54 protein-coding genes, 1 tRNA gene and 1 pseudogene (2 of these 56 cut by a window edge) are annotated in these 57,671 nt (G+C 60.4%); 6 read left to right on the top strand and 50 right to left on the bottom strand.

Annotation, left to right across the window (positions count from 1 at the left end):
- Positions 1 to 1,573, top strand: partial view of a BamA/TamA family outer membrane protein gene (locus P8L30_00560; protein ID MDG2238696.1) — the 3' portion only. The gene continues 1,706 nt to the left of window position 1, outside the view; 1,573 of the gene's 3,279 nt are visible here — the last part of the coding sequence; its start codon lies off the left edge, out of view; it ends in the stop codon at positions 1,571 to 1,573.
- A gap of 81 nt (positions 1,574 to 1,654) precedes the next feature.
- Here P8L30_00560 and P8L30_00555 read toward each other — a convergent pair whose 3' ends face one another.
- The 3 genes from P8L30_00555 to P8L30_00545 are packed head-to-tail and all read right to left on the bottom strand — an operon-like array spanning position 1,655 to position 4,165.
- Positions 1,655 to 2,614, bottom strand: coding sequence for an MlaD family protein (locus P8L30_00555; protein ID MDG2238695.1), 960 nt, complete (start codon positions 2,612 to 2,614; stop codon positions 1,655 to 1,657).
- Entirely contained in the window at positions 2,611 to 3,378 is a 768-nt protein-coding gene (locus P8L30_00550; GenBank protein ID MDG2238694.1) for an ATP-binding cassette domain-containing protein, read from the bottom strand. The genes P8L30_00555 and P8L30_00550 overlap by 4 nt, the downstream gene beginning before the upstream one ends.
- Positions 3,379 to 3,391: 13 nt before the next feature.
- Positions 3,392 to 4,165 carry an ABC transporter permease gene (locus P8L30_00545; GenBank protein MDG2238693.1) on the bottom strand — a complete coding sequence of 258 codons (774 nt, stop codon included), beginning with the start codon at positions 4,163 to 4,165 and terminating at the stop codon, positions 3,392 to 3,394.
- 289 nt (positions 4,166 to 4,454) lie between these two features.
- On the opposite strand from P8L30_00545, the gene P8L30_00540 reads away from it, so the two are divergent.
- Positions 4,455 to 5,753 (top strand): M20/M25/M40 family metallo-hydrolase, encoded by a 1,299-nt coding sequence (locus P8L30_00540; GenBank protein ID MDG2238692.1) that lies wholly within the window; start codon positions 4,455 to 4,457, stop codon positions 5,751 to 5,753.
- Positions 5,753 to 6,508, top strand: coding sequence for an SDR family oxidoreductase (locus tag P8L30_00535; protein ID MDG2238691.1), 756 nt, complete (start codon positions 5,753 to 5,755; stop codon positions 6,506 to 6,508). The genes P8L30_00540 and P8L30_00535 overlap by 1 nt, the downstream gene beginning before the upstream one ends.
- 163 nt (positions 6,509 to 6,671) lie before the next feature.
- On the opposite strand, the gene P8L30_00530 is transcribed toward P8L30_00535, so the two are convergent.
- A complete protein-coding gene (locus tag P8L30_00530) occupies positions 6,672 to 6,935 on the bottom strand; it encodes a hypothetical protein (protein MDG2238690.1) in 264 nt (87 codons plus the stop codon).
- A 14-nt stretch (positions 6,936 to 6,949) separates the two neighbouring features.
- Positions 6,950 to 9,655 (bottom strand): M14 family metallopeptidase, encoded by a 2,706-nt coding sequence (locus P8L30_00525; protein MDG2238689.1) that lies wholly within the window; start codon positions 9,653 to 9,655, stop codon positions 6,950 to 6,952.
- Between the two features lie 164 nt (positions 9,656 to 9,819).
- Between P8L30_00525 and P8L30_00520 the strand changes: the two genes are divergently transcribed.
- Positions 9,820 to 11,856, top strand: coding sequence for an Ig-like domain-containing protein (locus P8L30_00520; protein ID MDG2238688.1), 2,037 nt, complete (start codon positions 9,820 to 9,822; stop codon positions 11,854 to 11,856).
- A gap of 35 nt (positions 11,857 to 11,891) precedes the next feature.
- Here the strand turns inward: P8L30_00520 and P8L30_00515 are convergent, their stop codons facing one another.
- On the bottom strand, positions 11,892 to 13,703 hold the full coding sequence (locus P8L30_00515) for an NAD+ synthase (GenBank protein MDG2238687.1): 1,812 nt from the start codon (positions 13,701 to 13,703) through the stop codon (positions 11,892 to 11,894).
- Positions 13,704 to 13,881: 178 nt separating this feature from the next.
- Here P8L30_00515 and P8L30_00510 point away from each other — a divergent pair, with 178 nt between their 5' ends.
- Positions 13,882 to 15,483 carry a S41 family peptidase gene (locus P8L30_00510; protein MDG2238686.1) on the top strand — a complete coding sequence of 534 codons (1,602 nt, stop codon included), beginning with the start codon at positions 13,882 to 13,884 and terminating at the stop codon, positions 15,481 to 15,483.
- Positions 15,484 to 15,508: 25 nt separating this feature from the next.
- On the opposite strand, the gene xerD is transcribed toward P8L30_00510, so the two are convergent.
- From xerD to ndhC, 31 genes and pseudogenes are all read right to left on the bottom strand, one after another.
- The gene (xerD, locus tag P8L30_00505) at positions 15,509 to 16,432 is read right to left on the bottom strand and encodes a site-specific tyrosine recombinase XerD (protein MDG2238685.1); all 924 of its coding nucleotides are present in this window, start codon (positions 16,430 to 16,432) and stop codon (positions 15,509 to 15,511) included.
- Positions 16,425 to 17,039 (bottom strand): DedA family protein, encoded by a 615-nt coding sequence (locus P8L30_00500; protein ID MDG2238684.1) that lies wholly within the window; start codon positions 17,037 to 17,039, stop codon positions 16,425 to 16,427. Before P8L30_00500 ends, xerD begins: the two co-directional genes overlap by 8 nt.
- A 41-nt stretch (positions 17,040 to 17,080) precedes the next feature.
- The gene (ispF, locus tag P8L30_00495) at positions 17,081 to 17,605 is read right to left on the bottom strand and encodes a 2-C-methyl-D-erythritol 2,4-cyclodiphosphate synthase (GenBank protein ID MDG2238683.1); all 525 of its coding nucleotides are present in this window, start codon (positions 17,603 to 17,605) and stop codon (positions 17,081 to 17,083) included.
- A 13-nt stretch (positions 17,606 to 17,618) separates the two neighbouring features.
- Entirely contained in the window at positions 17,619 to 18,887 is a 1,269-nt protein-coding gene (gene fabF, locus P8L30_00490) for a beta-ketoacyl-ACP synthase II (protein MDG2238682.1), read from the bottom strand.
- Positions 18,888 to 18,924: 37 nt separating this feature from the next.
- Positions 18,925 to 19,167: an acyl carrier protein gene (locus tag P8L30_00485; protein ID MDG2238681.1), complete on the bottom strand. Its 243-nt coding sequence runs from the start codon at positions 19,165 to 19,167 to the stop codon at positions 18,925 to 18,927.
- Between the two features lie 75 nt (positions 19,168 to 19,242).
- The gene (fabG, locus tag P8L30_00480) at positions 19,243 to 19,983 is read right to left on the bottom strand and encodes a 3-oxoacyl-[acyl-carrier-protein] reductase (protein ID MDG2238680.1); all 741 of its coding nucleotides are present in this window, start codon (positions 19,981 to 19,983) and stop codon (positions 19,243 to 19,245) included.
- 31 nt (positions 19,984 to 20,014) lie between these two features.
- Positions 20,015 to 20,932, bottom strand: coding sequence for an ACP S-malonyltransferase (fabD, locus tag P8L30_00475; protein MDG2238679.1), 918 nt, complete (start codon positions 20,930 to 20,932; stop codon positions 20,015 to 20,017).
- Between the two features lie 14 nt (positions 20,933 to 20,946).
- Positions 20,947 to 21,942, bottom strand: a complete 996-nt coding sequence (locus P8L30_00470; protein MDG2238678.1) for a ketoacyl-ACP synthase III — start codon at positions 21,940 to 21,942, stop codon at positions 20,947 to 20,949.
- A complete protein-coding gene (gene plsX, locus P8L30_00465) occupies positions 21,942 to 22,928 on the bottom strand; it encodes a phosphate acyltransferase PlsX (GenBank protein MDG2238677.1) in 987 nt (328 codons plus the stop codon). The genes P8L30_00470 and plsX overlap by 1 nt, the downstream gene beginning before the upstream one ends.
- A 49-nt stretch (positions 22,929 to 22,977) precedes the next feature.
- On the bottom strand, positions 22,978 to 23,160 hold the full coding sequence (gene rpmF / locus P8L30_00460) for a 50S ribosomal protein L32 (protein MDG2238676.1): 183 nt from the start codon (positions 23,158 to 23,160) through the stop codon (positions 22,978 to 22,980).
- Positions 23,161 to 23,167: 7 nt separating this feature from the next.
- On the bottom strand, positions 23,168 to 23,677 hold the full coding sequence (locus tag P8L30_00455) for a DUF177 domain-containing protein (protein MDG2238675.1): 510 nt from the start codon (positions 23,675 to 23,677) through the stop codon (positions 23,168 to 23,170).
- Between the two features lie 92 nt (positions 23,678 to 23,769).
- On the bottom strand, positions 23,770 to 24,168 hold the full coding sequence (gene ndk, locus P8L30_00450; protein MDG2238674.1) for a nucleoside-diphosphate kinase: 399 nt from the start codon (positions 24,166 to 24,168) through the stop codon (positions 23,770 to 23,772).
- On the bottom strand, positions 24,165 to 24,617 hold the full coding sequence (locus P8L30_00445; protein ID MDG2238673.1) for a CBS domain-containing protein: 453 nt from the start codon (positions 24,615 to 24,617) through the stop codon (positions 24,165 to 24,167). The genes ndk and P8L30_00445 overlap by 4 nt, the downstream gene beginning before the upstream one ends.
- A gap of 17 nt (positions 24,618 to 24,634) precedes the next feature.
- The gene (gene sucD / locus P8L30_00440; GenBank protein ID MDG2238672.1) at positions 24,635 to 25,519 is read right to left on the bottom strand and encodes a succinate--CoA ligase subunit alpha; all 885 of its coding nucleotides are present in this window, start codon (positions 25,517 to 25,519) and stop codon (positions 24,635 to 24,637) included.
- Between the two features lie 3 nt (positions 25,520 to 25,522).
- The gene (gene sucC, locus P8L30_00435; GenBank protein MDG2238671.1) at positions 25,523 to 26,659 is read right to left on the bottom strand and encodes an ADP-forming succinate--CoA ligase subunit beta; all 1,137 of its coding nucleotides are present in this window, start codon (positions 26,657 to 26,659) and stop codon (positions 25,523 to 25,525) included.
- 139 nt (positions 26,660 to 26,798) lie between these two features.
- Entirely contained in the window at positions 26,799 to 29,582 is a 2,784-nt protein-coding gene (locus P8L30_00430; GenBank protein ID MDG2238670.1) for a UPF0182 family protein, read from the bottom strand.
- 7 nt (positions 29,583 to 29,589) lie between these two features.
- Positions 29,590 to 30,963, bottom strand: coding sequence for a phosphomannomutase/phosphoglucomutase (locus P8L30_00425; protein MDG2238669.1), 1,374 nt, complete (start codon positions 30,961 to 30,963; stop codon positions 29,590 to 29,592).
- An 82-nt stretch (positions 30,964 to 31,045) separates the two neighbouring features.
- On the bottom strand, positions 31,046 to 32,581 hold the full coding sequence (locus P8L30_00420; GenBank protein ID MDG2238668.1) for an NADH-quinone oxidoreductase subunit N: 1,536 nt from the start codon (positions 32,579 to 32,581) through the stop codon (positions 31,046 to 31,048).
- Between the two features lie 12 nt (positions 32,582 to 32,593).
- On the bottom strand, positions 32,594 to 34,228 hold the full coding sequence (locus tag P8L30_00415; protein MDG2238667.1) for an NADH-quinone oxidoreductase subunit M: 1,635 nt from the start codon (positions 34,226 to 34,228) through the stop codon (positions 32,594 to 32,596).
- Positions 34,229 to 34,379: 151 nt separating this feature from the next.
- Positions 34,380 to 36,533 (bottom strand): NADH-quinone oxidoreductase subunit L, encoded by a 2,154-nt coding sequence (gene nuoL, locus P8L30_00410; GenBank protein ID MDG2238666.1) that lies wholly within the window; start codon positions 36,531 to 36,533, stop codon positions 34,380 to 34,382.
- Positions 36,534 to 36,537: 4 nt separating this feature from the next.
- Entirely contained in the window at positions 36,538 to 36,831 is a 294-nt protein-coding gene (gene nuoK / locus P8L30_00405; GenBank protein MDG2238665.1) for an NADH-quinone oxidoreductase subunit NuoK, read from the bottom strand.
- Positions 36,828 to 37,349, bottom strand: coding sequence for an NADH-quinone oxidoreductase subunit J (locus P8L30_00400; GenBank protein MDG2238664.1), 522 nt, complete (start codon positions 37,347 to 37,349; stop codon positions 36,828 to 36,830). The genes nuoK and P8L30_00400 overlap by 4 nt, the downstream gene beginning before the upstream one ends.
- Positions 37,349 to 37,849 carry an NADH-quinone oxidoreductase subunit I gene (locus tag P8L30_00395; protein ID MDG2238663.1) on the bottom strand — a complete coding sequence of 167 codons (501 nt, stop codon included), beginning with the start codon at positions 37,847 to 37,849 and terminating at the stop codon, positions 37,349 to 37,351. Before P8L30_00395 ends, P8L30_00400 begins: the two co-directional genes overlap by 1 nt.
- A 3-nt stretch (positions 37,850 to 37,852) precedes the next feature.
- Positions 37,853 to 39,166 (bottom strand): NADH-quinone oxidoreductase subunit NuoH, encoded by a 1,314-nt coding sequence (gene nuoH, locus P8L30_00390; protein MDG2238662.1) that lies wholly within the window; start codon positions 39,164 to 39,166, stop codon positions 37,853 to 37,855.
- 2 nt (positions 39,167 to 39,168) lie between these two features.
- Positions 39,169 to 40,764, bottom strand: coding sequence for a 2Fe-2S iron-sulfur cluster-binding protein (locus P8L30_00385; GenBank protein ID MDG2238661.1), 1,596 nt, complete (start codon positions 40,762 to 40,764; stop codon positions 39,169 to 39,171).
- On the bottom strand, positions 40,764 to 42,056 hold the full coding sequence (nuoF, locus tag P8L30_00380) for an NADH-quinone oxidoreductase subunit NuoF (protein MDG2238660.1): 1,293 nt from the start codon (positions 42,054 to 42,056) through the stop codon (positions 40,764 to 40,766). Before nuoF ends, P8L30_00385 begins: the two co-directional genes overlap by 1 nt.
- A complete protein-coding gene (locus P8L30_00375) occupies positions 42,056 to 42,712 on the bottom strand; it encodes an NAD(P)H-dependent oxidoreductase subunit E (GenBank protein ID MDG2238659.1) in 657 nt (218 codons plus the stop codon). The genes nuoF and P8L30_00375 overlap by 1 nt, the downstream gene beginning before the upstream one ends.
- Positions 42,709 to 43,986 (bottom strand): NADH dehydrogenase (quinone) subunit D, encoded by a 1,278-nt coding sequence (nuoD, locus tag P8L30_00370; GenBank protein ID MDG2238658.1) that lies wholly within the window; start codon positions 43,984 to 43,986, stop codon positions 42,709 to 42,711. The genes P8L30_00375 and nuoD overlap by 4 nt, the downstream gene beginning before the upstream one ends.
- Complete coding sequence (locus P8L30_00365; GenBank protein MDG2238657.1) at positions 43,986 to 44,687, bottom strand: NADH-quinone oxidoreductase subunit C; 702 nt, start codon at positions 44,685 to 44,687, stop codon at positions 43,986 to 43,988. The genes nuoD and P8L30_00365 overlap by 1 nt, the downstream gene beginning before the upstream one ends.
- 183 nt (positions 44,688 to 44,870) lie before the next feature.
- Positions 44,871 to 45,320: pseudogene (locus tag P8L30_00360) on the bottom strand (NADH-quinone oxidoreductase subunit B).
- Between the two features lie 44 nt (positions 45,321 to 45,364).
- A complete protein-coding gene (gene ndhC / locus P8L30_00355) occupies positions 45,365 to 45,721 on the bottom strand; it encodes an NADH-quinone oxidoreductase subunit A (protein MDG2238656.1) in 357 nt (118 codons plus the stop codon).
- Positions 45,722 to 45,950: 229 nt separating this feature from the next.
- Here ndhC and dcd point away from each other — a divergent pair, with 229 nt between their 5' ends.
- On the top strand, positions 45,951 to 46,496 hold the full coding sequence (dcd, locus tag P8L30_00350) for a dCTP deaminase (GenBank protein ID MDG2238655.1): 546 nt from the start codon (positions 45,951 to 45,953) through the stop codon (positions 46,494 to 46,496).
- Positions 46,497 to 46,678: 182 nt separating this feature from the next.
- Here dcd and P8L30_00345 read toward each other — a convergent pair whose 3' ends face one another.
- The 13 genes from P8L30_00345 to carA form a co-directional block, all read right to left on the bottom strand.
- Positions 46,679 to 47,146, bottom strand: a complete 468-nt coding sequence (locus P8L30_00345; GenBank protein ID MDG2238654.1) for an FKBP-type peptidyl-prolyl cis-trans isomerase — start codon at positions 47,144 to 47,146, stop codon at positions 46,679 to 46,681.
- Positions 47,147 to 47,226: 80 nt separating this feature from the next.
- Positions 47,227 to 47,697: an FKBP-type peptidyl-prolyl cis-trans isomerase gene (locus P8L30_00340; GenBank protein ID MDG2238653.1), complete on the bottom strand. Its 471-nt coding sequence runs from the start codon at positions 47,695 to 47,697 to the stop codon at positions 47,227 to 47,229.
- A gap of 242 nt (positions 47,698 to 47,939) precedes the next feature.
- Positions 47,940 to 50,813 (bottom strand): prolyl oligopeptidase family serine peptidase, encoded by a 2,874-nt coding sequence (locus P8L30_00335; protein ID MDG2238652.1) that lies wholly within the window; start codon positions 50,811 to 50,813, stop codon positions 47,940 to 47,942.
- 799 nt (positions 50,814 to 51,612) lie between these two features.
- Positions 51,613 to 51,685 (bottom strand) — tRNA-Asn (locus tag P8L30_00330).
- Between the two features lie 210 nt (positions 51,686 to 51,895).
- A complete protein-coding gene (gene mdh / locus P8L30_00325; protein ID MDG2238651.1) occupies positions 51,896 to 52,834 on the bottom strand; it encodes a malate dehydrogenase in 939 nt (312 codons plus the stop codon).
- Between the two features lie 94 nt (positions 52,835 to 52,928).
- Positions 52,929 to 53,909 carry a GTP 3',8-cyclase MoaA gene (gene moaA / locus P8L30_00320; protein MDG2238650.1) on the bottom strand — a complete coding sequence of 327 codons (981 nt, stop codon included), beginning with the start codon at positions 53,907 to 53,909 and terminating at the stop codon, positions 52,929 to 52,931.
- Entirely contained in the window at positions 53,906 to 54,355 is a 450-nt protein-coding gene (locus P8L30_00315; protein MDG2238649.1) for a molybdenum cofactor biosynthesis protein MoaE, read from the bottom strand. Before P8L30_00315 ends, moaA begins: the two co-directional genes overlap by 4 nt.
- A complete protein-coding gene (locus P8L30_00310) occupies positions 54,355 to 54,606 on the bottom strand; it encodes a MoaD/ThiS family protein (protein ID MDG2238648.1) in 252 nt (83 codons plus the stop codon). Before P8L30_00310 ends, P8L30_00315 begins: the two co-directional genes overlap by 1 nt.
- 57 nt (positions 54,607 to 54,663) lie before the next feature.
- Positions 54,664 to 55,230 carry a hypothetical protein gene (locus tag P8L30_00305; GenBank protein MDG2238647.1) on the bottom strand — a complete coding sequence of 189 codons (567 nt, stop codon included), beginning with the start codon at positions 55,228 to 55,230 and terminating at the stop codon, positions 54,664 to 54,666.
- Positions 55,227 to 55,703 (bottom strand): zf-HC2 domain-containing protein, encoded by a 477-nt coding sequence (locus tag P8L30_00300; GenBank protein ID MDG2238646.1) that lies wholly within the window; start codon positions 55,701 to 55,703, stop codon positions 55,227 to 55,229. Before P8L30_00300 ends, P8L30_00305 begins: the two co-directional genes overlap by 4 nt.
- On the bottom strand, positions 55,700 to 56,257 hold the full coding sequence (locus P8L30_00295; protein ID MDG2238645.1) for an RNA polymerase sigma factor: 558 nt from the start codon (positions 56,255 to 56,257) through the stop codon (positions 55,700 to 55,702). Before P8L30_00295 ends, P8L30_00300 begins: the two co-directional genes overlap by 4 nt.
- Before the next feature lie 58 nt (positions 56,258 to 56,315).
- Entirely contained in the window at positions 56,316 to 56,609 is a 294-nt protein-coding gene (locus P8L30_00290) for an integration host factor subunit beta (protein MDG2238644.1), read from the bottom strand.
- A gap of 121 nt (positions 56,610 to 56,730) precedes the next feature.
- Positions 56,731 to 57,671, bottom strand: partial view of a glutamine-hydrolyzing carbamoyl-phosphate synthase small subunit gene (gene carA / locus P8L30_00285; protein MDG2238643.1) — the 3' portion only. It continues 172 nt past the right edge of the window; 941 of the gene's 1,113 nt are visible here — the last part of the coding sequence; the start codon falls outside the window, past its right edge — the gene reads right to left on this strand; its stop codon occupies positions 56,731 to 56,733.

The raw sequence follows: 57,671 nt of genomic DNA, 5'->3' as shown, positions 1-57,671 counted from the left end.
CGACGTCCGCCGCATCACGAACGTCGCGACCGGTGTGAGCGGCCACACGTATATGTCCCCGGCGATGTCGATCTCACCGTCTGGGCAGCTCGCCTACACCGTCTTCGACGAACTCGAGTTCCACATCTACTCGAAAGCAATCGACGGATCGGCTCCCGTCGTTGATATCGTCGCGAACGCGAGAGACCAGTTGGGTCGGAAGCTCCCGCCCGCGAATCCTGATCGGTTCAGTCGGATCGCCACCTACCTAGCCGACGCCGAGACGGGCCTCCTGCCCTCCTCCACGTATGACGCGGAAGACGCCGAAGAATACGAATCGGAGATGTCGTTGGACTTCGTCGGCCAGCCCTCGCTAGGCGTCGGGACAGATAGCTACGGCAACTACGCCTCCGGCGGAGCGTCGGCCTATTTCAGCGACATGCTCGGTGACAAAATCCTTGGTGTTGCCGTTCAGGCTCAGGGCACGTTCAAGGACATCGGCGGCCAGCTCTTTTATGCAAATATGGCCAACCGGTGGAACTGGGCGCTCAGTGCGGGACGCATCCCTTACCAGATGGGATTCTACGACTTCGGGTTTGATCCGAGGCTCGATGAAGCGGGAGAGCCGATTTTAGATGCTCAAGGAAATCCTGCGGTGCGCCAGTACACCGGCCTCGTGCGGTACCGCATTTTCATATCATCGACGTCGGGCCAGGTGTCCTATCCGTTATCTGGGAATCAGAGGTTCGAAGTCTCTCTCGGGATGACGCGGTACAGCTACGACATCGAGCTCGACAAGTATTTCTCAGATGCCTTCGGGCGCATCGTCGACTTCGACCGTCAGGGCCAGAACGATCTGTGCAACAACCCCGGGGATCGATTTTGCTCGCCGGATCCTCTAAACATGGTGCAGGCATCTGCCGCCCTGGTCGGAGACAACGCCTCCATGGGCTTCGTCTCACCTGTTCGCGGCGGCCGATACCGCTTCGAGGTCGAGCAGACCTCGGGCACCGTGGACTTCACGACGATCATCGCCGACTGGAGGCGCTACTACAGCCCGACGAAGAACCTCACTATCGGCGCCCGTGGTATGCACTACGGCCGGTACGGGCTGACATCGACTGAGAACCAGTCGGACGGCTTTGGGCTGCTCAACCCCCTGTTCTTGGGTTATGAGACGTTCATTCGAGGCTACTCGTTCGACAGCTTCAGCAGTGAGGAGTGCGGCGTACCCACCGGCGGTAACAGTAGGTGCGGGGCTTTCGATCGCCTGCTCGGCCAACAAATCGCAGTCGCCAATTTCGAATTCAGAATTCCCTTCTTAGGCGTCGAGCAGTACGGGATCATCAACTTCCCGTTCTTGCCGACCGAGCTGGTCGCCTTCGCCGATGCGGGGATGGCATGGGACGCAGATAACCCGGCAACCCTCGAGTGGAGCCGCGACCCTGCGAAGCGGGTGCCGGTGTTCTCGACAGGAGTCGGAGCCCGCTTCAATGTGCTCGGCTTCATGATCCTCGAAGCGTACTACGCCTACCCCTGGCAGCGGCCGGACAAGGGGTGGCACTGGGGATTCAACATGGCTCCGGGCTGGTAGAAAACCTCCAATTAACAAGAGAGCCCCGGGCCGCGATGTTGCGGCTCGGGGCTCTCTTGCGTTTGGGGCGCTCGTGCGGCGCTAGAAGATGCTCAGACTGATGTACTTGTTCGGGTTTTCCCTTAGGTCCGCGAGCAGGTCAGCGAGGGTCACCGCTGACGCGTTCATGTTGTCGTACAGCGACGTGTCATGGACGAGTTTGCCGAGGGTACCTTCTCCGCGATCGACCTTGTCTAAGATCGAACGGAGGGAGGCGATTGTTACGTCTAGGGAGACGCTGGTTTGGTTGAGTGTGGTCATGATGGAGTCGGCGCGGGCGATGGCTCTGGCTACGTCCGGGCCGGCTGCGGCCGCGTCCTCCAGGCCTTCGGCCGAGCGGCGAAGCGTGGCAGTCAGGCCTGAGAGTTCGCCTCTCTGTTCGTTGATGACCTCTGACATGCTTGAGAGCAGAGTCTCGAGCTCACGTGCGCTTCCCTGCACCGATCCGATGGTCTGTTCGCTGAGGAGGGTCTCGATCTGGGTCAAGACGGTACCGGCCTGACCGCTCAGCTCGTCCATCGAGCCGAGAATACCGCCGGCTCCTCCCCCCTCACCCGGGATCGTGTCTCCGGGGGCATGGAAGGTCTCCGCGAAAGTCGGGATCACCTCTACCGTGCGACCGCCGAACATACCGGCGGCGGCGAGCTTGCTATTCGACCCCGTGGGAATCAACCACTCACCCTCGATTTCGAGCCGCATGGAAACGTTTCCGTCCTGAAGCATCTCAAAGTGATTCACTCGGCCGATGTTGACTCCGCGCATCTGGATCGGGTCACCTCGTCGTACACCGCCCGCGTCGTTGACGATCGTGTTGATCATGTAGCGGCCACGGAGGGACGCGGGGCTCGTCAACATGAAGAGGACGATCACGAACGAGAGCAATCCCCCAATGACGAAGACGCCAAGTCGGGCTTCACGACCACGCCGTACGTTCGGCACATGGTCGTCGAGGTCTTGGTTTGTCGGCGCGCCGCGGCCGCCGTTCGGAGTCGCATCAGTCATGTTAGCACACCAATATCGAGAGCAGCTTCTGCAGCCTCACGGTCAACGAAAGCCTGCACGACCGGGTCAGGACTCGCCCTGAAGTCGGCGGGGCTTCCGCAAAAACGAAGGGTACCGCCGTCAAGCAGGGCGACCCGGTCACAAATCAACAAGCCCCCTTCTACGTCGTGCGTGACGAGAAGTGAGGTCACTTCGAGATCCTTCGATAGCCGCTGGATAAGTCTCTCGACGGCAGCGGTATTGATGGGATCAAGCCCGGTCGTGGGCTCATCCCAGAGGAGCACTTCTGGGCGACCAATGATCGCCCGCGCAATTCCGACTCTCTTCTTCATGCCGCCAGAAAGTTCGGACGGAATCTTCGAGAGGATCTCTCGTGGCTCGAGGTTCACGAGTTCCAGCGCTTCCCATGCGCGTGACGCAGCCTCGGCCCGAGGCAGCTGAGCCAGTTCGTCCTCCGGGATCCCCATGCACACGTTGTCGAGCACGTTCAGCGAGTCGAAGAGCGCCGCATTCTGAAAGACGTACCCGACCTTTTCTCGGATCGTCTGCAGCGCCTTCGCCCCGTCCCTGTAGCCCGACAGCCCGTCGACCTCGACGTCGCCCTTGTCGGGGATGACGAGCCCGATGGTGGTCTTCAGCAGCACGCTCTTTCCGGTACCGGACGGACCGAAGAGTGCGAACATCTCGCCTGACTCTACGCGCATCGACACGCCGCTGAGCACGGGAAGATCAAACGCTTTGTGGATGTTCTTGTATTCGATCACGAGTCGGCCCCCATCAGTTCAGCATGAGCGGCGGGAACAGCGCGTCGAGAATCAAGATGGTCAGCGTCATGAACATGACGGCCTGGGTCGTCGTGATCCCAACGCCCTCGGCTCCACCCTTGGTCTTCAGTCCCATGTGGACGGAGATCAGCGGGATCGCCAGACCGAAGACAAGAGCCTTCGTGAGCGAGTACAGAAGATCCCAGCTATGCCAGAAGAGCCTCGCTCCGTAGAAGAACGACTCGACTCCCAGACCCACGTCCAAGTACGCGGCGCCGACACCGGCTAAAATGCCAATCATATCAGCGATCCCAACGAGCAGCGGCAGCACGAGAATTCCCGCAATCACCCTGGGAGCAGCAAGGATCGCGACAGGATCACGACCCAACGACTTGAAGGCGTCGATCTGTTCGGACACGACCATAGTGCCCAGTTCCGCGGTGATACGAGCCCCGATCCGGCCGACGAGGACAATGGCCGTGAGCACCGGGCCCATTTCCAGAACAACCGTCTCTACCACAAGGCTGCCCAACACGTACGCGGGCATGGCGCTCGTCATCTGGTAGCCGCCCTGCTGGCTGGTCACGATGCCCGCGAGGGACCCCGTAACGAGCACGATAGGCAGACTCTGGACCCCCATGATGTACATCTGATTCAAGATCGACCGCATGGAGACCTTGAGACGCACCGTGGCCCGGATGATCTGCCACGAAAGTAGCCCCAGCCCACCGGCATGTTCGAATGTCACTCTGGACACCCGACCCACGCCTGCAAGCCAGTCAATCATGAATCCTGGGAGCGGGAGAGCTCCAGAAGCTGGGCGGTTCACCGTCAGGAGGTGGCTCCAGTGTGGCCCCGTCCTCGAAAAGAGACTGGGGTGCGGCAAATGTGAGCCGAATGTTCGGCAGAAGCAGTACCAAGATCAACCGTTTCCATTTCCTTTCCTGGCCCGATTTCTGCAGGTTGTGCAACTTCCCGGTGTGGAACGAGGCCCATGCGCCGATTCTGCTTATCTTGATTGCACCCTAGAACGGCAAACAATGGATCGATCGACCGATAGTAAACGGAGCAATAGCGTGACCAAGTCAGTCCTCGTGAGAAGCGTATTCTCGGTTCTAGCCGCGGCAACGCTGATTCCCTCGGTCGTTGAGGCCCAGGCCGATACGTACGCAGCAGAAATCGCAACGCTCGCTCAAAACCCGAAGGTCGCAGCCGCCCTCGAGAACATCGACGAGCGGGACGCCAGAACGATGGCCGACCTGCTGGAACTCACTGAGATCCCTGCGCCGCCATTCGGCGAAGAAGCTCGCGGACAACGCTTCTTACGGAAGTTGCAGGACCTCGGAGTCGATTCGACGTGGGTGGATGCTGAGGGCAACGTGCTCGGCCTGCGACGTGGCGCAGACTCTGACTACGTCGTGGCCATCACAGGCCACCTCGATACCGTCTTCCCCGAAGGTACGGACGTGACCGTTCGGCAGCGGGGAGACACCTTGTTTGCGCCAGGAATCGGAGACGATACGAGGGGCCTCGCAGCGATGCTCGCTGTGCTCCGTGCCCTAAACGAGTCCGACATCCAAACGCAGGCAGATCTGTTGTTCGTGGCGACCGTCGGTGAGGAGGGCGTCGGCGATCTCCGTGGCGTGAAATACCTCTTCCGTGACGATGGCCCAAAGATCGACGCTTTCATTTCGATCGACGGGACGGGACACACCAGCATTACACACCAGGGTCTGGGCTCGTACCGCTACCGAGTCACGGTCAGAGGTCCCGGGGGACACTCTTGGGGTGCTTTTGGACTGGCCAATCCTGCCCACGCGCTCGGTCGGGCGATCGACTACTTCGACCTCTCGGCGGACGCAATCACGCGCTCGGGAGCCCGGACGAGCTACAACGTTGGCCGGCTAGGGGGCGGCACCTCGGTGAACTCGATTCCCTTCGAAGCCTGGATGGAAGTCGACATGCGCTCCGAGAGTCCGGAGAGCCTGGACCGCATCGACGAGATCTTTCAGCGCGCTATGGAGCGTGCGGTGGATGAGGCCAACGCGCAGCGCCGGGAAGGCGACGAGCTGACTCTCGAACTGGAGCTGATCGGGAATCGTCCCTCGGGTGAGATCGCAGCAGACGACCCTTTTGTCCTACGAGCGGTCGCGGCGACGGAATTCTTGGGTGTCGAGCCGACGCTTGGACGCAGTTCCACAGACTCGAACATTCCGATCTCGAAAGGCATCCCATCGATCACGATCGGCGGGGGGGGCATGGCGAGTGGAGCTCACTCGCCGGGCGAATGGTTCATCAACCTGGATGGCCCCCTGGGGATCAAACGGGCCCTACTCATTACGCTCGCGCAAGCCGGCGCGATGATCGTTAGCTGATGTCAGACGGCCCACTCAATGGCAAGGTCGCCATCGTCACTGGCGCGTCCGCGGGGATCGGAGAGGCAATCGCGATCGCTCTCGCCGGCAAAGGTGCGTGCGTCGTGCTCGCCGCACGGAGGCTCGCCCGCATGGAGGCCACGGCTGTTGCGATCGCAGAGAGTGGCGGCAAAGCCCTGGTTGTCCAGACCGACGTCGCCCGCCAAGAAGACGTCGAAGCTCTCGTCAAGGCCACGACGGATGAGTTCGGCCGCATCGACATTGTCGTGAACAACGCCGGGATCATGCCGGTCTCGCCGATGGCAGAAGGTCGCATCGATGACTGGAAACACATGGTCGATGTGAACATCAACGGGGTCCTGCACGGCATCGCTGCTGTGCTGCCAACAATGATCGAACAGAGTGGTGGGCACATCGTGAACATCGGCTCAGTGGCGGGCCGTCGACCCTTCCCCGGGGGATCCGTCTACGCTGCTACGAAGTTTGCTGTGCGAGCTCTTTCCTGGGGCCTACACCTCGAATTGGGCGCGAAGCACGGCATACGTGTGACGGACATCCAGCCGGGCTTCGTGAGTACCGAGCTGCTCGACACCGTGGCCAATGAGGCGATGCGCGAGGGTTGGGCGAAGGGCTGGGAGGGCAAGCGACCGCTTCAGCCGGAGGACATCGCACATGCGGTGCTCTATGCGGTAACCGCGCCGGATCACGTCAGTGTGTCGGAAGTGCTCGTCAGACCGGTGGACCAGGCGACGTAGCATCGAGTGAAGCCGCAGTAGTTCTCGAAGCCCCAGAGTCCTCCATCAGGGCCAGTCGCTTGGGCGCGAAACGCTCGACCATCCCGGCCACAGCCTCAAACCCGTGCGGGTTGTGGACGAAGTCCACCAAGACGTGCACACCGTCGAGAGCGAAGAGATTGCCTCAGCCGGGGCTGCTCTCAGGAGAGGCACCAAGGACTGTGAGCCCCGCACGGATCACATCGTCCGGGAAGCCCAACGCATGCGCGAGCGCCGCAGCGCCCAACGCGTTGCTCACGTTGTAAAGTGCTGCTCCACACAGCGTGGCGGGGATCGCTTGCACCTCCGCAACATCGAGCACGCCCCATTCTCCGAGCGTGAAGAACATGCCACTGAGCGGAAAACAGAAGGGCGCCCGGCTCTCGCCGGGCGCCCTCAAGAAGCTCAAGAAAAACGCTGAACTCAGTCCGAGATGATCTTATCCTTCGCAGCCCCGTAGTAGATCCCATTGAACAGGAACCCAAACGTCCCATGCGGCTGAGCGCGGAACGTGATCTTCGGCCCGAAGATGAACATCTTGCCCTGGCCGTAGTCGGCCTCGATCGCGCCGACCCCGTTCTCCAGATACTGCTCACCCCACGACCAGCCGCTCTTGAGCGGACTCGCGGTGTCGTACCAGCCGATCCGACGAACGCCCTGTGCCTCGGCACCCGCCGTGAGTGAGAAGGTTGGGCTGTGACTGAAGAGCACGTTGACCCTGTCGCCGAACCCGTGTGTGAGGGGGCTAGTGTGGTCGACCTTCATGTCCAGAATCGACCCCGGCGTGAAGTACTGCTCCCGTGTCAGTGGCTGGCCATTCTCCACCAAGTGGTTTGTTACCGGCAGGCCCGCGTGTTGTGCGAGACTAGCCGAAGAGCCGATCGCGATCGCCGCGCCGCCTTCACGCACATAGTCGAGAATACGTGGGACGGTCGTCCCAACCGTCACGCTACCCTGCCGCCGGGCGAATTCCGCCGGGATATCCGTCGGCGCAATGCCGCCTCGGCCGCCTCGGCCACCACCGCTGCCACCCGCGGCCGGAATCGCGCCGTCCTCGAACAAGAGCACGTCGTATTCCGAGAGGTCTGCGTGATCCAAGTCGGGAGCGTACAGGACCTCGAAGTCGAACTCGAAGTCCTCGAGGATCATCCGTGTCCAACCGGACGGCATCGAGCCACCGTATCGATCCCACAAGCCGATCTTCACGGGTTCGAGTTCCATCGCGTTTCCTGCAGGACGTGAAGGAACACCCTCAAAGCGGAGCCCCTTCTCTGTCGCTAACCCCTCAATGACCGAGCGATCAGCCTCGAGATAGAAGGCTCCCTCGTCGTATGAGCCTACCGGGTCCGTGAACCAATACGCCGTTCCACCCGACGCCAACACTCGGTTCACTGCAATGAACGCATCATTGATGTGATCGACCAAGTAACCGCTGGCATCGGCAGCCCCAGCGATCATGCCAGTCGGCGGCGCTGAGATAATGTCGTCGACGAGCTCGAACGGTCCGTCGAATCCTTCCACGACACGATCGAAGTCGATGCCCATCTGCCACGCGAGCGTCCAGCCTGTGTTGTCGTACGGAGCCGTCGGAGGCGCACCCGGGAACGCAAAGTCGTTCGGGTGCTGCTGCTTCTCGAACATGTCGAGGACGTGTGGTCGGAAGGCCTGGTTGCCCTTCACAACGTAGGAGCCCGCCGGATAGCTCTCTCCACCGACCATGAAGTCCGCCGTCGCCCGGTGTACGTCGACCCCGTTGTAGAGGAGCGTGTTGACGAACTTCATGGCGGTAAGGAAGTCGCGCTGATCCGCCGGAATCACGAAGCCGCGAGGATCACGGTCGGTGGGATCACGAAGAATGCGCTCCCAATCCGCTCTAGTCCCGCGGTCCATGCTCTCGGCGGCCGCATCGATCTCGAACGGCAGCGTCGTCCAGGAATCCGTGTCCCCGCGCTGGATCGAGTTCGTACCCATCTGCCAGATGTTCATGAGGAGATGGTCCGAGTTGCGCGATGCGAAATCCATCACAGCCCAGTTCGCCGTCTGCGAGTATTCGATCGACTGACGGAAGTGCCACGGCCCCGGTTCGATGGGAAGCGGAATGTCCCCCATGGGCATTTGGCGACTCGGAATGAACGGAATCTCCATTGGAGTCGGATGACCGATGGTCTCCGTGAGCAGCCCGATCATGTTTTTGAAATACGGCGTCGTGCGCAGGCCACCATTCCACCACGTGGAATATGAGGCGCCGGACCGCATGGTCGTGCCGCCCTTCCCTTCGCGGACGAACCGTTGGTGCATCGCCGAGCCTACACGATCCAACCCCGTGATGATGAGCGGGTCGAGATAATGGTTGGGCGGGTCACGGAACGGCGGCGCAAACATCACCGTGCCCTGCGGGCCGGTCTGGTGATGGTTGTACACGATGTGCGGATACCACGTCCGGTACATCGATGTGTTCATGTTCTGCGACTCGGCCAGCGCAGCCATGTAAAAATCGCGGTTGTTATCGTGACCAGCGTACTTGTTGTACAGCACCGGGACACCGCTCGTCGTCCGTAGAAGCGGGTCTTCAGTGCGCATGTACCAGTTGGCGACGAGCGCGTGACCGTCGGGGTTCGCATGAGTCGCGAGAATGATCACGTCGTCGAGGATCCGCGTCGTCTCGGCATCGGTGTTGTCGTTGAGCCGGTATACGAGCTCGGTCAGCTGCTGGGCACCCAAGACCTCGGTAGCGTGCAGCCCACCGTCAATCCAAACGACCGCCTTGCCTTCCATCGCGAGCTGACGAGCCTGCGCTTCGCTCACACCCTCGGCCTTAGCCATCATGCGGGCGATCTCACGATAGCGGTCGATGTTCGCGTGATTCTCCGGCGACGTGATGATCGCCTGGATATGCGGACGGCCTTCTTCGGTCAATCCGATGGTGTCCAAAATCATCCGGTCCGACTCGTTAGCCAGCTTGATCCAGTAGTCGTGAAGCTCTTGGTAATTAATGAGCTCGTAGTCGGCGCCGATCTCATGTCCGAACTGTTCGTCGGGCGTGGTGACGCGGTCCTGTGCCGCTAGTGGCGCGGTGAAGACCGCCCCCGCCAGCAGAAGACCTAGGGAGGGCAAAACGCGAATACGCATACGCTGATCACTCACTTATGGTTGATCATCCATCTCAGATGACTGATTCTCTTGTCCGTCCCGTGGGGCGTCAACAACCCAAGGGGGATACACTAGGAGGCCGCAGGGTCTCTCGTGGGCACGTCGCGACGACTCCAACGCCAATTGCACAGGGTACCCAACTGATGCTGTACACAAGACACCTCTCCGGGGCCCTCGTGTTGAGTGCCTACCTGTTGATGCCGACGCCCGCCGCCGCTCAGAACAGCCCGCTTCGGTTGGTTGCAGAGCCCGCGAACGCGACCCTGCAGGTCGGAGCCGAGTTGCCGATCTCTGTGCGGGTTGTCGACGCCGCTGGGGAAACAGTCAAGATGGCCGTCCGTTTTGCCGCGCCTCGGACTGTGTTGCGGTACCGCAACGGAATGCTGCAGGCCTTCCGCGCCGGAGAGTTCGAGATCATCGCGACGGCGGTTATGCCTGCCGGTGCCAGCGACGGCCCCGCACCGCTAACCATTCCCGTCACCATCAATTGGCCGGCAATCAATCGCCTGGATCTGCACCCTTCTGGGGAGCGCCTCTTCGAGGGTACGACGCTGACGCACGCACCCACTGCGTTTCACCCGGATGGCACACCCCGCCCTGACCTGCTCGTGGAGTGGTCCAGTTCGAACAGCTCTGTGGCCACCGTCGACCCTTGGGGTAGCGTTACCGCACATGGAACCGGCGCCATCACGGTCTCCGCTTCCGTCGATGGAGTCGTGCACGCCACGGCCGCCTATGACGTCACGGCCTTCCCCGCGACGGAGTTAGCGATCCACGGAGGAGCCGATGCCGCCCGGACTGGAGACGTGCTGCACTTCGAAGCCGCGGGCGAAGGCCCTTCGGGTGCGGTGGATGGACTTCCAACCACCTGGGCGTACACGTTCGTCCCCGACGACTCGATCAAGGCGCCGGGCTCAGCCGCCATCATCGAAGACGGCGCATTCGTCGCCGAAGTCCCTGGGCGGTACACCCTGCTCGCAATGTCCGGCCCACTCACTGCGCGGAGAACGGTGCTCATTCACGGCCGAGACGCCGTCCAGGAAGTGGAGCTCCAAGGGCAAGGCGCGGTTCAGGACCAGCACACCTCCGACCTCTGGGTCTTCGAGGGCGTGAACGGCCGAGACTATGCCGTCACGGGGACCTGGTCAGCGGATGGGTGGGCGTACTTCTGGGACGTCACGAGCCCGACCAGCATCGTGAAGACGGATTCAATTCAGATCGATGCACGAACCGTGAACGACGTCAAGGTCGCGCCGAACGGCCGCTACGCGGCGCTCTCGCGTGAGGGGGCATCCGACCGCCGCAACGGCGTCGTCATTCTGGACATGGCGGACCCGGCGCACCCCACCATCGCGTCTACCTTCGATACCAACGGAGTGACCGGCGGCGTTCACAACATGTTCGCGACGGACGACTACCTGTTCGCGCTCGCCAATGGCGACAAGTACGTGATCATCGATGTGCGTGACCCGTACGACCCGAAGTTCGTGAGTGAGTACAACCATCCCAACAGTCGGATCCACGACGTGTGGGTGCACGATGGGATCGCCTATTCCTCCGAGTGGCAAAACGGCGTCATCGTGGTCGACGTCGGGAATGGCCGATGGGGTGGCTCGATCGAGAACCCCGTGTTGGTAACAAGCGTGCCGTACCCCGTCGGGGCGACCCACGCGGCCTTCCCCTACTTCCAGGAGACCACCGGGAAGTTCTACCTCTTCCTCGGCGATGAGATCTCCGGCGGACGAGATCGTGCCTGGGGCGGTGGCGGCACTGACGACCAGCCGTACGATCCGAAGACGGGGACCGGCGGAGTCCAGGGTCGCATGGATGGGTATCTCCACATTATCGACTTCACTGACCCCGAAAACCCACGGGACGTCGCCCGCTACGAGGTCGCAGAAGCCGGGACCCACAACACCTGGGTGGAAGACGACATGCTCTACCAGGCGTACTACAAGGGCGGCCTACGCGTCGTGGACGTCTCAGGCGAGCTCATGGGCGACCTAGGGGCCCAAGGGCGTGAGGTAGCCGTCTACAAGCCTCAGGACCCAGGTGGCTACTATGCCAACCAAACGTCCGTCTGGGGGCCACAGCCCTACAAGGGGCATGTGTTCTTCTCGGACATGAACTCTGGGCTGTGGGCCGTGAAGGTCCAGCCGAAGTCGCGGCCGATTAGCTGATTGGGTTTGGCGGAGGCGACCGGAAGGGCCAACGCCTAGTAGTCCACCGGCCGCAAGTAAAACTCCCCAATAGCCGAAGACGACAGAACTGCGACCGTGGGCAACTCTCGTTTCCAGTGGGTGCTCTGCAACCGCCGCCAGACGACCTCGATCGCCTCTGGCGGGAAGCCAAGCCTCTCGAGGTCCTTCACGGAGTACCCCCGCACCAGCGCATGCAGGATCGGGTCCGCATCGTGGTACGACACGCCGAGCTCGTCTTCATCGGTGACACCCTTCACGAGGTCTGCGGTGGCAGGCTTTTCGATAATGACGTCGGGTACACCCAAATGCCTCGCGAGCGCCCAGACCTGAGTCTTGAAGAGGTCCCCGATGGGATTGATCGGGGGTGAGTCATCCGCGTGCCATGTGAAGTAGCCCAAGAGGCGCTCACTCTTATTTCCGGTCCCCAACGGAAGGGCCCGCAGTTTCGCTGACTGATCGAAGAGGATCACGGCTCGAGTCCTCGCCATGAGGTTGCCCTTCCTCAGAGGCGAGATGCCCGGCTCGTATTCGTCGACGTACCGGTCGATGGGGTCAGTGATCTCGATCGTCTGCGAATGTGCCCCAGTCGCATCGAGAGCCAACTTCGCGTGTTCGAGGCTCTCTGAACTCGACTCGCGATAAGGGAGCCGGAAGCCATATACGTTTTCGGGTCCGAGCGCCCTACAGGCCAACGCGAGTGAGACGGCGGAGTCGACACCTCCGCTGACTCCGACCACAACCTTCTCGAAGGACCTACGCCTCTGCACTTCGTCCCTAACAAACTCGATCAGAGTTCGTTCGACGAGTTCGAGATCGAGCTCGAGCGCCGCACGATCGGATAACGACGGGTCGTCGGTCATCACGGCGCCGCGGCCCGCGAGCACAGGAGCGGACATGGCTTCGCTGGGCTCCGGATCGGCGTCCTCAATCGTGTCATCCGACTTCGAGCCGGACCTGGTCGCTTCAAGGGATCTCTGAAGATGTGGGAGCATCTGTTCGAGGTCTGCGAGCAATGGCGCGGAGACGCGGGCCCGATCAATCGCAGACGCCTCCAAAGAGGCGATGGTCACCCCTTCCTCCAACAACGGACCTCGCTCCAGAATGCGCCCGTCAGGCCCCACTGCGATCGATCCACCAGGAAACAGCTTCCCCCCCTCTGACCCGACTAACTGGGCAACGACAACGAAGATCCCGTGTTCGGTCGCCGCACCCGGTGCTAGCTGTTCCCAACGCTCCAGATTCGCCGGCCTTCCTCCCGCCCCCGGGCGAAAGTCACGAGCGGGCGAAGCACTCACCACAATGAGAACCTCCGCCCCGTCCATCGCGAGGATCGTATGGGGCATCGAGTGCCACATCTCCTCACAGATCAGCACCCCCATACGGCCGAAGCGTGTGTCGAAGGCGCGCACGTCGGTACCTGGCTCCACGAAACGGGACTCGTCAAAAATCCCATATGTCGGAGGGAACATCTTTCGGTGGACGTGCCGAACAACCCAGCCTTCCGGAGAAGGTTCGAGATAGGCCGCACTGTTGTATAAGCGCCGGCGCCACCGCTCGTAGAAGCCGACTGCCAGATCCGGCGCATCCGCAGGCGGCACGCCGAGCATCTCGACCAGCGTCTCTACAGAGAGGGCCGCCTCAGCTACGCCGCCCTCCAGGAAGTACCCGCTGAGAGCGGCTTCTGGAAACACCACCAGGTCCGCGTGATCTACCTGCGACGCCACGAGGTCACGCACCGCACGGATGTTGCCGGGGACGTCACCCTTTGTCGGCTTGAATTGAACGAGCGCCACGCGAAGGGGTGGCCGGGCCTCGATTGAACTCATGAGCAGTCGTTCTGTCCGGTTTCTGGAGCCACTGGGCCTTTCGGCCAAGACGCAACAAAGGTATCCCTACGGTCCGCAAGTTGCAGTGCGGCATCACACCCGCGTTAAGGATCGGAACGCCGGTTCCTACGCGGGGGTTATACAGAACCTACCATTCGCTGACGCCCGGGGCGCCCGCATGACACATCGCATCGCATCATTGAGCCTTCTTTTCGCCCTCGCCGCTCCAGGCCTGCACGCGCAGACCCAAGCGGCCGAGGCACCACGAGTACCCGTGGTCGATGCCCTTGCCGATGCGGTTGAGGCCATCTCAACCATGCACATGGATGGCTTCAGCGACTCGACACTCTGGGAAGCGGCGATCGACGGGATGATCGCGGCGCTCAATGATCCGTATGCAGAACTCTTCACGCCTGTCGAAGCTGAAATTTGGGAAGAAGAAACCACCGGAAACTACTCGGGCATTGGGCTTCAGATTACGCCCCTCAACGATGAGGTCACAGTCACCGCTGTGTTCCGGAGTACACCCGCGATGCAGGTCGGCATTCTAGTCGGTGATGTCCTGGTCGGTGTGAACGAGCACGACGCATCGGGATGGACCACCGGCATGGCGGCCGATTCCATTCGAGGTCCGGTCGGGTCGAACGTCCTCGTTAAGGTCAAGCGAGCGGGCTATCCCGACCCGATCGCCCTAGACATCACCCGAGCCGAAGTCCACGTGCCAGCGGTGCACTACGGAGTCCTAGAGTCGGGAATCGGCTACGTCGTGCTCGATCGAGTGGCCCGGAACGCTGCCCGCGAAATGAACGCAGCGCTGGAGGAGCTGGGAAGTACGAGCGGACTCATCATCGACCTCCGTAGGAATCCGGGCGGCTTCCTCGATGAGTCTCTAATGTTGGCAGACCTGTTCCTAAAACCTGGCTCCACGCTGGCGAGTACGGTGCAGCGCATTCCTGGGTCCGCCCCGGGTGAGATGTCGACCGATTCCTTCGACGATCGCTGGCCGCAGCTCGTGCCTGACCTTCCCATGGTGATCCTTGTCGACAGGTTCACCGCCTCTGGGGCAGAGATTTTGGCCGGCGCTCTACAGGACTACGATCGAGCCATCGTGCTTGGCGAACGCTCCTTCGGGAAGGGCGTAGTTCAGACCGTGATGCCTCTTCCCGGGAACCGCCGCCTCCGCTTCACGACTGGATCGTGGCATACCCCACTCGGTCGGTCACTCCAACGCTCGCGGGATGCGCTGGGCCGCCCGATGGAGGAAGACTTAGACACCTTCCCTCGCGTCACAACAGCAGCGGGTCGGACCCTTGTGAACGGTGGAGGAATCTTCCCGGATCTCGAGATCGAGGACGATACCCTCAAAATCATCGAGCGTGAGCTGATTACCGAAGTCAACGAAAAGCAGATTCCGCTTGGTCTCCGCCTAGCTGAGCTCGGCTTCGACGCAGCGGCCGCACGGCGTGACACCAACCAAGAACCAGGCTTGGACGCCGCCGAGTTCGACGAACTGGTGACGCTACTTCGGGATGCTAGCCTTTCTGAAGAGCTCCTCGGCGACGAGACCATTCTGGAATATCTGAACTGGCGCGGCCGCATCAATGTGGCCCAACGCATGGAGGACATCGGTGCCGAGGCAGACTTCCGTATGGAACGGGACCCCGTGCTCACCGAGGCCGTACGTCTGATCCTGACAACCATGTCCCAGGCGGGGCTGATCGAGGCCGTGGACGGTGAGTCAGCCCGCCGCCGTGGTCAGGAAGGTCCGACCGGCCGGTAGTCCGCCAGCCGGAGCCCCGCGTTCGCTAACTCCGGGGATGAAATCGCCGGTGTACGTCGCGCAGGTACTCACGGTCGACATGTGTGTAGATCTGGGTCGTCGAGATATCGACGTGTCCCAACAGTTCTTGCACCGCGACTAGGTCGGCACCGCCTTCCACCAAGTGGGTCGCGAATGTGTGGCGAAGGGTGTGCGGCGAGACCTTCTTCGTAATACCTGCCCGGACCGCGCTATCCCGTACCAGCTTCCACACGGACTCGCGACTAAGAGGACGTCCACGCACGTTCAGGAAGACTCTTCCTGCGCCGTTCCCCTGCTCCAACGAAGGGCGCACCTCACGGAGATAGCGTTCGAGGGCTCGCTGAGCCGGCCCCCCGAGGGGTACGAGCCGCTCCTTGGAGCCCTTGCCGAAGACGGTCACGAAGGCGTCGTCTCGGTCGAGGCTGGACAGCGGGAGTTCGACCAACTCCGTGACGCGGACGCCGGATGCATACAGCACCTCGAGAATGGCACGGTCACGCCAAAACAGTGCCTTAGTCGGGTCAGGAGCGTCTAAGAGCTGCTCCACCTCCTCACGCGTCAGGAAGTCGGGAAGTTTCCTCCCTACCTTGGGGCTCTCCAGTCTCTCCGTGGGATCCACCTGGAGATCCCCTTCCGCGATGAGGAATCTGAAGTACGTGCGGATCGCACTCTGGGCCCTCCGTATCGAGGTCGGCGCGAGGCCCGCCTCGCGCCGATCGAACACCCACTCTCTGAGATCCGCAGGAGTGACGGCTTCGGGGGTCCGGATCGCACGACTCACCATGAATTCAGCCCAACGAGTGAGGTCCCGGTCATACGCCGACACGGTGCGAGCCGACAGGCCACGCTCAAATGACAGGTAGTCCTGGAACTGCTCGAAGCGGAAGGCTCTAGGAAGAGCCTCGCGCGCCCCAGATGACTCACTCATCGACGGCGTGTCTGGTGCGCCACCACGACACCCCGACCACGGCAACGGCGACGACCGCGGCGGCTAGAAGTACTCCGTTCACATTCGCCAGGAGCATCCGCAGGCGGTCTAGGTTCTGGCCGGCTAGCGCCCCGAGCCAAATGAGAGCCCCGTACCAAATCGCCGACGCCAGGGCGATGGGGATCACGACAAAAATAAGCGGCTGATGTGTGACGCCGGCGAACACCGGAACGATGGATCGGAGGCCCGGCAGAAATCGAGTCAGGAAGATCGCCAGCGTGCCGAATCGGTCATAGAACGTCCGCATTCGATCCATCTGGTGCGGCCGAAGCACGTGGCGGCCCCATCCGTTCTGAAAGAAGGCCGGCCCGTGCAGATACCCGACACGGTACATCGCAACCGCCGAAGCGACGTTCAGGACCCATGTCGACAAGAATAGCCATCGGCGATCCAGGTCTCCTACAGCCGAAAGAAATCCACCAAAGGCAACAAAGGTGTCAGCCGGGACAGCGGGAAGCACGTTCTCGACAGCCGCCCCCAAGCCCAGCACGAGATAGACGAGGCCGTTCGGGACACGATCTACCCAAACAAAGAAGTCAGCCAACATTCACCCCCTCAATGTGGGTGAGAGGGGCTACCGTTGCCCTGCTATAGGGGCCAAGCCCCTCCACCACTGCCGGCTTCTCCACCGGCCGCTCCCGACTGTGGCTTGATCAGCGCGACTGCATGTACGGCAAGGCCTTCACCCGCGCCGATCCACCCCATTTTCTCGTTCGTTTTACCCTTGATCGAAATCGCCGTCGAGGGCACATGCAAAACCTTGGCAAGGCTCATCCGCATCGCATCTATATGCGGTCCGATCTTCGGGGTCTCGCAGATTACCGTGACGTCGATATTCCCCACCCGATAGTCGCGCGCATCAAGTACTCGCATGGCCCGGGCGAGCAGGTCCATGGAATCGGCGTCCTTCCATTCGTCGTCGCTTGGTGGGAAGTGACTGCCCACGTTCCCTGCGGCTGCCGCCCCTAGAATGGCGTCGATTATCGCGTGGCACACCGCGTCACCGTCCGAATGCCCTGACAGCCCAGCATGGTCGGGGATATGCACTCCTCCCAGAACCAACTCACGGCCCTCGAGGAAACGGTGGGAGTCATAGCCCGTGCCGATTCTCATGGCAGTCGACCGGTCAGCCGTCCCACCGCTGGATCGCCAAGCAAGCGTTGTGTCCACCAAAGCCGAACGAATTGCTGAGCGCGAGCTTCACGTCCCGTTCCATCATGCCACCGTGCGCATACTCGAGATCACACTCCGGATCCAGTCCCGAAAAATTGATCGTTGGCGGGATCTTGCCGGTCCGGCACGCCTGCATGGACACAATGCCTTCCAAGGCTCCGGCAGCTCCGAGCAAATGCCCGGTCATCGACTTCGTCGAGCCTACAACAAGGTTGTAGGCGTGATCTCCGAATACCGATTTGATCGCTGACGTCTCGACCGCGTCGGCCATCGTGGACGTCCCGTGGGCGTTCACATAATCGACGTCCTCGGGCCTTGCACCAGCATACTCCATGGCCATGCGCATCGCGTTCTGCGCACCGTAACCATCCGGCGGCGGCGCGGTGATGTGATGGGCGTCCGCCGATAGGCCATATCCGACAATCTCTGCCAAGATCTCGGCACCTCGCGCTTGGGCATGCTCGAGCGACTCCAGTACGACGGCGCCCGATCCTTCGCCCATTACGAAGCCGTCTCGATCCGCTGAGAACGGCCGACTAGCACCCTCTGGGTCGTCGTTTCTGGTGGACATCGCCTTGAGCGACGAAAACCCAGCGAACGTCATGGGCGTGATGGTCGCCTCGGAGCCTCCAGCGATCATCATGTCCGCGTCACCGTGCCTGATGTGACGCATCGCATCACCGATCGCATGTGCAGAAGAAGCACACGCGGAAACGGTGGCGTAGTTCGGACCCTGCAGATTCCACCGTATGCTGATGAAGCCCGCGGTGATGTCGGGGATAAACATCGGGATGAAGAAAGGGCTGACCCGTTTCGGCCCCCCCGCCAGCATCTTCTTGTGCTGTTCCTCGAACGTTTTGATTCCGCCGATTCCAGTGCCGAAAATCACACCGAAACGTTTTGGATCCATGCCATCAGGTAACCCGTCGAGGCCCGCGGACTTCAAGGCTTCACCAGACGCTGCGATCCCAAACTGTGAGACCCTGTCCTGCCGTTTGGCATCCCGGCGGTCCATGTGGTCGAGGGGGTCGAAGCCCTTTACCTCGCAGGCAACACGACAGGCCCACTCATCTGTCACCTCACATTGGGTAACAGGCCCGCCACCGCTCTTGCCGTCCAACATGTTCTGCCAGCTGGACTCCAGGTCCTTCCCGACGGGAGAAACCAATCCCATACCCGTCACAACGACCCGCCGCGGCACCTCACCTGTTCCGTTCCCCATGGTCACGCCCTTCCCGATCTGAAGATGGTCCGAGGACTCAGCCCTCTCCGTTCTCCTTCAGGTACTTGATCGCGTCGCCAACGCTACGCATCTGCTCGGCATCCTCATCCGGGATGTCGAGGCCAAATTCCTCTTCAAACGCCATTACCAACTCAACGGTATCGAGAGAATCGGCTCCGAGATCTTCCACGAAGGACGCATCGTCCGTGACTTTCTCAGGCTCAACGCCCAACTCGTTGATGATAATTTCTCGTACACGGGCCTCGATGGACTCGCTCATTGCTCCTCCTAGGGGTTCTGGAAATGCCTGCTTGTGTTTGTCATCGTGAAAATGGCGGTGCGGGCGAAACGAGAACTACATGACCATTCCGCCGTCGACCGCCAATACCTGGCCGGTAATGTAGCGCGCTGCAGGCCCCACGAGAAACCTCGCAACGCCCGCAACATCGTCGATTTCCCCAAGTCTTCCCAGAGGGATCTGTCCTTGGAGCGCCTCGACCTGTGATTCCGTCAAGTCACCGGTCATATCAGTGCTGATAAAGCCCGGCGCGAGGGCGTTACAGCGCACGCCCCGCGATGCCAATTCCTTGGCCACACTCTTGGTCATTCCGACCATTCCGGCTTTTGACGCCGCATAGTTCGTCTGACCGGCGTTCCCGATGATCCCAACTACGGATGTGATGTTGAGGATCACGCCCTCACGACGTTTCATCATTCCGCGAGTTACGGCACGCGTGAAATTAAATGCACCCTTGAGGTTCGCAGCGATCACATCATCAAATTCCTCATCCTTCATTCGAAGAAGAATGTTGTCCCGCGTGATCCCCGCATTGTTCACGAGGATACCTACGGGACCAACCTCGGCCTCTACAGCCGAGAGGGTCGCCTTAACCTGCTCGGAGTCCGCAACGTCGCACGCGAATCCCATGTGGCCCTCACCCGAGAGGGCTGCGGCTGCTTCTGAAGCGCGCTCACCGTTCCGGCCGATTACTGCGATCTTGGCGCCGGCTTCTGCAAGAGCCTGAGCGATGCCTAGTCCAATACCGCGAGATCCGCCGGTGACGAGCGCCACTTTCCCTTCGAGTTCCTGACTCATGATCATATCTCTCTTTTAGGCGACGCTAGGCTTAGGTGTACCAACTTTCGAGGTCCGTTGGCTCACCCAACGATCGACATGGGAGGCCCTTCGCGTTCCGTCGATTGAGTCCACACAGAACACCCCCGGGCCCAAGTTCCAGGAAGGAATCGACCCCGTGGTCAACCATCGCTTGAATGGATCCACTCCAACGGACGGGCGACGTCAGCTGTTCCACCAGAAGCTCACGCGCCTGGGCGCCTTCTGTGACCGGAGCAGCGGTAACGTTGGATACTACTGGGTACGCCGGGTCCTGGAAGTCGATGGAATCCAAATTCTGACGAAGCCCTGCCGCCGCTGGCTCCATCAGGGGCGAGTGAAACGCGCCAGAGACGTTGAGTTCTACCGTCCTCTTGGCTCCGGCCTCCTTAGCTCGCGCCATCCCCTGCTCTACTCCGGCTCGGTCACCACTAATGACGACCTGACCACGGGAATTGAAGTTGGCAGGGACACAAATCCCACTGTCCACCGAGGCACAGACATCCTCGACGTCCGCGTCGGCGAGGCCAAGAATCGCAGCCATGGTTCCCGGGCGAGCCTGTCCGGCGTCGAACATGAGTTCTCCCCTCAGCCGCACAGCGGCCAGGGCATCCTCGAACGTTAGTGTGCCCGCCGCGACATGCGCGCTGAATTCACCCAATGAGTGACCTGCGGCAAAAGAAACGGGACCGAGCCGCTCCTGCACGACACGCAGCACCGCGACCGAATGTGCGAGAATGGCAGGCTGAGCGTTCTTGGTGGCCTTGAGGTCGTCTTCGGGGCCATTCGCCATCAGAGACGATAAGGAAAAGCCCAAGACGTCGTCAGCGGCGGAGAGGGCGGCCGCAGCCGCAGGTTCGGAAGCAGCCAGTGCCTGCGCCATACCGATAACCTGGGACCCCTGGCCGGGGAAAAGCAGAGCAAGTGACATATCTGTTTTGGGGGTTACCAGCGGAGCACCGTCGCACCCCAGGTGAGGCCGGCGCCGAAGGCTACGATGAGAACGTTGGAACCAGGCCCGATGAGGCCTTTCTCCACGACTTCGTCCAGCGCGACCGGTACAGTCGCAGAGCTCATGTTCCCATACCTGTCGACATTCACGTAGACCTTCTCCAATGGGATCCCGGCATACTTCGCTGTCGCTTCGATGATCCGGATGTTCGCCTGATGCGGCACGAGGATGTCGACATCCTCCGCGGTGAGTCCAGCGGACTGAAGCGCGATATCACAGGCTTCTGCCATCGACCGGACTGCATTCTTGAAGATCTCCCGGCCCTGCATACGAACCAGATAGCTCCTGTCATCGAGAACTTCCTGGCTCATCGGGTGGACTGCACCCCCGCTGGGCCTGTACAACAAGTTGCCCAGGTTCCCGTCCGACTGGAGGTGACTGGAAAGAATCCCTCGGCCCGACCCGTTTGACGGGCGGACCACCGCGGCACCCGCTCCGTCTCCGAAGAGAACGCACGTGGCCCGGTCTTCCCAGTCCACGATCGCACTCATCTTCTCGGTAGAGACCACGAGCGCGACTTCACCTCGACCGGCCGCGAGAAAGCCTTCTGCCATGCTGAGTCCGTAGATGAACCCGGAGCAGGCGGCCATCAAATCGAAAGCAACCGCATTGGAGCAACCCAGAAGCGCCTGAACATCGCAAGCAGTCGACGGAAGCCACCGATCTGGAGTGGCCGTCGAGAGAATGAGGATGTCTACCTCACCCGGCTCAACACCGGACCGCTCCATGGCCTGACGTGCCGCCCCGGCCCCCATGTCAGCCGCACACATATCGTCAGGGGCGATCCGGCGCTCACGAATTCCAGTGCGAGAGAAGATCCACTCGTCGGACGTGTCCATCCGCTGCGCGAGATCGTCGTTCGTCACCACGTTGTCGGGCAAGTATCTACCCGTTGCGGCGATTTCGACGATCGGGTTGGGCTTCTTCATTACGACTCCTGGATGAACGCGGCGAGTTCCCGCGCACTGTGCTCCACCATGTTCGAACGTACAGCCCGCGACGCAACCTTCAGCGCGTTCCTAATGGCCTTTGGCGTCGAGGCACCGTGGCAAATAATCGAAACCCCATCGACACCCAACAGAGGGGCGCCACCGGTCTCAGAATAGTCTAGGACTCGGAAGACGTCTTCGAGATCGACGTCGGTGTCCGCGACATCCAGTCCTTTCTTCAACATCTGGATGATGAAGGCGGCCACCGACTCATAGAACTTCAACAGTGCGTTCCCGACGAAGCCGTCGCATACCACCACATCACACGACGCTCTGATGATGTCACGGCCCTCCACGTTACCAACGAAATTCAGTCCGGATTCGGCTGCCAGCAGACGATGCGTTTCGACAGACAGTTCGTTCCCCTTTCCTGGCTCTTCACCGATGTTCAGCAACCCGATTCGGGGAGTCTCGCGCCCCATCATGTCCTGAGCGAAGATGTTCCCAAGATGGGCGAACTGAACGAGGTGGTGAGGCTTGCTGTCGACGTTGGCGCCAGCGTCCAGAAGGAGGCACGGTTCGGCTGAAGTGGGCAGCACGGTCCCGATGGCCGGCCGATCGACCCCTGGCAACGGCCGGAGTGTAAACAGCGACGTCGCCATCACAGCTCCGGTAGAGCCACCGCTGACGAAGGCGTCGGCGTCACCGGCCTTATGCAACCGCAAGCCGACGACGATCGAGGAATCAGGCTTTCGCCGGATCACTGATGCTGGCGGGTCGGCAGCCGTCACGCGGTCCGGTGCGTGAAGAATCGTCAGCCCAGGAGGGATCTCGGCATACGCGGAAAGCTCCGCTTCGATCGAGTCTCGGTCACCCACAAGAACGATCTCTACATCAGACTCGAGTTCGCTCAGCGCCTCGATCGCCCCCGCCACTTCCGTGCGGGGCGCATGATCCGTACCCATCGCGTCAAGAACGATGCGCACTAGCGGACCTCAGTAGAGGCGAGAGGACATAGCTCGGGCAAAGCCCGACCTAGTCGATACTGACTTCGAGGACTGGCTCGCCACGATAGTGTCCACAATTCGGGCAAACCCGATGCGGAATCTTGGGGTCACCACAATTCTGGCACGCGTTGACGGTCACGCCCTCGGCCTTGTAATGAGTCCGACGCTTCCGCTTACGCTGCTTTGAAATCCGCTTCTTTGGGACAGCCATTACCTATTCACTTTTCCTTGAGCGCCCTGAGAGCCTCCCACCGGGGATCGGGCTCATCCGAAGTGCAGTCGCATGAATCGGTATTTCGATTCACACCACACCGCGGACAAAGCCCTTGGCATCCAGGTTCGCAAACCACGTATGGATCGGCCGTGAAGATCACTTCCTCACGGACCGTGTTACTCAAATCGAGCTCATCACTCGCGTCGTACACATGCACACCGTCGTCGTCTTCAACGTCGGCTGAGTCTGACGCAACGAACACGACCGTTAGGTCGTGTTCGAAACTTCTTCGGACCGGCTTGAGGCATCGGCGACACTCTCGTGCCAACCCTCCCTTCACACTGCCCCGGACCACGATCTCCCCTGTTCCAGCATGCGTAGCCATGAGGCTCACATCGACTGGCCCAACCCACGAAACACCGCTCTCATCCCACAACGGTGCATCCGCCGGGAGCTTAGCCTCGACAGTGACCGACCCCTCTCGTGCAAGACGATTAAGATCAAGTCTTAGCATAGTCGTGAAAACTAGCTCCGGCGCCGAAATTGTCTAGTGGATCGGCCACCGAATTCTGACACTCCGGATCAGCCGATTCCAAGCTGAGTGTGCTAGGAAAAGAAGAAGCCGATCTCGATGGCTGCATTCTCGTCCGAATCAGACGCATGAATGGCGTTTCGGCCCTTAGATTCGGCGTAAAGCTTACGCACAGTGCCGTCTGCGGCCTCTGCCGGGTCCGTCGCGCCAATGACCTCACGGAGTTTCGGGACCGCATTTTCGGCCTCCAACACCATGGGCATGACGGGTCCAGACATCATGAATTCGACTAATTCATCGTAAAACGGCCGCCCCTCGTGAACCGCATAAAACGCGCCGGCCTGCTCCGCATCAAGCGAAGTCATTCGGAGGGCCTTCACGGTGAACCCAGAGGCTTCTAAGAGGGCGAGTATATTTCCGGCATTTCCGGCGGAAACGGCATCTGGCTTTATGATCGCGAGCGTCTGACTCATGAATCGTCTTCGTTGTTTGTTTCGGGGGTAGCGGCACCCTCATGTAGGGACCGCAGAATCGAACCGCGAGTGACGAAGCCAATCAGCTCGCCATCACGCACTACTGGAAGTTGTTCAACGTCTCGGTTGACCATCATGTGCGCCGCTTCGTTGAGCGGCTGGTCTTCCGAAACACAAAGTACAGCTCGAGTCATGACGTCACGGGCCAACACTTCGGGACCCTCGCCCGCCTTCGCCGGCTGCTCCGCCGGAGCGCCTCGCACGATCCGCCCTAGTGCGTCGCCGGACGTGATAATTCCGAGTACTTCGTACTGTTCACCGACCACCGGTACCGCCCTGACGCCTCGCCGCACAATGAGGTCGATCACCTCAGACAGCGGTGTGTCCGGGTATACGCGGTACTTGACCGGCTCCAGAGCAGTATCGACCAAAAGCACCTTCTCTTCCATGAATTTGTGCGACGCCGCTAGGCGAGCGCGTCCTGCATCAAGCCAACGAGATCCACCGGTCGCTGCGCCACGGAGATTCCGTTCTCCTCGAACGCCTTCATTTTGTCTTCTGCTGTGCCCGATGCACCGCTGATGATCGCACCTGCATGGCCCATCTGCCGGCCTGGAGGCGCCGTCCGCCCCGCGATGAAGCCGACAACCGGCTTCGTCATGTGGGCACTGACGTATTCGGCCGCCTCCTGCTCGTCCGTACCACCAATTTCACCGATCATCACAACACCCGTGGTGTCCGGATCGGCTTCAAAGGCAGCCAGGCAATCGATGAAATTCGTGCCGATGAGCGGGTCTCCGCCGATACCGACACACGTTGTTTGACCCAATCCAGCACCCGTGAGCTGGAAGACGGCTTCATAGGTCAGCGTGCCGGAACGAGACACGAGGCCGATCGGGCCTTCGGTCACGATCTTCCCTGGTAGGATACCGACCTTGGACTTTCCGGGTGAGATCAACCCCGGGCAGTTGGGCCCCAGCACCCTTACGCCCTTGTCCTTGGCGAAAGCATGGGCCCGAGCCATATCGAGCACGGGCACACCCTCAGTGATCGCAACGATGAACGAAACACCAGAATCCGCCGCCTCCAGGATCGCACCTGCTGCGAACGCAGGCGGCACGTAGATCACCGAAGCGTTGGCACCCGTCGCGGCAACCGCCTCGTCCATTGCGTTGAAGATCGGGACGGTCTTTCCGTTCGGTCCTTCGAACGTCTGTCCACCCTTACCCGGGGTGACACCCGCAACCACGTTCGTGCCGTATGCCATCATCTCACACGTGTGGAACGAACCGTCCCGACCGGTGATGCCCTGAACGACGAGTTTGGTGTCGTTGTCGATGAAGATTGCCATGATCTAGTTCCCTTTCGCGAGCTGAACAGCCTTCTCTACGACCTCGTCCATGGACGTGTAGGCAGAGAAACCAGCTTCGTGAAGGATTTCGAGTGCCTTTTCTTCGTTGGTACCGGTGAGACGAATCACGATCGGTGGCGTAATGTCAATGCGACGGGTCGCCTCGACGATGCCGTTCGCGACGTCGTCACAACGCGTGATGCCCCCGAAGATGTTGAAGAGAATGGACTTCACGTTCGGATCCGAAGTAATAATCTCGAGCGCAGCAACGACTTTGTCCGGATTGGAAGAACCACCGATGTCCAGGAAGTTGGCCGGTTCACCGCCGTAGTACTTCACCAGATCCATTGTGGCCATCGCGAGTCCTGCGCCGTTCACGCAGCACCCCACGTCACCGTCGAGCTTCACATAGGACAGTCCCGCCTCGCGAGCCTTTGTTTCCGAAGGCGGCTCCGACGACGTGTCTCTCATCGCTGCGACTTCGGGGCGACGGAACAACTCCGATTCGTCGATGCTCATCTTCGCATCGATCGCCTTCACTTCACCGGCCGGAGTCGTGATCAGAGGGTTGATCTCCGCCATGGACGACCCAGACTCAATAAATGACGTGTACAACTGCGCGATGATCTTGGACGCTTGTTTGATCAACGCAGGATCTTCGTACAGGAAGTTGGCCAGCCAAAACGCCTGGTGAGGGAGAATCCCGTACCGTGGATCCACCGTCAATTTACGAATGAGCTCCGGAGTTTCGGTCGCGACCGCCTCGATGTCCACGCCCCCTTCAGCGGAGACCATGAACGTCGCGGCCTGCTTCTTCCGATCTACGAGAACCCCGACATAGGCTTCGGTGTCGATGTCCTCGGCCGGCGTCACGAGCACTTTCTCTACAGTTAGACCTTTGATATCCATACCCAAGATCGCGGTAGCGTGCTCTTTGGCTTCGGAAGCGTCCTTGGCCAGCTTCACGCCACCGGCCTTACCACGCCCACCGGAGTGGACCTGGGCTTTGACGACAACCATCCCGCCGTATTGAGCAGCGATCGACTCCGCTTGTTCAGGAGTCGTTGCGATCTCTCCGGGAGGTACTGGAATGCCGGCCGCCCGAAAGCGTTCTTTGGCCTGATATTCGTGGATATCCATGGGGTCTCAATTGGGGAGAAGCCCTTCAGGCAGGGCGCAACAAGCGGCCGCCTGGGCGTGTAAAGCCCTTCAAACTACCAGAGGCCAGAGGGCCGATCAACGGCTGAAGAAGAGGTGGATCTGACGGTTTCCCTGGCTGTCAGGCGCCCCCACGCTCCAGTCTCTGAAGCAGCACGCGGAGTTCCTCAAGAGCGTCTCCGAAGCCCTGCCAATCTCCTTCTCGAGCTCGCGTTTCGGCCGTCTCCAACAAGTCCAACGCGCTCGCAGCCCAAGCAGTAGAAGTCAGCAGCGTCTCGTCCTCGGCGGGCAGAGGCGGGGCTCCCAGCGGTACCGTCCCGAGGGTCATGACCTCTAGGCCAGCCAACTGGGTGATCGCACCCGAGAGGTCCTCCGTCATCGCCACACGAACGCCATCACTGACTACAAAACGTCGCAGTTCTGGAATCGCATCGGCCTCCGCCGCGAGGAAAACCGGCTCCATGTAGAGGATCCGGTCTCCTGCCGGAACAAGATGCAGGTGCCCGGTCCAAACTTCGCTTCCCCCTGTGCGCCAGAGAGAGAACTGCTGTGAGATGTCCGGGTCCTGTTCCACCAGTGCTTCGATCTGTCGTGGCCCGGGCACTTGGTCCGTCACGGGAACGTCGTACAGGATCAACTCCGGGGCACCGAACGGGTCAGTCCGTGCCGCGAGGATCCCCGTGAGGTTCTGCCGACCCGCAGGCACGAACACAGTCGTGAGGTGGAATCGGGCATCCTCTTCGCCCGGCAAGGCGTAGATCCCGTACTCCGGTCGATAGGCGATGGGGTTTGTGCCCTGAGCGAGCTCTTGGGGAGAGGCCCATACGTCCTGCTGGCCATGGAACACCGGCGCGGTTTCTTGGTGGTATTGGAGCAATACCCTGCCCTGAAGATCCAAAAGCGCGGTCGAATACCGGACGTGTGACCGAATGGCCTCAGGCATCTCCGACATGGGCTTGAACAGGGTCGGAAAGGCTCTTTCGTATACGTCCAGTAACGGGTCGGCGATGGGGACTCGGTAGAAGTCCACATCTCCAGTCACGGCGTCGACGACGATTTTCACCGAATTGCGCGCGTATGTGACCTGCGATCTGAAGGTGCCGAGTTCGTAGACCGTTGAAAGCGGGAACGCACGCGTCCCCGTGAAGCCTTCCAGGACCCAAACGATACGCCCATCTGCAATGACGGGGTACGCGGCCTCTGGGAGCCTTATGAACGGTGCGATCGCTCGGACCCGATCCTGAGCACGGCGCCGGTAGATGAGTCGACTGTCATCCGTCAGGTCGGACGCGAACAACAGATTCGAATCCTGAAAACGCCACGCCAACAGCGCAGTGCGAATCGCACCCGCCAGCTTGATCCCTCCAGGAAAATCCACACCGGCCACGCCCAGCGCACCGTCAGGCGCCTGGAACTCGTCCGGTCCAGCATTGATCACTGCGTAGGGCTGAGGACCTCGGCCGAAGAAGATTTCAGATCGGTCCAACGTCAATCCGGGTACAGACTGAGCGAGCGGTGACGCCTCTGGGGGAATGCCAGAGACCAGCATCGGTGGGCGCCCTTCGGGGGTGCGCTCCGCGGCCAGACTGGCCACTGCACCCATCCCTTCTACGTAGCGCTCTCTGAGATGGAGATTCTGCCAGTTGGGGTCCTGGATGCCGCCGGGAGACACTTCGCGGACCGAGACAGCTACCGGTACGGGTCCGTTGGGTCCCGGATACCGATCGATAGCAACGTCCTGGAAGTCGTAGTAGGGGAATCTCGCTTCCAGTTCCCGATATGTGGCGAGCAATGCCCCGCTGGTCCAAACCGGAAGTCCCGCAAACTGACGCCCGACTTCAGGCCAATCTATGACCTGTCCGGCCTCGAAACTGAACGGTCGGCGCTGCATCTCTTCGAGACCAAAACCAAGCCGTGTGTAATCGATGTTGTACTCGATGAAGGGCTCCTCACGATCCAACTCGTTCGGCTCCACACGGAATGACTGGATCATCGCAGGATAGAATTGCCCGATGACGATCATCGAGAGAACAACAGCAATCGAAGAGGTCACGATTGGTGTGACTCGGTTCTTCCAGGCGCCCCAAAACACACCAACCCCACCCATGACGCAGATGATCGCCAGGGTCTGAAGAGCGGGTAGCCGCGCCTCTGCGTCCGTAAAGCCGAAGATTCCGCTTACCGCAGAGGTCCCATCCAGCAAGAGCAGATACCGACTCAACCAGAGGCGCGCACCCAACATGAAGAAGAAGAGCGCGAGCAGACCGCCGAGGTGCACTCTCGTAACGTCCTGAGCGTCGATTCGCCCCTTACCCCATCGCAGCGCTCCCGTCGCGGCATATCCTGCCGTAGCAAGGGTGAAGACCAGGAACGCGCCGATGAGCGCGAACGTGATCAGACTGGCTAAGACAGGCACCCAGAAGACGTAGAAGCCAGCGTCATGACCGAGCACCGGATCCGTCACGCCCCAAACAACCGCATTCTTCAGCATCAGAATCTGAAGCCCGAGGTTGGCCGGGACCGCGGCGCCAAACCAAAGCGCGAGCAACGAGGAAACTCCCAACATGCCCCAAAACACGTAACTCTTCGGGAGCTGTTCCGAGATCTCCAGATTCCCGACACGACGCTTGATTTGGACCCCTCCGAGCGTTGTCGACGCGATACGCAGATTCAGGAAGATCACGATCCCCACTGCGACGCCTGCGACGATGCGCGTGCCCCACTCCCAAATTATTCGACGCCAAAAGACTTCGGAGTACCCAGACTGTGCGTGCCAGAGGATCTCTACATACGCCTCAGACGCCATGCGCCCCATAGAGATCAAGAGTGCGATCCCCAGGGCGATCATGATGAAAAGTCGGCCGCCGCGCAGGGCCCCTAGCACGTTCGTGGGATCGGGCTTCATGTCCATCCTATTGGAAGGGTACGCCAGCGGCGGTGAGCCACTCGGCGACCTCGCCACGGATTTCGGCGAGTCGTTCTTGGGTGCGCGCCTCAAAACGCGCGACGATCACGGGCTGGGTGTTGGATGCACGCAAGAGCGCCCAGCCATCACCGAAGAGGACCCGCACGCCATCAACATCGATCGCGTCGTATTTGGACTTGAAATGCGCCACGGCATCTGCCACCACGGCCCACTTCTGTTCCTCCGTGACATTGATACGGATCTCAGCGGTCGATACATACACCGGGAAGTCCGCGACCATCTCTGACAGTGGACGCTCGGAGCGACTCACCAATTCGAGCAGGCGGCATGCGTTATACGGGGCATCATCAAAGCCCATGTAGTCGTCGGCAATCATGATGTGACCGGACAACTCACCCGCGATGAGAGCTCCAGATTCCTTCATCTTCTTCTTGATCAGTGAGTGGCCTGTCTGCCACATGATCGGCTCACCGCCGGCTGCTGCGAAGACCTCGGATAGTGCCTGACTGCACTTCACGTCGAATACGAGCTTCTGTCCGGGGCCACGCCGCTTAAGGATGTCGAGACCATACAGGAGCAGGAGAATATCTCCGCGTATGATGGCACCGTTTTCGTCCACGGCCCCAATCCGGTCCGCGTCCCCGTCAAAGGCCACGCCGAGGTCATGTGGCGTGTCTCGCACGGCCTCAATGAGGTCTTCGAGGTTCTTATCTACAGTCGGATCAGGATGATGATTCGGAAACGTCGGATCCGAGTCACAGAAGAGAGGCGTAACGTCAGCTCCAATCGCAGTGAGCAGCTTCTCGGCCACTAGGGAGCCGGTCCCATTCCCGCTATCGACCGCGACCTTCATTGGTCTCGCCAACTCGAAGCGGCGTGCCACGTCCGCGATGTACCGATCGAGCACTTCGACCCGCTCCATGCCCCCCGCACCGGATTCGAAATCCGATTCGATAATGCGGCGCTTCAACTCTTGGATCGTTCCACCATACAGAGAACCCTTCCCGAGCGTCATCTTGATGCCATTCCACTCCGGCGGATTGTGCGAGCCGGTGATCTGAACCGCTGCATCGGTCTCAAACGTGTGTTCCGACCAATAGAGCGTGGGGGAAGGCACTGTGCCGACGTCGAGGACGTCGACCCCGGCGGCGCGGACGCCAGCCATCAGGCCGTTCGCTAGATCGGGAGATGTAAGTCTGTTGTCGTGCCCGACGGCAACCCGGGGCGAACTGAGGCCCGTCTCCGCACGAACGTGAGACCCGAAGGCCCTTCCTACGCCCTCCGCTACATCTGCGTCGAGATCTTCTCCGACGATTCCACGGATGTCGTACTCACGAAAAATGTGTTCAGCGAGGGGCATACGGCTCTCAGGTGATGGTTATCGATGGGGCGCAAAAATAGCTGCATGAGCACCGCCAAACGAGACGAGCGCACGATCCTGACTAGGGCGCCATCCCGAGCATACCACCCCCGAGCGCACCCAGTCCTTGCACACTGGCACGAGCGAAGTCCAGAGCGGCGCTTGGGAAGATCCCTGTGTAGAGAATCAGCCCGACGCAGATGATCAGCGCCAACCGCATGGGAAGCGGCTGAATGACCATCGAGTGCTGGTCGGCAGCCGCGGATTTCTTCATCCACATCACCCATGCCACCCGGAGATAATACCAGTACGAGGCGATCGTGGTCATCACGAGGATGACCATCAGGACCCAGAGTTGGGCGTCCGCCGCCCCCTGCAGCAGGAAGATCTTACCCATGAACCCACCGGTTCCTGGGAAACCCGCCAGCGAGAGCAAGAAGATCGTGAGGAAGACGCCCATCGCCGGCTGCGACCAACCGAAGCCCGCATAATCGTCGATGTAGAGCCGTTCTTCCCCCTGGTGTGCCACGCTGATCACGATGGCAAACGCGCCCATGTTCATGAGCGTATACACGAGCAAGTAGAACAACATTCCGGCCGCAGCGTTCTCATTTGCGGCGGTCATCGCGACGAGCAGGTATCCACCGTGTGCGATGCTCGAATAGGCGAGCATCCTTTTCACATTCGTCTGGACGAGCGCAATCAGATTGGCGGCAACCATGGTGATCGCGGCAAGCCACCACATGATTGGAAACCACGAATCGTAGGCAGCATCGAAGCCGACTAGGAAAACGCGAAGGAAAACAACGAACGCTGCAGCTTTCACAGCCGCAGACATCCATGCGGTGACAGGAGCCGGGGCGCCCTCGTAGACGTCAGGCGTCCACATGTGGAAGGGCACCGCAGATACCTTGAATGCGAAGCCGACCATGAGGAGAGCGACAGCGAGTACGAGGAGTCCGGGCGTCGCCGCCCCACTCGCGACGCTGTCCCCAATGGCGGCGATATTCGTGCTCCCAGTTACGCCATACGTCAGAGCGATCCCGTAGAGGAAGAACCCCGTCGAGAAGGCACCAAGAAGGAAGTACTTCAGTCCGGCCTCAGCCGACTTCCGGTCCCGGCGGTTGAACGCCGTTAAGGCGTACACCGCGATCGACATCACCTCGAGTCCGAGGAAAATCACGATAAGGTCGCGCGCGCCCGCCATGAACATCATGCCCGCGGTAGCGAACAGGATCAGCGCATAGAACTCTCCGGCCTGAAGCTTCTGCCGATAGATGTATGCGAAGGAAATGAGCACCGTGAGGGCTGCCGCGAGCAGGAAGATCCAGTTCGCGAACAGGCGAAATCCATCGACCGCGATCATCGACGTGTTCCCGACCTCGGTGACTCCGTAGAGCCAACCGTTCGCGGCTGATGCCGCCAAGATTCCGATCAGGGTAAACCACCCCAGGTCCGCCCTCGGACCGAAACTCGGGTCACCGGTCGGAGCGTCGGAGCCTTCTTTATTTTTGCCCGAGACCCCCGCGATGAGGACGATCATCCCCCAAACGCACAGTACGATCTCGGGAAGGAGCGCCCATACGAAGTGGAGCTGCCGGCTGAAGTCGAGTTCCATAAGCGGCTGGCGTTAGTTGTCGTCGGTGACGTTGTCGTCACCCACGGCGTCATCGTTCGATTCGGAGTCACCCGCCGGCACATCGGCCGTCGGGAAGATCACAACTTGGAGGCCGTCCTCGGTCTCGACCGACGCCTGCCCTGCCGGTGCGGCGGCCTCTACACGCTCGAGGACCACCCGAACACTCGGTTCCATTCGCTCAAGAATCGGAGTGGGGTTCCACCCGATCACGATCATCAAAGCGCATAGAGGCGCGAGGATCACCATTTCTCGGCGCGAGAGGTCTTGAATCTCACGGTTCTCAGGCTTGTCGAGCTTATTGAAGAACATCGTCTGGACCATCGGCAACATGTAGTACGCGGCAAAGATCACACCGAGAGAAGCCACAACCGCGATGATGGGGTGTGTCTCGAAGGTGCCGAGAAGCGCCAAGAATTCACCGATAAAGCCACTGGTACCAGGCAGTCCAATCGAAGCCAATGCTGTGAGCACAAACGCGCTCGTCAGAAGGGGTGCCACGCGAGCGATCCCACCGTAGTCTTCGATCTTCCTCGTGTGCCGGCGCTCATAGAGCATGCCGAGCAGGAGGAAGAGCGCTCCTGTGCTGATCCCATGGGAGATCATGACGACCAAGCCGCCCTGAAGTCCGTTCACGGTGAGCGCAAAGATCCCAAGCACCACAAAGCCCATGTGCGCCACCGATGTGTAGGCGACCAGCTTCTTAGCGTCTGGCTGCACCGCAGCGACCCAGGCGGTATACAAAATACCGATGACACCCAGCACCAACATCGTCGAGACGACCGTCGGGTGTTGCGCGGCGACCGGAAAGAGCGGCAGCAAGAATCTCAAGAAGCCGTAGGTGCCCATCTTAAGCAGGACCGCGGCCAGGATAACCGAACCCGGTGTCGGTGCTTCCACGTGTGCGTCTGGAAGCCAGGTGTGGAATGGGAATACCGGAACCTTCACGCTGAACGCGAGGGCGAACGCACTGAAGAGCCAGAATTGCTCCGTCCCAGTCAGCGGTACCTGAAGCAGATCAGCGTACGCGAACGTCGGGAAGCCTAGAAGCGTCTTGGCCTTGAAGAACAGGTACATGATCGCCACGAGCATCAGCAGCGATCCTAACGCCGTGTAAAGAAAGAACTTGATGGCCGCATAAATGCGACGTTCCCCGCCCCACACGCCCACGATGAAGTACATCGGGACCAGTGTGAGCTCGAAGAAGACGTAGAAGAGGAAGACGTCCGTGGCGCAGAAGACGCCGACAACACCTGCCTCAAGAAGGAGCATCAGCGCGTAGAAGGCCCGCTGTCGCTCCTTGATGTAATTGAACGATCCGAGGATGGCGATCGACGTACTGAAGGTCGTCAGCATCACCATGAAGAGGCTAATCCCGTCGACACCGAGGGAATAACTCACCCCCCACGATGCGATCCACGGGATACTGGTCTCCATCTGCATGGCACCCTGGCCGGGGTCAAACGACCACCAGAGACCGAAACTGAGGACCATTACGCCCAGAGACCACCAGAACGCGATCTGCTTCGCCCGCTCTTCTTCGGCCCACATCACCAAGCCGACACCCAGCATGGGAAGCCAAATGAGGGCGTGGAGAATCCAGCCTGTGTAGCCGATCGATTCGAGCATTGAAGTCATACTCCCACACCCATCTGAGGCCGCTCAAAACGGATGACTGACAAGGAAGGGGAGCACGAGGAGCGAGACGTACTAGGCAGTACGTCGCAGCGAGTCGCGCGGACCGTGACGCCGTCAGGCGCCGTTTTCATCGGCCTGTCCATTAGAAGATCGAGACTCCGAGGATGACTAAGACGCCGACGGTGAGAATGAATGCGTAGGTGTTCACCGTACCGGTCTGGAGCATGCTGGCTACGAAGCCTGTGCCCCGGGCGGTCCACCCGACCCCGTTGACGATGCCGTCGATAATCCCAGCATCGATGACCCTCCAGCAGAACCGCGACATGCGGATGATCGGCTGAACGATGAACCGGTCGTAGAACTCGTCCACGTAGTACTTGTTGAGCAGAACCTTCGAGAAGCCGGCCGGCTCCGGTGAGTCCTTGGCCGGCACAACCTTCTGTCCGCCCACGAACCGCACAGACGCGAACACGACTGTCATGGCGAGCACGGTCGAGATGATGGCCCACATGACTTCGCCACCACCAAACGGTGCCGAATGGGACAGCTCGCCTAGGTTGGCCTCTTGGATATGCATAGCCTGAGCGGTGATCGGCTCAAGCCAGTGGTGCAGCCACTCGCTCGTGAGCGGCCCGAGGCCTAAGAAGGACTCCCGAATCGCAGGTGGAACGTTGATCCAACCACCCACCAGCGACAGCACCGCGAGAATCGCCAGCGGCACCCACATAACGACCGGGGCTTCGTGGAGGTTCTTGACCTCTTCCTCTCCCGTGCGATTCGTACCGTGGAACGTCATGACCATCATGCGCGTCATGTAGAACGCGGTGAGCATGGCTGCGGCTAAGGCGATGATCCAGTAGACCGTATAGAGCGCCGGGTAGGGAGCATTGGCAGCTCCGCCGAAGGCCCCGATCTGCCAGATGATCTCATCTTTCGAGAAGAAGCCAGCGAAAGGCCAGATCCCCGCGATCGCGAGCGTGGCGACCCACATCGTGATCCACGTGATGGGCATATGCTTTTTCAAGCCGCCCATGTTCCGCATGTCCTGCGCGTCCTCATGATTGTGCGTGGTGTGATACGCCTTGTGCATCGAGTGAATCACTGCCCCGGCACCCATGAAGAGCAGAGCCTTAAAGAAGGCGTGCGTCATCAAGTGGAAGACACCAGCGGCGTAAGCACCGACCCCGACCCCGACGAACATGTAGCCGAGCTGGGAGATTGTGGAGTAGGCAAGGACCTTCTTGATGTCGTTCTGCTTGAGCGCAATCGTCGCGGCAAAGAGCGCGGTGAGCACACCCACACCTGCCACGGTCGCGCTCGCAACGGGTGACAAGGCGAAGTAGACCGAGGACCGAGCAACCAAATACACACCCGCCGTGACCATCGTCGCAGCATGGATGAGCGCAGAAACAGGCGTCGGGCCCGCCATCGCGTCCGGAAGCCAGACGTAGAGCGGCATCTGCGCGCTCTTCCCTGCGGCACCGAGGAAGAAGAACAGCGTGATCGCTGTCACCAGTCCGCCGCCGTACACCAGCGTCTCGGCATCGTGGAAGAGCGGTACGAAGTCGAGCGTTCCGAACGTCTTGTAGAGCAGGAACATCGCGACCAGGAAGCCGACATCACCGATACGGTTGACGATGAAGGCCTTCTTACCCGCGTCCGACTTCTCTCGATCGGCGAACCAGAATCCGATCAACAGATACGAACAGAGCCCCACGCCTTCCCAGCCGACGAACATCAGCGGGTAGCTCGCGCCCATGACTAGGGTGAGCATGAAGAAGACGAACAAGTTCAGATAAGCGAAGTAACGCGGATACCCAGCGTCTTCCTTCATATAGCCGACGCTGAACACGTGGATCAAGAAGCCGACCCCCGTCACGACCATCATCATGATCATGGAGAGCTGGTCGAGCTGGATCGCGGCATCCACAGCAAACGTGCCCGTGGACATCCAGGTCCAGTAGCTGATGACCACCGGCTCCTCGAGGTGCGCCCCAAGCATGCGGATGAAGTTCACCAGCGTGAGGATGAACGCGAGAAGCATGACCCCCGGGCCGATGAGGCTCGGGAGCGTGTGCGTCGCGGGGCGTCCACCTTCGTCGAGGTCGAGCTCTGCCCCTGCGCGCACTGCGACGGCCGAAGCCATTCCGTGACGGATGGCCAGGAGGCCATTCAGCACGAAGCCGAGAAGCGGGAGAAGGATGATCATCCCAGGGAAGAACGGCTCGAAGTGAGCCGCACCTTCCGCGGCGGGCGCGCCGCCCTGGCCGAGAAGCGCTGCTAAGGAAGCGTACATGTCGCTACCACCTCAGCAGTTTGAAATTGTCTACGTTCACCGTCTCGTAATGCCTGAAGATCGAGATAATGATGGCCAACCCGACGGCCGCCTCAGCGGCCGCGACCGTCATCACAAAGAAGACGAAGAGTTGGCCTTCTATACCGTGGAGTCTCGAGAACGCCACGAAGGCCAGGTTCACTGCGTTGAGCTGGAGCTCGATGCACAGGAACATGATGATCGCGTTGCGGCGGATGAGCACACCGGCGGTACCGATCATGAACAGGATCGCGCTGAGCACCAGCGCTTGCGCGATCATGCCGGACTCCTCTTGGCCAGAACGAGCGCGCCGACGATCGCCACGAGGAGCAGGATTCCCGTGATCTCGAATGCGACCACATAAGTCGTGTAGAGCGGCTCAGCGATCGCGCCAACGACACCGAATTCCGCGAGCGCAGCATCGATGGACGCGCCCCCGGTGGTGATCGCGTCCGGGAGTGCAGCCCCGCGAAATTGACGCTGAAGCACACCCGCCATCGCGCCCACCGTGGCGAACGAGATGATCGAGAAGACGCCGCCTTTGAGATCCCTCTCGTAGTCGTGCCCCAAGTTCAGGAGCATGATGACGAAGAGGAAGAGCACCATGATCGCGCCTGCGTAGACGATGATCTGGATCGCAGCGAGGAAATGCGCCTCAAGGAGAACGAACGTCCCGGCCATACTGGCCAGTGTCGTCACCATGAAGAGGAGCGAACCCACCGGGCTCTTCGCCAAGACGACGCCCAAGGCGCCGCCGACCGCGACGAACCCAAAGACGTAGAAGAGGATGTCGACCACTATTCGCTCCTCGGATCGGACGGATCCCACAAGAGAGTGGTCGGATGGTCTTGCTCCATTAACCGGTCCAGGTCGTACACGAACCGGTCTCTAGTGTATTCGGCGTTTTCGAAGTGCCGGCCTACGTGGATCGCTTCCACAGGACATACCTCTTGGCACATCCCGCAAAAAATGCAGCGGAACTCGTCGATCTCATAGACGATCGGGTAACGATTCCCTTGGTCGTCCTCTCCACCGACAAGTTTGATGCAATTTGCGGGGCAGACCGTGGGGCACAGCCCGCACGCCACACACTTCGGACGACCGTCTGCATGGACCTCCATGCGATGTGTGCCGCGCCACCGAGGGCTCAGATCAGTCTCCTCCTCGGGGTACTGCTGCGTGACACTCGTCGGACTGATCATGTGCTTGAATGTCAGCGCCATGCCGCTCAATGCGGCGCGGAGGTAGGAGGTAGTCTCCGGCTCCGGTCGGTGCATGACTTTTACTGAAATCGCCATCCGTTAATCCCCCGCCGGAGCGGGCTGAGAAATGGTCTTGATCTCGACTTTTTGTGCATGGAGGGCAGCGGCACCGGTGATGATCCGGCCGCGGTCCAGGTAGAACACGAATCCGATCGTACAGGCCAAACTGACCGCTGTCAGAGCAAGGCCGTATACGAAGCCAAATGCCATCCCGATCTCATCGAGCGTGAGGATCGTTCCTGCCATCAGCATGACGTAGGCAAGTGAAGTCGGCAGCATCACCTTCCACCCGAGTGCCATAACCTGGTCGTAGCGGAAGCGTGGGAGCGTCCAGCGGATCCAGATATAGAGGACTAGGAAGAACCCGGTCTTCACGGCGAACGCAGCGAGGGTGAGTAACGTCTTCCAAATAGCCGGAGTGGCGAGGATTGTGCTCCCGTCGGCAGCGAAGCCACTGATGAGCTGTCCTTGGTGCCAGAACATGTTGTCCCCGGTCCAGAACGGGATGTCCCACCCGCCCAAGAAGAGCGTCGCCATGAGCGCAGAGGCAGTCACCATGTGCCCGAACTCCGAGATCATAAAAGCGGAGAACTTCATGGCCGAGTACTCGGTGTGGTAACCCGTCACCAACTCCGATTCTGCTTCAGGCATATCGAACGGAAGGCGGTTCGTCTCGGCGAACGCGGAAATCACGAAGAGTAGAAAGGCGAGCGACAGCGGGAACGCATACCACATTCCTAGTTGCTGCTGCTGCCAGATGATCTCGGTGAGCGTCACGTTCCCCGAGAGCATCAAGACCGTGATCAACGACAGACCGAGGGCAACCTCGTAACTCACCATCTGAGCAGAGGCACGCAGCCCACCCAGGAAGGCGTATTTGTTGTTCGAGGCCCAACCTCCCAGAACCACGCCGTACACGGCAAGAGAGCTGAAAGCGAGGATGTAGAGAATACCGATCGGCACATCGGCAACGATCATGTCGACCACGCCCACGGGCGTCGGGAGCGGCGCCGCGATCGGGATCACCGCAAACGTCACCAGCGAAGGAAAGAGCACCAAGATCGGCGCGAGCACAAAGAACGCCCTCGACGCCGTGGCCGGCAGCGTCTCTTCCTTCAAGAAGTTTTTGATACCGTCCGCAATCGGCTGAAGCAGCCCGAACGGTCCGACACGGTTGGGACCATTACGGTCCTGGATCCAGGCTGACACCTTTCGCTCTGCGAGCGTCGTGTAGGCAACGACCAGCATCAAGACCGTGAAGATGCCGGTGGTCTTGGCTGTCATAGCGAGAAGCGCCCACGGTATCGCCACAAAGCCGAGGTCGAGTTCGCCGTGGATGGGCACAAAATCCATGGTCAGTCTCCCGCCAACGAAACGGTCTCGTTCACAACAGCTCCGCGTGTTCCGAGGTCATCGTAGGACATACCACCGAACGCTTGGACTGAGCCGGCAAGCTGGGCAAACGCGTCTGCCGCACTGCGAGCCCCCTCTCCTTCCGTCATTTCAGCGACCATCGCGCCGAGGACGAACCAGGCGGGGCGGGCCATGCCGGGTGCCTCCACGCCTGGCCAGAAACGCTGGACCCGGCCGTCGAGGTTCGTAAACGTGCCTTCCTGCTCCGCGAATGTCGTCACCGGGAGAACATAGTGAGCATTCCCGGTCGCCTCGCTCATGTGAGTCCCCACGTAGACGTAGAGGGCGGCATCACTGCCGAACGACTCGTCCTGGTCAGCGAGCGCGTCACCCAAGACCAAGATGACGCCACTGTGGCCAGCGATCTCGTCCAGGCCACCGTTCGCGTCATCACCACCGACACGCGTCGCTCCCACGAGGTCCGCGCCATGGACGTTGGCGGCCAGATCCTTCCTTCGTGCGAGCGTCGGGAAGCCCTTCAGAACGACCTCTGATTCGGCCCTGGCCGAACGGTACACGGTGTCCCCACCGCCTAATGCTTCGACCAGTCCTGTAAAGGCACCAAGGTCTTCGTTCGAGGCGAGGGGGGATGCAACAGCCATTATCTTCGCGCCATCGAGGGCACCCGCGGCAGCGAGCAACCCGGTGAGCGCATCCTTCCATCCCACTGCCTTTGCGGTGCCCGAGTCCCGCACCAACGGTGCCTCGATCCGGTCACCTTTGTTGATCCACTCGTAGTTGTGCCGGCCTTCGTCGCACATCCACCAGCCGTTCACATCCAGATTCTCACGCGGCTTCAAGCGCTGCACGAGGTTGTCACGAGTGTGCAGATCGATGTTGCACCCCTGGGAGCAACTCGTGCACACAGAAGGCGTGTGATCCAAGTCCCACGCTCGTGCCTTATGCAGGAAGTCCTTCGAAACGAGCGCACCAACGGGACAGATGTCGACGATGTTCCCGGCCCAGTTCGTGCCTTCGAGACCCTCTTCGAAGAAGGTGTCGATGACCGAACGGTTCCCTCGTTCGACAACCGTCAGCCGGTGATCCTGCTCGACTTCGCTCATGAAGCGGACACACCGCGTGCACATCACGCAGCGGTCTCCGTAGAAGAGCACGTCGCCGCCGAAATCGTCGCGGCCGAAGATTCGCTTTGGCTCACGGGAGCGTCCATGCTCACGGCCCTCCTCATGCACGTAGTCCTGGAGATTACACTCACCGGACATGTCGCAGATTGGACAATCCAGCGGGTGATTCACCAAGTAGAACTCGAGCACGCCCTGCCGATCGGATTTGGCTTGCTCGGATTCCGTATGCACGACCTGTCCGTCCGTGACGGTGGTTACGCAGCCAGGCATCGGCTTGGGCGCACCCTCCACCTCGACCAGGCAAAGACGGCACATCGCCGGAGACGACATGCCGGGATGGTAGCAGTAGTGAGGGACTTCCCGCCCAATCGTCTTGGCAGCCTCGAGAATCGTGGTCCCCCTCGGGACCGTGACCTCGTGACCGTCTATGGTCAGGGTGACAGTTGCAGACATCAGGCCGCCCCCACTCGTTCGCCACGCCGAATGCGCGCGAGGTATTCATCTCGGAATTTTTCGATCGAAGATTGGACCGGAGCGGCCACGGAGTCCGACAGCACACAGATCGTCGTACCGACCATCTTCTGCGTCACGTCCATGAGCATGTCGAGGTCCTCCTCGGTTCCCTTACCGTTCTCGATCCGTCGCATGATCTTCGCCGTCCACGCTGAGCCCTCTCGGCAAGGCGTGCACTGCCCGCACGACTCATGTGCGTAGAAGTCGACCATGCGGCGCACCTGCTTCACGATGTCGGCAGTCTCGTCCATGACGATGACTGAGGCGCAACCGAGCATGGTGCCCACCTCGACACAGCCCTCGTAGTCGAGCGTACACCGAGAGACCTCCTCCGCGTTGATGAGCGGGACGGATGAGCCTCCGGGGATCACCGCCTTGAGCGCGTTTCCGTCACGCATCCCGCCACACACGTCATCGATCAATTCCTGAAGCGGGAAACCGAGTGGCAGCTCGTAGTTCCCCGGCTTGTTCACATGTCCACTGACGCAGAAAAGCTTCGTGCCCGGGCTCTTCTCCGTGCCGTACTGCCTATACCACTCGCCACCATTGGTGACGATGTGGGGAATGGCGCACAGCGTTTCGACGTTGTTGATGGTCGAAGGCATACCGAAAGCGCCAACGGCTGCGGGAAACGGAGGCTTGACCCTCGGCTCCCCGCGCTTGCCCTCGAGCGAGTTCATCAGACCGGTTTCTTCACCACAGATATACGCGCCTGCTCCGGCGTGCACAGTGACTTCAATCGTGTGGCCCGTGCCTAGGATGTTCTCCCCCACGTAGCCCTTGGCGTAGGCGTCTTCCAACGCGCGGGCCAAGACCTGCGTCGTCTCAAAAAACTCACCACGGCAGTATATATAGACGTGCTGGGCGCGAATCGCGTGCGCCCCGATCAGGCACCCTTCGATCAACTGATGCGGGTCCCAGCGGATGAGCTCGCGGTCCTTGAAGGTGCCTGGCTCGGACTCGTCCGCGTTGCACAGCAAGTAGTGCGGCCGACTCGAGTCTTTCGGCATGAAGGACCACTTCAGGCCAGTCGGAAATCCTGCCCCTCCACGCCCTCTGAGTCCTGAGTCCTTCACGATGTCCACCACCTCGTCGGCACCCATGCCTAGTGCCTTCTCCAGCCCCTTGTAGCCGCCTCGCTCCACGTAGGTGTCGAGATGGCGCTGCTTCGGGTCACCGAAGTATGTGCTGAGGATACGGACTTCTTTATCCGACACGTAGGGATAAGCCATTAGCTGTCCCCCTCGGACTTCAAGTGCTCGAGAATCTTAGGCACCTCGGTAGGTGTCACATTTTCGAAGTAACGAGAGTTGATCTGCACGCAGGTCGGGAATCCGCACCCCGCGAGACACTCGGCCTCGATTATCGTGAAACCTCCGTCCTCCGACGTCTCACCGAGTTCCGTGTCCGTGTATTTAAGAAACGCATCCAGAACTTCGTCGGCGCCGCACAGGTTGCACGAGATGTTCGTGCAGACCTGCACCAAGTGCCGACCCACGGGGCGCTTGTTGTACATGGTGTAGAACGTCGTCACGCCACGGACGTAAGCCGGAGACAGCTCAAGCAACTCGGCCACCCGATCCATCGACTCCGGGCTCACATATCCACGAAGCTCCTGAGCCAAGGACAGCGTCGGGAGCAAGGCTGCCTGTTTGTCCGGGTACCGCGTCAGAATCTTCTCGAAGCGCTCCTGGTATTCACCTTCGAAAAGCGTCGCTTCCGGATTCTTTTCCGCGAGCATGTAAGGCATCGTGGCCGACCCTGAAGCGTGGCCACCGTGTGCTGGGCGATCTCCGACGAAGTCGTCGCCCCGGACCTCCTCTTCCGAGAGATCAAACTCTCCCGTGTTACCGGCCCAACCGAGGTTTTTGAATGGTACGTCACTCATCGGTCGATCTCCCCGAGAACGATGTCCAGGCTGGCGTTGATCATGATCAGGTCCGACACCAAGTGGCCCTCGGCGAGTTTCGGGATCACCGACAGGTTGACGAACGACGGCGGGCGCACACGCCAGCGGATCGGCTTCGTGCTCCCCTCTTCAGCGACGAGGTACATGCCGAGTTCGCCCTTGGACGCCTCGATGCCCAGGTAGCAGTCACCCTCAGGAGCGGGAATGCCATCGGTGATGAGCTTGAAGTGGTGGATCATGCTCTCCATATCCGACATTGCGTCGGTCTTGGAGGGCAGTGAGATATTCGGGTCTTCAACGTTGATCGGCCCACCAGGGAGACGATCGATCGCCTGGCGGAGAAGCGAGACACTCTGTTTCATCTCTTCCATACGGCACAGATAGCGATCGTAACAGTCGCCATGTTCACCGACCGGGACCTCAAAGTCGTACGTCTCGTAGTCGTAATACGGACGGTCCTTGCGGAGGTCATAGTCGACGCCGGAAGCCCGCAGGTTCGGGCCGGTAAATCCGTAGTTAATCGCGTCGGCAGCACTGATCGCGCCAATGCCCTGCGTCCGGCCGATGTGGATCAGGTTCCCCGTCAGGAGGTGATGCACTTCGGCCAGCGTGTCGGGGAAGGTGTCCAGGAAGTGCTTCAGTTGATCGATCCAGCCTTCCGGCAGGTCGGCCATCATACCGCCAACGCGTGTCGCGGACGTCGTGATGCGCGCACCCGTGAGCGACTCATGCATCTTGTAGATGCGCTCACGTTCCTGGAACGAGTATAGGAAGGGGGTGAAGGCACCCACGTCGATCGCCGTCGTCCCGAGCCAGAGGAGGTGGCCGAAGATTCGGTCCAACTCCATGAGGATTACGCGGACCACCTTGCAGCGCTCCGTGACCTCGATGCCCATCAGCTTTTCGACCGACATGACGTACGCGCAGTTGTAGATCAACGGCGCCAGGTAGTCCATGCGGTCGGTCAGCGGAACGATCTGATTCCAAGTCCGGTACTCGCCGAGCTTCTCGAAAGACGAGTGCAGGTAGCCAATATGTGGCACGACCTTCTTGACGGTCTCACCATCGAGCTCACAAACAAGCCGGAGCACGCCGTGTGTCGCGGGGTGCTGCGGCCCGATGTTGATGAGCATGTGCTCGGTGCCGATGTCCGGCTCCGGGATGTCAAACGGTGCGATCGGCGAAGGGACGGGCAACCCATCTGCACCCATCTCCTGGCGACCCACATTGATCTCGAGCGTCTTCTGCGACATCAGAGATCACCTCCGGCGTCTTCAAACGGTCTGATTTCGGCGGTTGGGGCTTCCTGGGGGACGAGTCCAGTGTCCAGGTCCTCGGCCAGATAGTAGCGCTCCACTTCCTGGTTGAGCGCGCGGCGGGTTTGCTCCGCGCGGGAGAAGCGACCCCGAAGAGGGAAGTCCTTCCGAAGCGGGTGCCCTTCAGCGTAGTCGTCCGGCATCAAGATCCGGCGAAGGTCCGGGTGGCCCTTGAACGTGACCCCGAAGAGATCGTACACCTCCCGCTCGAGCCAATTCGCGCTCTTCCACAGGTCGCAGACCGAATCGATCTCTAGAGCATCGAGCGGAAGCTCGCATCGGAGCCGGAGTATGTGCTTGTGCGTTGTCGAGTACATCTGGTAGACCACCTCAACCGGCCGTCCACTGCCGTAATCAAGGCCCGTGACGTCAGACATCATGTCATAGAGCTGGTCCGGATCGTCTCGGAGCCAGGTCAGCATCTCATGCGACCGCGCCGCGTCGATCCATACCACATGCTGGTCTCCAGCGTTCACACGATGCCGCATGACTGCATCGCTGAACTGAGCCATGAGTCCTTGGACAGACGCGTGATCCGCAGGGTCACCTGCGGTACCGCCTCCGGTAGGCGTCGCGGCATCGGAGGCAGTTGGGCCCTCGTCGATCGCGTCGAGCCCACTCTTCTTTTCGTCAGTCATCTAAGAGAGCAGGTCGTCTGAGGGGGATTCCGCGCGCACCGCCACGCCACCGGTGAGTTGCTCCTGCTGGGTAGAATTTCCGAAAGGGCCGGTCAGGCCTACGACCTCGAGATCACTCGCACGCGGCAGCGCAACCAGGGCTGGATCCTCTGCCCTGTGCTCGAAGTGTTTGGTCAACGACTCCTGACGGATCTTCTCTTGGATCATCATGAGGCCATAGATGAGGCCTTCTGGGCGCGGTGGGCACCCAGGGATGTAGACATCCACCGGAATTATGGTGTCGATCCCCTGCACCATCGAGTACACGTCGAAGACGCCACCCGAACTCGCGCACGCTCCCATGGAAATGCACCACTTGGGCTGGGGCATCTGATCCCAGATACGCCGCAGCACCGGAGCCAGCTTGTACGGCACACGTCCAGCGCAGATCAACACATCCGCCTGACGCGGGCTGAACGACATGCGTTCCATGCCGAAGCGGGCGAGATCGTAGTTCGACGCGGCAGACGCCATCATCTCAATAGCGCAACATGCGGTGCCGAAGGGCATGGGCCAAAGAGAGTTCCTCCGGCCCCAGTTGATGATCCAATCGACCTTACTGGTCAGGAAGGTCGGGCTCCCGGCGCCAAAGATGCCACCGGAGGTAGCCGAGGGACCGCTGCCCGGCAGTACGTCTTTTAGTCCCATTCGAGACCTCCCTTCTTCCATTCATATAAAAGACCCACGGCCAGAACTACGACGAAGATGCTCATCGCAAGGAACGGCCCCCACCCCAATTCGCGCATTCGGACCGCCCATGGGATCAGAAAAATCGTCTCCAAATCGAAGACGATAAAGCTGATCGCTACCATGTAGAACTTCACAGAGAAGCGGGCCCGCGTACTCCCAAGAGGGATCATGCCGGACTCATAAGGCATGAGCTTCTGAGGCGTATCGCGGCGCGGGTTGAGAATGTGACTCGAGACGACCATCCCAATGGCATTGAGGATGGAAACGCCGAAGAGTAAAAGCAGGGGGAGATAGGCTCCCGACATGGCGCCGCGGGGTTTGTGAAATAGTTCACTAACGGACGCGAAAAGGTACCCAGCGCGCCGCTCAAGTGTCAACCAGACGAATCCCAGTTTTTCATTATTTTTCACTGGTTTGCACGACCTCGGGCGACCCATCTATCTTGGGCGCCTCATTACGCCTAGATAGCACTAGGATCGGCTCATTCGGCCGACCCCTGAACCCCCAAGCGAAGCAGAGATCTCGATGTCCGTCATGAGCGACAAGTGGATCCGTAAAATGTGTGAAGAGCACAGGATGATCGAACCCTTCGAGACCGGTCAAGTTCGGGATGGAAAGATCTCGTACGGCGTGTCTTCGTACGGGTACGACATCCGAGTCTCACCCGAGTTCAAGGTCTTCACGAACGTCCACAACTCCTTGGTCGATCCAAAGAACTTCGATGACCGCTCGTTCGTCGACATCGTAGGACCGGAATGCATCATTCCCCCGAACTCCTTCGCGCTCGCAAGAACCGAGGAGTACTTCCGCATCCCGCGCAACGTGCTCGTCATTTGCGTAGGAAAATCGACGTATGCTCGCTGTGGCTTGATTGTGAACGTGACGCCGCTCGAGCCGACGTGGGAGGGATATCTTACGCTCGAGATTTCGAACACGACTCCCTTGCCGGCGAAGGTCTACGGTGGTGAAGGCATCGCACAGCTCATCTTCTTCGAGGGCAACGAGGAGCCGGAAACGGCATATGCGGACCGCCAAGGCAAGTACATGAATCAGGTCGGCGTCACGCTACCAAAGATGTAATCGGGGCATACGACAAGACATTGACCTGACCGCACGCCCGGGAAATGGACTTCACCGGGCGTGCGCTGAAGGGCATGGTCTACGTAGGCATGGAGGGCGTCGAGAACGACGCCAACCTGTCCGAGTGAATTGATACAGCAGGGAACTTCGCGGGCGATCTTCCCCGGAAGTAGAACAGGACCCTAGCTGATCGACAGCAACTCAATACGGAACACCATGACGGCCCCCGCAGGGACGGGACCCTGGCCTGCGTCACCATATCCGAGCGCCGGCGGGATCACAATCAGACGAACCCCTCCGACACGCATTCCCAAGACACCTTCGTCGAAGCCGGCCACTACCTGGCCCACACCGAGCGTAAACTGGAACTGGCCCTGGTCGAATGACGACCCGTTAGAGAGGAAGCCGGCGTATGAGACCGTGGCCTTCTCACCAGCGGTAATCGCGTCCCCGATACCCTCTATTACCTGAGCGATGTACAGACCGCTCGCGGTCTTGGTCATCGATGCGAGGTCGATCTCCAACGATGCCGCGAATTCGGTGTCCTCAATAACTTCCACAGAGACTCCATCATCGCCGCACGCTCCGAGAAGGAGTGTGGCAGCGAGAATCCCGCCGAAGCGGGCTGAATTGAATCGATTAGACAGCATGAGAATGGATCGCCCTGGAATATAGGAACAACGGTTCGTCGTGACAGCAGCCAAATACGCCCTAGAGAGTGAGAGGTTTCCTAGTTCACATCTACAAGCTGCACCTCGAAGACGAGCGTCGCCCCCGGCGGAACATCACCTCTGCGCCGTGAGCCATACGCTAGGCCCGGGCGGACGACGAGTTTGCGCCGACCTCCGATCCTCATTCCGGCGATCCCTTCGTTCCAACCACGGATGACCTCTCCTTCCCCCAACCGGAAATGGAACGGGTCTCCCTGGAGTGCGCCATCGAACACGGTGCCGTCCGGCAGCCAACCCACATAATAGATCCAGACCCGGCTCGTCTGATTGGCCCGAGCGCCGGTGCCCGGAGAAAGTTCTTTGATATACAAGCCGGACGAGGTCTTCTCGAACTCGGCCAGATCAATGTCTAACTCGGGGGCAAAGGTCAGCATGGCCGGATCTGCGGGCGGCAACGGGCCCCGCGGCGCGCCACCACAGCTCATGAGCGTCAGGAGTGCTGTAAGGGCCACGGCATTAGAAAGCTTCATAGTCCGCATCGTTCTTGGTTTCTGGGGACTCCTGACTCTACCCATACGGCACCGGCCGGGCTACAGGCTCCGGGAAAGGCGTGCGAAGATTGGGCGCGCCCGGTTTGTAGTAGGCGCAAGGCCACATGTGGCAGCGGTGCGCAGTGACCCCGGGGTGCGCTCACGACTTTGATTGACGATCCCTCAACCCGACCGAACGGAGTCTTTGATGCACGCGGCCTACCTAATGCGCACTTACTCCGTTATGAGATCACCTTCGGCTTCTTCTGCCGATCCTTCAGATGTTGCTCCATCTCGAGTCGGGGCACGCCGTTCACCCACCAGTCAGGGGCGGGCATATCGCGCAGGTAGTGGTCGAAAAACTCCATCATCCGCACGGTGTAGTCGCGCTGATTGACGGGGTTGCGGAGTCCATGGTTCTCCCCGACGTACTGCAGTAACACGACGTCCTTGTCCTGCTCCCGCAGCGAATTGTAGAAGGTGATGCCCTGGTTGAAGTCCACGGCCCCGTCCTTCTCATTGTGCAGCAGTACCAAGGGCGTGGTGACGTTCTTCACGTGGAAGGCCGGGGAGTTACGGAGGTAGGCCTCGTGGTTGTCCAGATAGCTGCCCCTGAACCTGCCTTGGCTGGATTCGAAGATCCCCGCGTTCGAGTTCCCCGAGTTCCAGTAGACGGAGTTGTACATGCTCACCATGTCGGTGAGCGCGGCCCCAGCGATCGCGCTCGCGAAGATGTCGGTCTGCGTAACCAGTTGGGCCGTCTGGTAGCCGCCCCACGAGTGACCGTGCAGCCCGACCCTGTCGGCGTCCACGATGCCCGTTTCCACCGCAGCCTGTACGGCCGGCACAACGGCCCAAACGGCGGACATCCCCGGATCGTTGATCTTGTACACGATGTCGGGGGTGAGCACTGCGTACCCCCTGCTGGTGTAGACGCTGATGTTGAAGGCACGCGTCTCGTTGGGCACTACGTACCGGTTCATGTTCTGCGACAGCTTTTCGTAGATGTACACCATCGTCGGGTACTTCTCCCCTTCCTGGTACCCGGCCGGCAGGTAAAGCGCGGCCTGTAGGGAGTCGCCCATGTCAGTGACGAAATCCACCAGACGCGTCCCGGCAGACCACGCGTAATCAGTCTGTTGGGGGTTGGCGTTCGTCAGACGTACGGGATCATCGAACGAGTCTTCGGCCGCCCATACGTCAGGAAACTCCGTGAAGCTCTCCCGAGTGTAAACGAAAGTCTCGGTATTCTCGGCTCTGCGAACGGTGTGTTGAACGTCATCCCAGAGCAGCGTCTCGACCTCTCTCCCGTTCGAAGTCAGCTTGGCCAGGCCGGTCTCCTTCGTTCGCTCGCCGTACATCTCCAGGTACACGGGCTCGGAAAGATCAATGCCGTCCTGGTCGGGATCGTAGCGCAGCGGCCTGCGGTAGCGGATACCCTCCTCGCGGCCTGTCTTGGTCAGGTTGCTGTAGTCGTCGCCGTCCGCGTCGACCTTCCACACATCCCACGCATCGGTGAGGAGTACGCTCTCCGAGTCAGACGCCCAGCCCACTGGGCCGATGGGCGGGTCCTCGACATTGTGGTCGTCCGCGACGTTGATGAAGCTCACCGGAACCGAAGCTGAGATGTTCGTGTGAGAGCCGTTTTCGAAGTCGTAGACATGGTAGTCACCCTCGTCGTAGTACAGCACATTTGTGCCGTCCGGAGAGAGAGAGAGACCCCAACGGAAGGCCGGGATAATGCTATGCGCCTCGCCACTTTTCACATCGATGGCATACACGTCCTGCCGCCGACCCCCGTCGATCCCGTCCCGGAGTTGGTACGAGGTATCGTCATAGCCGACGGCGTACCGCTGGTTAGCGGCAAGCGTCACGTTGCGCATAGTCTCCGTGGCCAGTCGCACGAAGCGACCATCGGACACGTGATAAGCCGCGAGAAAATTGAAGCGCTCGTCTGCCCGTTCCTGCACTTGCTGGCGCGACTGTAGCTGAGAATCGTCTCCATGCCAGAGAACCAGGCTGGGCAAGTCGTCCTCATCCAGGTCCGGCGCTGGCTGCTGCATCGCCCCCGGCGTACCCGCCACGGGTTTTACGTCGGGACGTTCGCCCTCGTTCGGGCTGTCGTCGTGCTCCACGATTCCGAAGAAGAGAGCGGAGCGGTCATCGGACCACTGGGGTGATCGTTCGGGCGTGATTCGCATGCCTTCCGGGAAATCACCCAACTCCGCGGCGTCCACGACAGTGGCCGTCACGTCACCCTCGAATCGTGTGAACCCCACAGCCACGTAGGTGGTGTCGTCTGCCTCACTGATGTGGCCGCGCAGCACGGAGAGAGCCGGCTGTTGACCGTCCTCAGCCGCCCACGACAGCTGGGAATAAAGCGCGCGTTCACTATCGATGCGCTTGCTTGCGTTCGTGCGAAGGTCCAGGACCGTGATTCCGTTCACCACCCGGTCCGGTGCTTGTGTGGCATACGCCAGCAACTCCCCACTTTCGTTGATGTCGTAGTCGCTGACACTCCCAATCGGAGACGGCACGCCGGTCTCTAGATCCAGCAGCAGGAGGCCCGAGCCGGTATCCTTGGGTGCCTCGTCCGCGGCGACCCTGCGCATCACCAGCCACCTGGGGGCGTCGCTCGCGAACTCGAATCCGCTTACACCCTCGTACTTGTCCTCTTCCCACGTATCCAGATTCACGATGGTGACGCTGTTGTGGAGCGTCTCCTTCGCCTCATTGGCGTCGTCTGCCTCCTGTTTCGTGGGAAACGTCGTGAAGGCCAGCCAGTGTCCGTCCGCCGAAAGCTGGATCGGTCCGGTGGTCGCAAACGCGAACGTGCCACCGCCGCCACTCGGTTCGCCAATGGGAAAGCGGTGCTCAGCACCACCATTCGTGCGCCGCACGACCACCTCCGCATCCCCCTCGGCCGGCGTGACTTGATAGGCGAACCATCGCCCGTCCGGTGTGAACTGACCCGAGCGAATACTCTTCCAGTGGTTGAGGTCGGTGGGGTCCAGCGATGCCATCCCGGAGGTGTTCTGAGCCGCCACCGGCAGGGCTGCCAATGAAAGGGCGAGCGCTATTGTGGTGACCGCCGTAGCGTGAATAGCGCGGGGCATCGACGTCCGTCCGCAGAGAGGTGACGGGTGACGGAAAGTCATGGTTTCAAACCTCGGATTTGGTCATTGGACTGCGCTCACGATAGGGCGCGCAGTCTGCAACGTAGCTTGCTTCGGTCAGGATTGCTCACGGTATCAGTCGTCGCGCACCTTCAAGCCGCCGGGTCCTAAGAGGGCTTGAAGTCGGTCTAGATAAAGATCGACAGAGTGATTGGAAATGAGTCTTTTGTATCCGAAAGCGAATCGGATGAGCTTGTTTGGCGGTGAATATTTCGGTCCCGGAGTCCGATAGAGACTCAGTTGGGAGCCGACGTGGGGGCATAAGATTGTCGGCCGAAACTCGAGATCCGTTCGCGACAGGATCAGCGGCAGGATGGCCACCGGATCCCGTCGCTTGACGGCGTTGGTGCATGGCTCCCGGATTTAGATTCAAGGTGACGCGAAGTCCTCGCCACCCGGGGCCGCCACCAATGAAGTACCCGAAACCCAGCCAGTACAAGTATGCGAAGCCGGACCTTGGATGGGCAGCGAATTGAGGTAGAACTCGCGAGCACGATCCTCAACACGATGACCCACCTCGGTCTGCCCGACAGCTATCGAGTGGCGTGTGTTCCGCTCGGGGGACGGGGGATCTGTTCGCGATCCCGAGCCATGCAACAACGCCCCCATCCGGAGAGTGTCCGGAAGGACCCGCTATTCCGGCCGGAATAGATCGGCTCGGGACACACTAGAGACACAGCGGCCCGGAACACGAAGCGCCCCAGAGCTGAAAAGCTCCGGGGCGCTTCATCTTCCTTCACTGGGGCGGGAGGGTTTGAACCTCCAACCTCCTGATTAACAGTCAGGCGCTCTGCCAGTTGAGCTACACCCCATCAACTTCCGGCCTCTTTGGGAGACCCCAACAAAAACGGCCGCGATCCGTTCTCAGGGATCGCGGCCGTCTCGTTTGCTGTCTGACTCAGCTACACGAGCATCTCGCCGCGTTCCCGATTGGGATTGCGATTCCGATTCAAATTCGAGGTGCTGAGCAGAAGCATCATGTGACCACTCTGGCCTCTCTTAGGGTCGGCGTCAACAAGAGCTTACTGAAGCGCCTTAAGCGCTGCGACTGTGGACCGAACATGCTCCGCACTGTTCTCGAGCGCGGCCTTCTCTTCGTCGCGCAACTCCACTTCGATAATGCGCTGCAGACCACCCTCTCCGAGCTGGCACGGTACGCCGAGATACATATCGCTCATGCCGTACTCACCCTGCAGCCACGCGGCGCACGGAAGGATCCGCTTCTTGTCCTTCACGATCGCCTCAGCCATCTGAACAGCTGCAGCTGCCGGCGCGTAGTACGCGCTTCCGGTCTTCAGGTATGCGACAATCTCACCGCCACCCTTCCGCGTTCGCTCAACGAGGGCATCGATGCGCTCCTGTGACATCAACTGCGACACCGGAATACCGCTCACCGAGGTGTAGCTGGCGAGGGGGACCATCGTGTCACCGTGACCGCCGAGAACGAGCGCCTGGATGTCTTCAATCGAGACATCCAGCTCAAGCGCGATGAACGAGCGGTAACGAGCCGTGTCGAGCACACCCGCCATTCCAATCACACGCTCACGCGGGAAGCCAGTCGTTTCGAGAGCAACCTGAGCCATGACGTCGAGTGGGTTCGTGACCATGATCACGATCGACTCGGGTGCGACTCGCTTGATCTCTTCACAAACCGATTTGATTACGCCGGCGTTGATCTTGAGGAGATCGTCGCGACTCATCCCAGGCTTACGCGCCACACCAGCTGTGATGATGAAGATTTCAGAGTCTGCGCACTTCTCGTAGTCGTTCACACCATACACGCGGCTGTCGCAGCCCTCGATGGGAGCACTCTCCCACTGATCCAGTCCCTTGCCCTGCGGAATACCATCCGCGATGTCGACGAGGATGACCTCTTTGGCGAGTTCCTTCTGAGCCAAAAGCTGTGAGCAGGTGGCGCCGACGTGCCCTGCGCCAACTACGGTGATCTTCTTCACGCTCATAACAAAAATCCGCTCCGCGGCAGGATAATCTTGGAGATATCTGGGGCCATGACACGACCCCTATGAGGAGTGTAAACGACCTGCTGTCGGAGGTCTACCCGCCGGTCTGGGACAGGGCGACCAGCCCACCCGATCCGGAATCACTCCCCTGGATCAGGTAGTGTCTTTCGGGCTTGATACGCAGGGTTTCCTCGATGAGGGGCACCAAGTCTTCCCCGGCCCGGAGAGCGTCACGGAGATTGGTCTGCAGCTCCCCGAAGAGGCAAGGACGAAGCTCCCCTGAGGCCGTCAAACGCATGCGGTTGCAGCGGTCACAGTAGTTGTGACTCATGGGCGTAATCACACCAACGGTGCCGCGGGCGTTGGGGAACTGGTAGTACGTCGCGGGACCGTTGCCGAACGGCCCGTCGACCGGTTCGATCTCTTCGATGGCCCGTACCCGTTTCAAGGCATCGGCGCACGAGAAGTAATTGTTGGTGCTCAGATCTAGATTCGATCCTGTCGGCATGAGCTCGATGAATCGCACGTGCCAAGGCCGATCACGAGTGATGCGGGCGAAGTCTTCGATCTCATCGTCGTTCTGCCCACGAATGAGCACGACATTGATCTTGAGGGGATCGAATCCGACAGCCTCCGCTGCGTCGAGGCCTTCCATAATCTTCGGGAACGAACCCGGCCTGCGCGAGATCTCGTCAACCCGATCCTGTCTCAGCGAATCGAGAGAGATGTTGAGCCGAGTGACTCCTGCGGAACGCAGCGCCTCGGCCTGGTCCGCGAGCAACACGGCGTTCGTCGACAACGAGAGATCGTCGATCCCCGGGACGGCAGCGATCATCTTTACGAGGTCGGGCAGATCTCGTCGAATGAGTGGCTCGCCCCCTGTGATTCGCACACGACGAAGTCCCATACCCGCCATGGTGCGGACGATCTTCTCAATCTCTTCATAGCTGAGCAGATCCTCCCGCTTGAGCCAATCCAATCCTTCGAGAGGCATACAGTAGACGCAGCGCAGATTGCACTTGTCGGTGACCGATACCCTCAGGTATTCGACAGTTCTTCCGAACTGGTCCTTCATGAGATGCCTTGGGACGCGGTTCCTGGAGGCACGGTGCCTGCAACCCATTCTGAGCCACCGTCCGTGTAGTGTTCCTTCTTCCACACCGGGAGACGCTTTTTGATCTCCTCGATCACATATCGGGACGCATCGTAGGCCTCCGCTCGATGAGGCGTCGATACCGCGATTGCCACACTCACGTCCCCGATCGAAAGCTCGCCAAAGCGGTGCACTACAGCGATCCGATCCGAGCCCGTTCGGTCAGCAGCCTCCTGTGCGATTCCGAGAAGTACCGGCGTCGCCATCTCCTCATACGCATCGTAACGCATACCCGAAACCGGCCGTCCATCGGCATGGTCCCGGACAACCCCTAGGAATAACAGAGTCGCTCCATCTTGATCGGAACCGATTCGGGTGAGGACCTCATTCGTGTCGATCAGGTCCGTGCATACCGAAGCGAATACCATCAGCCGCCCGCGACCGGTGGGATGAACGCGACCTCATCACCCGCCGCGAGTTCTTCATCGAGAAACGCGTAGGTGTGGTTCACTGCGACCGCTGGGCTCTCAGGGAGAATATCGAACGGAGCACCGCGCCCCCTCAACTCCGCCACAAGGTCCGCCACGGTGGCACCAGCCAAAAGGTCGACCTCAAGCTCAGCGATCCCGAGTCGATCTCGATACGCAGCAAAAAACAACGTGCGGACAGGAAGGGTCATGACCGTTGGGGAATGTGCTTCAGGACGGGGTGAGCTTGAGAGACCCCATCCGTTAGGTCAACGTTCCGAAACATCGTCGCCGAGCTGGTGGCGTCCTGGCGTCCCGTTGCCGCCAGGGTTCCCCCGACCGCCGCGCAACCTTCGGATCCGCTCACCTAGTTCTTCCCGTAACACATGGATCTGGAGCACCTGGAGGGGAGTCAGCACCTCAAGCATCCGATCTTGTTCCTGCACGAACAGCTCGGCGTCCTGCCTTCTCAGATCCACCAATCGCGCCAACAACTCAGACGCCTCGGCGTCGTTCGTGGGCGCCTCCAAGGCGAGCGCTTCGACCTTCAGTCGAACCGCCTGCTCAACACGGGCGAGCCTACGGCGCAGGGGCATGAACTCCTCGGCAATTTCGCCGAGACTCGCATGCTCCTCCTCGGTGAGCCCAAGCCGGCGTTTTATCATCTCACCCATCTGGGCCCGAACCCGACGCTCGAGCTGTGCGCGTTCCCCACTTTGTCGCTCACTCTGGTCCTGACCCCGGCGCCCCATCGGAGGCCCACGCTGGGCTTCGAGCGGAGTAGCAACAAGCACGCAAAACACCGTGGTGGCGAACACCATCAACCGTCGAATCATGCCGCTCCTCCCGCGCTTCCCACGCTCAATTCTTCAAGCAACTGTGCGAGAGCTTCGTCCGTCAATTCCTCGAGTGACGGCGCACCCGCAACGAGACCATCGTCGGCCAACCAGAGCCCCTGCTCTTCCATTTCGTATGCATACTCCGGCACAATCGGATCCGTGAAGGAAGGATCGTCTCCCGCGAAGCCGATACCGAGTGCCAACGCAGCCACGGCTGCCGCGGTGAGTCCCCACCACGGTCGGCGGACGGAGCGCTTGTCGTAACGGACTGCATCCTGAATCCTGCCCGATAGGCCGGCCGGCGGCACAGGGCGCGTCGCGAACAACACCCCGGCGAGACCCAACTCCGCCTCGCACGCAGTACACGTACTCACGTGAAGCTCGAGCCCCGTGACCTCTTCGGGCGTGAGCTGTTCGCTCATGTGTAACGGGATTTGCTCCCGCACGATTTCACACTCGGGTACGCTCATTCCATCAACTCCCTCAGCCGCCGGATACCATGAAAGTAGTTCACTCGTGCGGCTCCTTCGCTGGATCCGATGATCTCACCGATCTCTCTAAAACTCAAACCTTCCTCTATTCGTAACGAAACGGAGAGTTTTTGCTTCTCCGGTAGTTCTTCCAACAGGCTTCGGGCACGCGCCGCCTCTTGGGCGAGCACGACTTGCTCGTCGAGCCCCTTCTCGTCCGTAGGGACGGGACCGACATCGTCCAGATTCGATTCCTTTCGTCGACCTCGCTTACGAAACGCACCTCGCGCTTCGTTCGCGGTAATCGTGAGAATCCAAGTCCGAAAGGCGGCGTCGCCCCGGAATCCGGGGAGCGCACGGAACGCCTTGATGAAGGCATCCTGAACCACGTCCTGTGCGGCATCGTCGTCTCTAAGCATCGAGACTGCCACCCTGAACGCAGCTGGGTGATGTCGCTCCACCAACTTGCCGAGCGCGGCTTCGTCACCCGCTCGAGCTCGTTCGACCAGTTCCTCATCGGAAGGTCCGTCATCCATCGGTTCGAGTTCGCTCACTGAACGTCAGATGCACACAAGGCGAGAAACGTTAAACGGAGCCGAACGGCTCCATTCGCTAGAGGTCGTCGAGCTTGGCGACGCGAGCGCGCAGATGCTTCGATGGCTTGAACACAGGGACGGAACGGGAGGGGACCTCGACCGGGTCGCCCGTGCGCGGATTCCGCGCGACTCTCGTCTTCCGTTTGCGAACCTTGAAGGTCCCGAAACCCCGGATCTCGATATTCTCGCCTTTCGTCATCGCCAGCTTCACGGCGTTTAGAAATCCGTCTACGACGAGCGCGCAGTCCTTCTTGGTGACACCCGGACCGATGGCTTCGGCCACCTGCTCGACCAAGTCTGCCTTCGTCATACTTCCTCCAAAGGAGCTTCCTCAGGTGGCCGTGGATCCGCCGTTCTAGGCTGGGGAGGAGGCAGGGTAACGAGCCCCCTTTGAGGCCGCAAGGTTGTCAGAGTCGTTGTGGGAGACAGACTTAACCGGTCGGCGATTCGGCGCGTACAACACGCCTCTCTTCCATGAGCGCCAAGAAACTATCGAAGAGATAACGACTGTCGTGCGGGCCGGGCGCGGCCTCCGGATGGTACTGCACCGAGAGGACTGGCAGCGCGCGGTGTTCTACGCCTTCGACCGTGCCGTCGTACAGGTTCACGTGCGTGAGTCTCAGGTCGGGGGCACCGGGGATTTCGCCGTCCTCCCCTACCTCGACCGCGAAGCCGTGGTTTTGTGACGTGATCTCGACCATGCCGCGGTCGAGACTGCGCACCGGGTGGTTCCCACCATGGTGCCCGAAGGGCAGCTTGAACGTGTTTGCACCAAAGGCGCGACAGATGAGCTGATGCCCCAGGCAGATGCCGAACACCGGGACGTCGGCATTCGCCAAGCCGAGGATCGCCGCCTCAGCCTTTGCAACTGCGGCCGGGTCGCCGGGTCCGTTCGAGACAAACATTCCGTCGGGCGGATCAGCAAGGATCTCTTCCGCAGGCGTGTCCGCAGGGATCACCGTAACGCGGCAGCCCCGCTCGGCGAGGAGCTTGGGCGAGTGGGCCTTCACTCCGAAATCGTACGCCAGCACATGGAAGCGTTCCTCGCCCACAGCCGGCACCTCGTACGCGACATCCGTGGAGACACCGCAAGCCAAATCGAGTCCCTCCATGAGCGGATGCTCGTGGACCTTTTCGAGCACTTCGGCTTCCGGCATCCCCGCTGGAGCGATCGCCCCACGCATGGCGCCCTTGGAACGGATGTGCCGCGTGAGCGCGCGCGTGTCCAAGTCCGAGATCCCCGTGATTCCGTTCTCTCGGAGATAGGCTTCGAAGCCGATATCGGAGCGCCAATTGGAGTCGAATCGGGAAGCCTCGCGGACGATGAAGCCCGCCACCCGCGGCGTCGGGGATTCACAGTCCTCAGAGTTCG

Source organism: Longimicrobiales bacterium, assembly GCA_029245345.1.
GTDB lineage: Bacteria > Gemmatimonadota > Gemmatimonadetes > Longimicrobiales > Gaopeijiaceae > CALFPJ01.
This window is presented reverse-complemented; position numbering and strand designations above follow the sequence as displayed.

Bases quoted from the DNA above. Each gene is read 5' to 3' on its own strand.
- P8L30_00375 (MDG2238659.1), bottom strand. From the start codon at position 42,712: ATGAGTGACGTACCATTCAAAAACCTCGGTTGGGCCGGTAACACGGGA.
- P8L30_00300 (MDG2238646.1), bottom strand. From the start codon at position 55,703: ATGAGCGTACCCGAGTGTGAAATCGTGCGGGAGCAAATCCCGTTACAC.
- P8L30_00345 (MDG2238654.1), bottom strand. From the start codon at position 47,146: ATGCTGTCTAATCGATTCAATTCAGCCCGCTTCGGCGGGATTCTCGCT.
- P8L30_00335 (MDG2238652.1), bottom strand. From the start codon at position 50,813: ATGCCCCGCGCTATTCACGCTACGGCGGTCACCACAATAGCGCTCGCC.
- P8L30_00555 (MDG2238695.1), bottom strand. From the start codon at position 2,614: ATGACTGATGCGACTCCGAACGGCGGCCGCGGCGCGCCGACAAACCAA.
- P8L30_00415 (MDG2238667.1), bottom strand. From the start codon at position 34,228: ATGCTCGAATCGATCGGCTACACAGGCTGGATTCTCCACGCCCTCATT.
- fabF (MDG2238682.1), bottom strand. From the start codon at position 18,887: ATGGGGAACGGAACAGGTGAGGTGCCGCGGCGGGTCGTTGTGACGGGT.
- P8L30_00290 (MDG2238644.1), bottom strand. From the start codon at position 56,609: ATGACGAAGGCAGACTTGGTCGAGCAGGTGGCCGAAGCCATCGGTCCG.
- moaA (MDG2238650.1), bottom strand. From the start codon at position 53,909: ATGAAGGACCAGTTCGGAAGAACTGTCGAATACCTGAGGGTATCGGTC.
- P8L30_00510 (MDG2238686.1), top strand. From the start codon at position 13,882: ATGACACATCGCATCGCATCATTGAGCCTTCTTTTCGCCCTCGCCGCT.
- P8L30_00470 (MDG2238678.1), bottom strand. From the start codon at position 21,942: ATGAAGAAGCCCAACCCGATCGTCGAAATCGCCGCAACGGGTAGATAC.
- P8L30_00385 (MDG2238661.1), bottom strand. From the start codon at position 40,764: ATGTCTGCAACTGTCACCCTGACCATAGACGGTCACGAGGTCACGGTC.
- P8L30_00455 (MDG2238675.1), bottom strand. From the start codon at position 23,677: ATGCTAAGACTTGATCTTAATCGTCTTGCACGAGAGGGGTCGGTCACT.
- nuoH (MDG2238662.1), bottom strand. From the start codon at position 39,166: ATGGATTTTGTGCCCATCCACGGCGAACTCGACCTCGGCTTTGTGGCG.
- sucC (MDG2238671.1), bottom strand. From the start codon at position 26,659: ATGGATATCCACGAATATCAGGCCAAAGAACGCTTTCGGGCGGCCGGC.
- P8L30_00545 (MDG2238693.1), bottom strand. From the start codon at position 4,165: ATGATTGACTGGCTTGCAGGCGTGGGTCGGGTGTCCAGAGTGACATTC.
- P8L30_00430 (MDG2238670.1), bottom strand. From the start codon at position 29,582: ATGAAGCCCGATCCCACGAACGTGCTAGGGGCCCTGCGCGGCGGCCGA.
- ispF (MDG2238683.1), bottom strand. From the start codon at position 17,605: ATGAGAATCGGCACGGGCTATGACTCCCACCGTTTCCTCGAGGGCCGT.
- P8L30_00515 (MDG2238687.1), bottom strand. From the start codon at position 13,703: ATGAGTTCAATCGAGGCCCGGCCACCCCTTCGCGTGGCGCTCGTTCAA.
- nuoL (MDG2238666.1), bottom strand. From the start codon at position 36,533: ATGTACGCTTCCTTAGCAGCGCTTCTCGGCCAGGGCGGCGCGCCCGCC.
- nuoK (MDG2238665.1), bottom strand. From the start codon at position 36,831: ATGATCGCGCAAGCGCTGGTGCTCAGCGCGATCCTGTTCATGATCGGT.
- P8L30_00315 (MDG2238649.1), bottom strand. From the start codon at position 54,355: ATGGTATTCGCTTCGGTATGCACGGACCTGATCGACACGAATGAGGTC.
- mdh (MDG2238651.1), bottom strand. From the start codon at position 52,834: ATGAGCGTGAAGAAGATCACCGTAGTTGGCGCAGGGCACGTCGGCGCC.
- P8L30_00535 (MDG2238691.1), top strand. From the start codon at position 5,753: ATGTCAGACGGCCCACTCAATGGCAAGGTCGCCATCGTCACTGGCGCG.
- nuoF (MDG2238660.1), bottom strand. From the start codon at position 42,056: ATGGCTTATCCCTACGTGTCGGATAAAGAAGTCCGTATCCTCAGCACA.
- P8L30_00525 (MDG2238689.1), bottom strand. From the start codon at position 9,655: ATGCGTATTCGCGTTTTGCCCTCCCTAGGTCTTCTGCTGGCGGGGGCG.
- ndk (MDG2238674.1), bottom strand. From the start codon at position 24,168: ATGAGTCAGACGCTCGCGATCATAAAGCCAGATGCCGTTTCCGCCGGA.
- fabG (MDG2238680.1), bottom strand. From the start codon at position 19,983: ATGAGTCAGGAACTCGAAGGGAAAGTGGCGCTCGTCACCGGCGGATCT.
- P8L30_00485 (MDG2238681.1), bottom strand. From the start codon at position 19,167: ATGAGCGAGTCCATCGAGGCCCGTGTACGAGAAATTATCATCAACGAG.
- ndhC (MDG2238656.1), bottom strand. From the start codon at position 45,721: ATGTCGGGAGCCTATCTCCCCCTGCTTTTACTCTTCGGCGTTTCCATC.
- P8L30_00445 (MDG2238673.1), bottom strand. From the start codon at position 24,617: ATGGAAGAGAAGGTGCTTTTGGTCGATACTGCTCTGGAGCCGGTCAAG.
- nuoD (MDG2238658.1), bottom strand. From the start codon at position 43,986: ATGTCGCAGAAGACGCTCGAGATCAATGTGGGTCGCCAGGAGATGGGT.
- fabD (MDG2238679.1), bottom strand. From the start codon at position 20,932: ATGTCACTTGCTCTGCTTTTCCCCGGCCAGGGGTCCCAGGTTATCGGT.
- xerD (MDG2238685.1), bottom strand. From the start codon at position 16,432: ATGAGTGAGTCATCTGGGGCGCGCGAGGCTCTTCCTAGAGCCTTCCGC.
- sucD (MDG2238672.1), bottom strand. From the start codon at position 25,519: ATGGCAATCTTCATCGACAACGACACCAAACTCGTCGTTCAGGGCATC.
- P8L30_00365 (MDG2238657.1), bottom strand. From the start codon at position 44,687: ATGACTGACGAAAAGAAGAGTGGGCTCGACGCGATCGACGAGGGCCCA.
- P8L30_00310 (MDG2238648.1), bottom strand. From the start codon at position 54,606: ATGACCCTTCCTGTCCGCACGTTGTTTTTTGCTGCGTATCGAGATCGA.
- dcd (MDG2238655.1), top strand. From the start codon at position 45,951: ATGAGCGACAAGTGGATCCGTAAAATGTGTGAAGAGCACAGGATGATC.
- P8L30_00340 (MDG2238653.1), bottom strand. From the start codon at position 47,697: ATGAAGCTTTCTAATGCCGTGGCCCTTACAGCACTCCTGACGCTCATG.
- rpmF (MDG2238676.1), bottom strand. From the start codon at position 23,160: ATGGCTGTCCCAAAGAAGCGGATTTCAAAGCAGCGTAAGCGGAAGCGT.
- P8L30_00420 (MDG2238668.1), bottom strand. From the start codon at position 32,581: ATGGAACTCGACTTCAGCCGGCAGCTCCACTTCGTATGGGCGCTCCTT.
- P8L30_00425 (MDG2238669.1), bottom strand. From the start codon at position 30,963: ATGCCCCTCGCTGAACACATTTTTCGTGAGTACGACATCCGTGGAATC.
- P8L30_00520 (MDG2238688.1), top strand. From the start codon at position 9,820: ATGCTGTACACAAGACACCTCTCCGGGGCCCTCGTGTTGAGTGCCTAC.
- P8L30_00395 (MDG2238663.1), bottom strand. From the start codon at position 37,849: ATGGCGATTTCAGTAAAAGTCATGCACCGACCGGAGCCGGAGACTACC.
- P8L30_00500 (MDG2238684.1), bottom strand. From the start codon at position 17,039: ATGTTGGCTGACTTCTTTGTTTGGGTAGATCGTGTCCCGAACGGCCTC.
- P8L30_00305 (MDG2238647.1), bottom strand. From the start codon at position 55,230: ATGATTCGACGGTTGATGGTGTTCGCCACCACGGTGTTTTGCGTGCTT.